At 73.4% G+C, this 57,671-nt stretch carries 24 protein-coding genes (1 of these 24 running past the window's edge); 6 read left to right on the top strand and 18 right to left on the bottom strand.

Annotated elements, in window-relative coordinates; genetic code table 11:
* The 6 genes from AB0D29_RS18840 to AB0D29_RS18865 form a co-directional block, all read left to right on the top strand.
* Positions 1–3,206: SDR family NAD(P)-dependent oxidoreductase (locus AB0D29_RS18840; protein WP_362855486.1), on the top strand; the 3,206-nt coding region annotated here is incomplete at its 5' end.
* 116 nt (positions 3,207–3,322) lie between these two features.
* The gene (locus AB0D29_RS18845; protein ID WP_362855487.1) at positions 3,323–9,970 is read left to right on the top strand and encodes an SDR family NAD(P)-dependent oxidoreductase; all 6,648 of its coding nucleotides are present in this window, start codon (positions 3,323–3,325) and stop codon (positions 9,968–9,970) included.
* On the top strand, positions 9,967–12,045 hold the full coding sequence (locus tag AB0D29_RS18850; RefSeq protein ID WP_362855676.1) for an alpha-hydroxy-acid oxidizing protein: 2,079 nt from the start codon (positions 9,967–9,969) through the stop codon (positions 12,043–12,045). Before AB0D29_RS18845 ends, AB0D29_RS18850 begins: the two co-directional genes overlap by 4 nt.
* On the top strand, positions 12,042–12,839 hold the full coding sequence (locus AB0D29_RS18855; RefSeq protein WP_362814374.1) for an alpha/beta fold hydrolase: 798 nt from the start codon (positions 12,042–12,044) through the stop codon (positions 12,837–12,839). The genes AB0D29_RS18850 and AB0D29_RS18855 overlap by 4 nt, the downstream gene beginning before the upstream one ends.
* 2,079 nt (positions 12,840–14,918) lie before the next feature.
* A complete protein-coding gene (locus tag AB0D29_RS18860) occupies positions 14,919–15,473 on the top strand; it encodes a hypothetical protein (RefSeq protein WP_362855489.1) in 555 nt (184 codons plus the stop codon).
* Between the two features lie 275 nt (positions 15,474–15,748).
* Entirely contained in the window at positions 15,749–16,006 is a 258-nt protein-coding gene (locus AB0D29_RS18865) for a hypothetical protein (protein WP_362855490.1), read from the top strand.
* Positions 16,007–16,059: 53 nt separating this feature from the next.
* Here the strand turns inward: AB0D29_RS18865 and AB0D29_RS18870 are convergent, their stop codons facing one another.
* The 18 genes from AB0D29_RS18870 to AB0D29_RS18955 form a co-directional block, all read right to left on the bottom strand.
* Positions 16,060–17,319: a cytochrome P450 gene (locus AB0D29_RS18870; protein WP_362855492.1), complete on the bottom strand. Its 1,260-nt coding sequence runs from the start codon at positions 17,317–17,319 to the stop codon at positions 16,060–16,062.
* An 83-nt stretch (positions 17,320–17,402) separates the two neighbouring features.
* The gene (locus AB0D29_RS18875) at positions 17,403–20,564 is read right to left on the bottom strand and encodes an amino acid adenylation domain-containing protein (RefSeq protein ID WP_362855494.1); all 3,162 of its coding nucleotides are present in this window, start codon (positions 20,562–20,564) and stop codon (positions 17,403–17,405) included.
* Entirely contained in the window at positions 20,561–21,769 is a 1,209-nt protein-coding gene (locus AB0D29_RS18880) for an NAD(P)/FAD-dependent oxidoreductase (RefSeq protein WP_362855496.1), read from the bottom strand. Before AB0D29_RS18880 ends, AB0D29_RS18875 begins: the two co-directional genes overlap by 4 nt.
* 109 nt (positions 21,770–21,878) lie before the next feature.
* Positions 21,879–23,081, bottom strand: a complete 1,203-nt coding sequence (locus AB0D29_RS18885) for a cytochrome P450 (protein ID WP_362855498.1) — start codon at positions 23,079–23,081, stop codon at positions 21,879–21,881.
* 46 nt (positions 23,082–23,127) lie between these two features.
* The gene (locus tag AB0D29_RS18890) at positions 23,128–24,360 is read right to left on the bottom strand and encodes a cytochrome P450 (protein ID WP_362855500.1); all 1,233 of its coding nucleotides are present in this window, start codon (positions 24,358–24,360) and stop codon (positions 23,128–23,130) included.
* A 2-nt stretch (positions 24,361–24,362) separates the two neighbouring features.
* Positions 24,363–41,942, bottom strand: a complete 17,580-nt coding sequence (locus AB0D29_RS18895; protein WP_362855501.1) for an amino acid adenylation domain-containing protein — start codon at positions 41,940–41,942, stop codon at positions 24,363–24,365.
* Positions 41,943–41,952: 10 nt separating this feature from the next.
* Positions 41,953–48,639, bottom strand: a complete 6,687-nt coding sequence (locus tag AB0D29_RS18900) for an amino acid adenylation domain-containing protein (RefSeq protein ID WP_362855503.1) — start codon at positions 48,637–48,639, stop codon at positions 41,953–41,955.
* 208 nt (positions 48,640–48,847) lie between these two features.
* Complete coding sequence (locus AB0D29_RS18905) at positions 48,848–49,636, bottom strand: alpha/beta fold hydrolase (protein ID WP_362855504.1); 789 nt, start codon at positions 49,634–49,636, stop codon at positions 48,848–48,850.
* A gap of 384 nt (positions 49,637–50,020) precedes the next feature.
* Positions 50,021–50,818 (bottom strand): ABC transporter permease, encoded by a 798-nt coding sequence (locus AB0D29_RS18910; RefSeq protein WP_362855506.1) that lies wholly within the window; start codon positions 50,816–50,818, stop codon positions 50,021–50,023.
* Entirely contained in the window at positions 50,815–51,828 is a 1,014-nt protein-coding gene (locus AB0D29_RS18915; protein ID WP_319724274.1) for an ATP-binding cassette domain-containing protein, read from the bottom strand. Before AB0D29_RS18915 ends, AB0D29_RS18910 begins: the two co-directional genes overlap by 4 nt.
* Positions 51,829–51,873: 45 nt before the next feature.
* Entirely contained in the window at positions 51,874–52,722 is an 849-nt protein-coding gene (locus tag AB0D29_RS18920; protein ID WP_362855507.1) for a DUF4097 family beta strand repeat-containing protein, read from the bottom strand.
* 107 nt (positions 52,723–52,829) lie between these two features.
* Positions 52,830–53,360, bottom strand: coding sequence for a toxin-antitoxin system HicB family antitoxin (locus AB0D29_RS18925; RefSeq protein WP_362855508.1), 531 nt, complete (start codon positions 53,358–53,360; stop codon positions 52,830–52,832).
* 294 nt (positions 53,361–53,654) lie between these two features.
* Positions 53,655–54,161: a hypothetical protein gene (locus AB0D29_RS18930; protein ID WP_362855509.1), complete on the bottom strand. Its 507-nt coding sequence runs from the start codon at positions 54,159–54,161 to the stop codon at positions 53,655–53,657.
* Positions 54,158–55,369: an enoyl-[acyl-carrier-protein] reductase FabV gene (gene fabV, locus AB0D29_RS18935; protein ID WP_362855510.1), complete on the bottom strand. Its 1,212-nt coding sequence runs from the start codon at positions 55,367–55,369 to the stop codon at positions 54,158–54,160. The genes AB0D29_RS18930 and fabV overlap by 4 nt, the downstream gene beginning before the upstream one ends.
* 308 nt (positions 55,370–55,677) lie before the next feature.
* The gene (locus AB0D29_RS18940) at positions 55,678–56,622 is read right to left on the bottom strand and encodes an MAB_1171c family putative transporter (RefSeq protein WP_362855511.1); all 945 of its coding nucleotides are present in this window, start codon (positions 56,620–56,622) and stop codon (positions 55,678–55,680) included.
* A gap of 6 nt (positions 56,623–56,628) precedes the next feature.
* Complete coding sequence (locus tag AB0D29_RS18945) at positions 56,629–57,126, bottom strand: hypothetical protein (RefSeq protein ID WP_362855512.1); 498 nt, start codon at positions 57,124–57,126, stop codon at positions 56,629–56,631.
* Complete coding sequence (locus AB0D29_RS18950; protein ID WP_362855514.1) at positions 57,123–57,650, bottom strand: hypothetical protein; 528 nt, start codon at positions 57,648–57,650, stop codon at positions 57,123–57,125. The genes AB0D29_RS18945 and AB0D29_RS18950 overlap by 4 nt, the downstream gene beginning before the upstream one ends.
* Positions 57,647–57,671, bottom strand: the 3' portion of a protein-coding gene (locus AB0D29_RS18955; RefSeq protein WP_362855515.1) for an aldo/keto reductase. It continues 821 nt past the right edge of the window; the window shows 25 of its 846 coding nt (coding positions 822–846); its start codon lies off the right edge, out of view — the gene reads right to left on this strand; its stop codon occupies positions 57,647–57,649. The genes AB0D29_RS18950 and AB0D29_RS18955 overlap by 4 nt, the downstream gene beginning before the upstream one ends.

Genomic DNA, 57,671 nt, shown 5'->3' on the forward strand with positions numbered 1-57,671 from the left:
CCTCACAACTCAACGTCAGCCACGCCTTCCACTCACCCCACATGGACGGCATCCTCGACCAGTTCCGCACCACCGCCGCCACCCTCACCTACCACGCCCCCACCATCCCCATCGTCTCCAACCTCACCGGACAACCAGCCACCACCGAACAACTCACCAACCCCGACTACTGGGTCCAACACCTCCGCCACACCGTCCGCTTCAACGACGGCATCCAGTACCTCCACAACCAGAACGTCACCACGTACCTGGAGCTCGGCCCGGACGGCGTGCTCACCGCCATGACCCGTACGATCCTGGCCTCCGGGGAAGCGGAGACCCGGGATCCGGTCACCGCGGCCCCGTTGCTGCGCAAGGGCCGTCCCGAGGGCGGGACCCTCGCGGCCGCGCTCGCCGGGGCCTACGTCCGCGGCGCGGACATCGAGTGGGGCGGGTTCCTGCCCGGTGGCCGGGCCGTACCCCTGCCCACGTACCCCTACCAGCGCGACAGCTACTGGCTGAGCGCTCCCGCCGCCCCCGTGGCTCCGAGGCCGGCCGGCGGGCACCCCTTGCTGGACCAGACGCTCGAACTCGCCGCGGGCCAGGGATGGTTGTTCACCGGCACGCTCGACGCCGACGCCGACCCGTGGCTGGCGGAGCACGCCATCCTGGGCCGGCCGCTGCTGCCGGGCGCGGCCGTCGCGGAGCTCGCCCTGTACGCGGCGCGGCGGACGGGCGCGGCGCAGGTCGCCGAGCTCACCCTCGAACAGCCGCTGCCGCTGGACGAGCGCGTCACCGTCCAGCTGATGGTGGGCGCCCCCGGGGCCGACGGGACGCGCCCCCTCGCGCTCCACTCGCGGCCCGAGGGGACGCCGGGCGCAACATGGGTCCGGCACGCCTCCGGGCTGCTGGCCGACGGGGTGTCCGCAGCGCCGGGCGGCGCGGCCGACGAGGCGGCCGACCTGGCCGTCTGGCCGCCGCAGGGAGCCACCGAGATACCCGTCGGCGACCTCTACGCCCGCCTCGCCGAGCGCGGATACACGTACGGGCCCGCCTTCCAGGGCCTGCGGACCGTGTGGAGCCACGGGAGCGACCTCTACGCGGAGGTGGTGCTCCCCGAGAGCGCCACCGGCCCGCAGGGGGACGGCTTCGGTCTGCACCCGGCCGCCCTGGACGCGGCGCTGCACACCGCCCTCGTCGGGGCCGGTGCCGGGGACCGGCTGCTGGTGCCCTTCGCGTGGAGCGGTCTGACCCTGCGGACGCCCGGCGCCACGGAACTGCTGGTCCGCATGCGGCGGGGAGCGGGCGACAGCTACTCGCTGCTGATCGCCGACCTGTCCGGTACCCCGGTGTTCACCGCCGACACGCTCGCCGTGCGGGAGCTACGGGCGGACCCGGCCGCCGCCGGACCGGCGCACGGGGCCGCGCTGTTCGGCCTGCACTGGTCCCCGCTGCGCGGGACCGCTCCCGTTCCGGCCGGCCCGTGGGCCGTCCTGGGCGAGGCGGACTCCGCCGTCGTGGATGCCGTACGGGCCGCCGGTGTGGCCGTCCGGGCCTACCCCGGCCTGGACGGGCTGCAGGAAGCGGTCGACGGGGGCGCGCCGGTGCCGTCCGTGGTCGTGGCCCCGGTGCCCGCCGTCCCGGCCGGGTCGGGCCGGGCCGTGCTCACGGCCCTCGCACCGGCCCAGCGCTGGCTGGCCGACGAGCGGTTCGCGGACTCCCGGCTCGCCTTCCTCACCGAGGGCGCGGTGGCGGTGGCGGACACCGAGTACCCGGATCCCGCGCTGGCGGCGGTCTGGGGCCTGATCCGCTCCGCCCAGTCGGAGCAGCCCGGCCGGTTCGCGCTCGTCGACACCGACGGGCGGCCCGAGTCCGTACGCGCCCTCGTCCCGGCCCTGGCCTGCCCGGAGCCTCAGCTCGCGGTGCGGGCCGGGCGGATCGCGGCGCCGGCCCTGCGCGGTCACCGGCCCGCCGTCACCGGTGAGGACGCCCCGGCGGCCTTCGGAGCGGACAGCCACGTCCTGGTCACCGGTGGTCTGGGCACGCTGGGCCGGCTGCTGGCCCGGCACCTGGTGGAGCGCCACGGGGTGCGGCGGCTGCTGCTGACCGGCCGCCGCGGTGCGGCGACCCCGGGCGCGCAGGAGTTCACGGCCGAACTGGCCGCGCTGGGCGCCGAGGTGAGCGTGGCCGCCTGCGACACCGGCGACCGCGCCGCCGTGGCCGCCCTGCTGGCCTCCGTACCGGCCGGCCGGCCGCTGACCGCGGTGGTCCACGCGGCGGGCGTGACCGACGACTCCGTCCTCGCGGGACTCACCCCGGAGCGGATGGAAGGGGTGCTGCGGCCCAAGGCCGACGCCGCCCTCCACCTGCACGAGCTGACGCGGGACCTGGAGCTGTCGGCCTTCGTCCTCTTCTCCTCGCTCGCGGGCACCCTGGGCTCCGCGGGACAGGGCAACTACGCGGCGGCCAACGCCTTCCTGGACGCCCTGGCCCAGCGGCGCCGCGCCGCCGGGCTGCCGGCCCTGTCCCTGGTCTGGGGCCTGTGGGCGCAGGAGAGCACGCTGACCGGCGATCTCGGCGCGGCGGACCTGAAGCGCCTGGCCCGCTCCGGGATCGGGGCGCTGTCCGCCGAGGAGGGCCTGGCCCTGTTCGACGCGGGCGTGGCATCCGGCGCCGCGGTCCTGACGGCCGCCCACCTCGACCTGCGGACGGCGGATCCGGAGGCGGTCGCGGTCCTGCTGCGGGGGCTGGCTCCGGCCCGCCGCGGCGGGCCGGGCACCGCTCCGGCGGCCCCGGACACGGCGGCCGACCTGCGCGAGCGGCTGGCCCGGGCGCCCCGGCGCGAGCACCGTCACCTGCTGCTCGAAGCGGTACGGATCGAGGTGGCGGCCGTACTGGGCCACGCGAGCCGTGACCGGGTGCCGGCCGACGGCCGGTTCCAGGACCTGGGCTTCGACTCCCTGACCGCGGTCGAGCTGCGCAACCGCCTGACGGCCGCGACCGGCGTCAAGCTGCCGCCCACGCTCATCTTCGACCACCCGACCCCGGGTGCCCTCGCGGACCGGCTGCGGGCCGCGCTCGTGCCCGACGTCCCGGCGCAGGACACCCCCGAGGAAGCCGTGGACGGCGCAGCCGGTCCGGACGGCACGGACCTGCCGGACGGCGGGAGCGCGCTCGACACGATGAGCGCCGACGACCTGGTCCGCCTGGCCCTGGGCGAGGGCTGACCCCCCGCCCGGGGCCGGGCACCCGGCTCCCGGACCCGTTCCGACCCCGACCCCGACACCAGACCCACACCCAGCCCCCCACGGGGCTCCCGACAGGGAAGTACGGAGAGAACAGGATGGCTTCCACAACCCAACAGCAGGTCGTCGAGGCGTTGCGGGCCGCGCTGAAGGAGAACGAGCGGCTCAAGGCCGACCACGCCCACCTCGTGGAACGCGAGCACGAGCCGATCGCGATCGTGGGCATGGCCTGCCGCTACCCGGGTGGCGTCCGTTCCCCTCAGGACCTGTGGCGACTGGCCACCGACGAGGTGGACGCCGTCGGGCCGTTCCCCGCCGACCGCGGCTGGGACCTGGCGGGCCTGTACGACCCCGACCCGGACCGGCCGCACACCTCGTACGCCCGGGAGGGCGGATTCCTCTACGGGGCGGCGCAGTTCGACGCCGAGTTCTTCGGGGTCTCGCCGCGCGAGGCGCACAGCATCGACCCGCAGCAGCGCCTGCTGCTGGAGACGGCGTGGGAGGCCTTCGAGCACGCGGGCATCGACCCGGCCGCGCTGCGGGGCAGCCGCACGGGCGTGTTCGTCGGCACCATGTACGCCGACTACATGAACCGGTTCTCCCCCGCCCCGGAGGAGTACGAGGGCTTCCTGAGCGTCGGCGGCGCCGGCAGCGTGGCCTCCGGTCGGCTGTCCTACACCTTCGGACTGGAGGGGCCTGCCCTCACCGTCGACACGGCCTGCTCCTCCTCGCTGGTGGCGCTCCACCTGGCCTGTGCCTCGCTGCGGCGCGGTGAGTCCACGATGGCGCTGGTCGGCGGTGCCACGGTGATGGCGACGCCGATGCCGTTCGTGGAGTTCAGCCGGCAGCGCGGGCTGGCCGCCGACGGCCGTTGCAAGGCCTTCTCGGCCGCCGCGGACGGCACCGGCTGGGCCGAGGGCGCCGGTCTGCTGCTGGTCGAGCGGCTCTCCGACGCCCGCCGCAACGGGCACCGCGTCCTGGCGGTGGTCCGTGGTTCGGCCGTCAACCAGGACGGCGCGAGCAACGGGCTGACCGCCCCCAGCGGCCCCGCGCAGGAACAGCTGATCCGCCAGGCCCTGGCCGCCGCCGGGCTCACCACCGCCGACGTCGACGCGGTGGAGGCGCACGGGACGGGCACCTCGCTGGGCGACCCGATCGAGGCGCAGGCGCTGCTGGCCACCTACGGCAGCGGGCGTCCGGCGGACCGGCCGCTCCACCTGGGCTCCCTGAAGTCGAACATCGGGCACACCCAGGCCGCGGCCGGGGTCGGCGGAGTCATCAAGATGGCGATGGCGCTGCGTGAGGGGGTGCTGCCGCGCACCCTGCACGTGGACGAGGCCTCCCCGCACGTGGACTGGTCGAGCGGCGCCGTCTCCCTGCTGACCGAGACGATCCCGTGGCCCGAGCAGGGCGACCGGCCGCGCCGGGCCGCGGTGTCCTCCTTCGGCATCAGCGGCACCAACGCGCACGTGATCCTGGAGCAGGCGCCCGCGCTGGAGCCGGCCGACGCCGGGAGGCCGGCCGCGCTGCCGGCCGTACCGGTGGTGCTGTCGGCGGCCGGCGAGCCCGCGCTGCGCGCGCAGGCCGACCGGCTGTACCGGCACCTGACCGAGGCGGACGGTGACGCACTGGCGGACGTGGGCTTCTCCCTGGCCACCACCCGCGGTCACCTCCCGCACCGGGCGGTGCTGCTCGCCGAGGACCGCGACGAACTGCTCGACGGGCTGCGCGCGCTGGCCGACGGGGTGCCGGGGCCGGACGTGGTCCGCGCTACGGCCGTCGAGGGCCGCACCGCCTTCCTCTTCGCCGGTCAGGGCTCCCAGCGCGCCCGGATGGGCCAGGAACTGTACGAGACCTTCCCGGTGTTCGCGGCGGCCTTCGACGAGGTGTGCGCCGCCCTGGAACCGCACCTGGACCAGCCCCTGCGGGACGTGGTCCTCGCGGCCGAGGACAGCCCCGAGGGCGGGCTGCTGAACCGGACGCGGTACACGCAGCCGGCGCTCTTCGCCTTCGAGGTGGCCCTGTTCCGGCTCCTGGAGTCGTGGGGCATCCGGCCCGACGCCGTCCTCGGGCACTCCGTCGGCGCCCTCGCCGCCGTCCACACCTCGGGCGCCCTCTCGCTGGCGGACGCCGCCGAGCTGGCGGCCGTACGCGGCCGGATCATGCAGCAACTGCCGTCGGGCGGGGCGATGGTCGCCCTGCGCGCCTCCGAGGAGCAGGCGGCGGCCCTGGTCGCGGGGCACGAGGAGCTGGTCTCCCTCGCGGCCGTCAACGGTCCGGCCGCCACGGTGCTCTCGGGTGACCGGCAGGCCCTGGCCGTCGTGGTCGCGGACTTCGAGGCGGCCGGCGGGAAGGCCACCTGGCTGCGCGTCAGCCATGCCTTCCACTCGCCGCTGATGGACCCGGCGATGGCCGAACTGCGGGCCGTGGTCGCCCGCCTGGACTTCCACGAGCCGCAGCTCTCCTTCGTCTCGGACCTGACGGGCCGGCCCGTGGGCGCGCACGAGCTGGCCGACCCCGAGTACTGGGTCCGGCACGCGCGCCGCGCCGTCCGCTTCCAGGACGGCGTGGGCGCCCTCGCCGAGCTGGGCTGCACCCGCTTCGTGGAGGTGGGGCCGGGCACCGACCTCACCTCGATGGCCGCCGACTGCCTGGAGGAGGCGGACCGGGGCCGCTCCGGCGCCCCCACGCTGATCCCCTCGCTGCGGCGGCGCCTGCCCGAGGTGACCGCGCTGCTCACGGCGGTCGCGCGGATGCACGCGTGCGGCGGTGACGTCGACTGGGCCGCCGTGTTCGCGGGCCGCGGGGCGCGCCGGGTGGAGCTGCCCACGTACGCCTTCCAGCACCGGCCGTACTGGATCGACCAGCCGGCCGGCGCCGGGGACGTGAGCTCCGCCGGACTCACCGCCGTCGGCCACCCGCTGCTGACCGCCTCCACCGAACTCCCGGACAGCAGCGGCCTGCTGCTGACCGGCCGGCTCTCCCTGGCCCGCCACCCGTGGCTGGCCGACCACCGCGTCGGCGGCCGGGTGCTGCTGCCGGGCACCGCGCTGCTGGACCTGGTCACGTGCGCCGCCCGCGAGGCGGGCTGCGGCCTCGTCGAGGAACTCGTCCTGGAGGCGCCGCTGGTGGTGCCGCAGGAAGGGGAGGTCCGGCTGCGGGTGTCCCTGGCCGCCGCGGACGGCTCCGGCAGCCGGGCCGTCCGCGTCCACTCCCGTCCCGAGGACGACGCCGACGGGCAGGGCTGGTCCCGCAACGCCCAGGGCTCGGTCCTGCCCGACGGCTCCGGCCCGGCTCCGGAGCGGGCCGCCGACCTGGCCGCGGTGTGGCCGCCGCGGGGCGCCGAGCCGGTCTCCGTACCGGTGGCCGAGCTCTACGCCGCCCTCGGCGCCAAGGGCCTCGCCTACGGGCCCGTCTTCCGCGGCGTGCGCGCCGTGTGGCGGCGCGGGCCGGAGGTCTTCGCCGAGGTGGCGCTCCCCGGTGAGCGGCCCGGCGCCGACGCGTTCGGGCTGCACCCGGCGCTGCTCGACGCGGCCCTGCACCCGATCGCGCTCGGCGGCCTGATCGACGAGGGCGCCGGAACCGAGGCCGACGGGCGGACCTTCCTGCCGTACGCCTGGTCCGGCGTCCGCACGTACGGCCCCGCCGGCGCGCTCCTGCGGGTCCGGCTCGCACCGTCCGGTGCGAACGCGGTGAGCATCGACGTCGCGGACGGCTCGGGCCGGGCGGTCGCCTCGATCGGCTCGCTGGCCCTGCTTCCGCTCCCGGCGGGCGCCTCGAACGCCACGGCCGCACCGCGCGACGGCCTGCTGCTGCCGACGTGGGAGGAGCTGGCCGAACTGCCGCCCGCCCCCGCGACGCACCGCTGGACGCTGCTCGGTGCGTACGGCTGCGACGGCGACGGCTCCGACGGGGGCTGCGAACCGGTCCTCGGCACGGCCCTGTCCGGCCTTTCGGCCCTGACCGACGCGCTCTCCGCCGGCGCCGAGGCCCCCGCGCTGCTCGTCCTGCCCTGCCCGCCCTCCGCGGGCGGCGGCGCGCCGGGCACCGCAACCGGGGCGGCCGTACGCACGGCCCTGCACCAGGTCCTCGACGCGGTACGGCTCCTCGCGGAGGACGAGCGGCTGGCCGGCACCCGCCTGGCGGTCCTCACCCGAGGCGCCGTCACCCTGGGCGGCGAACAGCACCCCGGGGAGCCGGCCCACCGTGCGGTGTGGGGCCTGCTGCGCTCCGCGCAGGCCGAGCACCCGGACCGGTTCGCGGTCCTCGACGAGGACGGCACGCCCGCCTCCCGGCGGGCCGTGGCGGCCGCGCTGGCCACGGGTGAGCCGCAGCTGGCGCTGCGCGGCGGCACCGCCTACCGTCCCTCGCTCGCCGAGCAGGACGCGGACACGGTGCTCCGGCCGCCCGCCGACACCCCGCACTGGCACCTCGACTACGTGGCCAAGGGGACCTTCGCGAACCTCGCCCTCAAGCCCTGGCCGGAGGCGGCCGCCCCGCTGGAGGAGGGCCAGGTGCGGATCCGGATGCGGGTCGCCGGCCTGAACTTCCGCGACGTCCTGCTCTCCCTCGGGGTGATCCCGCCGTCCGTGGACGGGCACGCGGGCGGTTCGGGGCAGGGCGGCGAGGGCGCGGGCACCGTCCTCGAAGTGGGCCCCGGGGTCACCGACCTGCGGCCCGGCGACCGGGTGATGGGCCTGTTCTACGGCATCGGCCCGACCTCGGTCACCGACCGCCGGTTCGTGTGCCGGATCCCGGAGGGCTGGTCCTTCCGGCAGGCCGCGGCGGTTCCCGTCACCTATCTGACCGCCTACTACGGACTGGTGGACCTGGCCGGACTGCGCGCCGGCGAATCGGTGCTCGTGCACGCGGGCGCCGGCGGCGTCGGCACGGCGGCGATCCAGATCGCCCGCCACCTCGGCGCCGAGGTGTACTCCACGGCGAGCCCCGCCAAGTGGGACGCGCTGCGTGCCGCGGGGGTCCCGGACGGGCGCATCGCCTCCTCCCGCACCCTGGACTTCGAGCAGGCCTTCCTCGGTGCCACCGGGGGCGACGGCGTCGACGTGGTGCTCAACTCCCTCGCCGGGGAGTTCGCGGACGCCTCGCTGCGGCTGCTGCCGCGCGGCGGACGGTTCCTGGAGATGGGCAAGACCGACCGGCGCGACGCCGCCGAGGTGGCCGACGCGCACCCCGGGGTGACGTACCGGACGTACGACGTCCGCGATCCCGGTCCGGACCGGATCCAGGAGATCTTCACCGACCTGCTCGGGCTGTTCGAGCGGGGCGCGCTCCAGGCACCGCCGGTGGCGGCCTGGGACCTGCGCCGGGCACCCGACGCCTTCCGCTACCTGAGCGAGGCCCGGCACATCGGCAAGGTGGTGCTGGACCTGGCCGACGGGAACGAACGCTGGGACACCGCCCGGGCCGTCCTGATCACCGGCGGTCTGGGCTGGCTGGGCCGGCTCGCCGCCCGCCACCTGGTGGCGGAGCACGGGATACGTCAGCTGGTGCTGATGGGCCGCGGGCTGCCCGGCGAGGACGCGGCCCGGGACGTCGCCGAGCTGCGCGCCCTGGGCGCGGACGTCCGTACGGTGCCCTGTGACGCGGCCGACCGGGCCGCGCTGGCCGCGGCCCTCGACGGGCTGGCCGGCGACGGCGTCCGCATCGGCGGGGTCGTGCACGCGGCGGGGGTGCTGGACGACGGCCTGCTCACCTCGATGACCGCCGAGAGCCTGGAGCGGACCCTGCGTCCGAAGGTGGACGCGGCGCTCCACCTGCACGAGCTCACGGAGCCGCTCGGCCTCGACGCGTTCGTCGTCTTCTCCTCCCTCGCGGGAACGCTCAGCTCTCCGGGGCAGGCCGGCTACGCGGCCGGCAACGCGTTCCTCGACGGGCTGATGGAGTACCGGCGTTCGGTCGGCCGCCCCGGCGTCTCCGTCGTGTGGGGTCTGTGGGAGGGGGCCGGCGGCATGGGCGCCGGTCTCACCGACGCGGACGTCGCCCGCATGGCGCGGGTGGGCGTGGCTCCGCTCAGCTCGGAGCTCGGACTGGAACTGCTGGACGCCGCGGTGCGCCGCGACCGTCCGGTGGCGGTCGCCGCACGCTGGAACCTCGACGGGTTGCGGGCCCGGATCGCGGAGGGCGCGGCCGTGCCCGCCCTGCTGCGGAGCCTGGTGCCCGCCCCGGCGGGCGCCGCGGGGGCGCGGTCCGCGCCCGGGGCAGGGGCGGGGGCGGCGGTCGCCGAGGCCTCGCTGACCGGCGACCGGCTGCTGGACTCCGTGCTCCACGAGGTCGCGGCCGTCCTGGGGCACGCCTCCGGTGCGGCGGTGGACCGGGACGGGGCGTTCGACCGGCTGGGCTTCGACTCGCTGACGGCGGTGGAGCTGCGCAACCGGCTCGCCGTCGCCACGGGCATCAAGCTGCCCGCCACGTTCATCTACGACTGGCCGACCCCGGCCGAACTGGTGGTCCACCTGCGGGAACAGCTCCCGGAGGCGGCCGAGTCGGCCGCGGAAGCCACCGCCGCACCGGCGGCCGAGCCGGCCGTGGGCGCGGCCGCTCCGGGGGACCCGGCCGGCAACGGCGCCGGCGTCACCGTGGCGCTGCTCGCCGACATCGCCCGGCTGGAGGCCGCGGTCGCCGACCGGCCGCTGAGCGAGGCGCAGAGCGCCGTGGTCAGCGAGCGGCTGCGCGAGCTGCTGACCGAACTGGGTTCTATGAAGGAGGATCACTCCGCGTGGGCATGACCAACACCCCGACGGCCGCGCCGGCTCCGCCGGCCGGCCGTGCCACCCGGGCGACCGGGCCCGCGAGCGGGCCCGTCGACCCCTCCCGGTGGATCCGTACCTACCACGCCCGGCCGTCCGCGACCGCCCGCCTCGTGTGCTTCCCGCACGCGGGCGGGGCCGCGAACGCCTTCGTGGCGCTGTCGGCCGCGCTGCCCGAGGACATCGAGCTGCTCGCCGTCCAGTACCCCGGCCGCCAGGACCGCCGCGGCGAAGCGTGCGCCGAGGAGATCGGCGAGCTCGCCGCCGGCGTGGCCGAGGCGCTGGCCGACCGCGCCGATCTGCCGGTGTTCCTCCTCGGTCACAGCATGGGGGCCCTCGTGGCCTTCGAGACGGCCCGGCTGCTGGAGGAACGCACCGCCGTGGCCCGGCTGTTCGTCTCGGCGGCCAGGCCCCCCGCGCAGGACTGGGAGGAGCCCGACCTGACCGGCGTCGGCGACGAGGAGCTGGTCGCCGGGCTGCGGCGGCTCGGGGGCATCCCCGAACCGCTGCTGAGGGACCCGGAGATCGTCGGGGAGGTGCTGCGCCTGCTGCGCGCCGACCACCGGGCGCTGCTGCGATACCGCTGCGCCGACGGGGCCGCCGTGACGGCCCCGCTCACCGTGCTCCTGGCGGCGTCCGACCCGAAGAACTCCCTGGAGCAGATGGGCGACTGGGGCCGGCACGGCAGGAACGGGCACACCCTCGTCACGCTGTCGGGCGGGCACTTCTCGCTCGTCGAACGGCCCGGGGAGACCGGGCCGCTGCTCACCCACTGCGTCCGCGAGGACCTGGCACGGCTCGCCGCGGCGCCCCCGGCCGCGGAGCCGGAGGCGGCCGCCGCCCCGGCCGAGGAGCCCCTCGCCGACCTCGTACGGGAGATCCTGCTGGGCGGCCTCGAAGGCCGCACCCCGGCGCTGCCGACCGATCCGACCGCGCTGGAGGCCGCGGCCCGCGCGGTGATGTCCCCCGAGGGCTTCGCGTACGTGGCGGGCACCGCCGGCTCCGGTGCGACCGGCCGGGCCAACCGCGCGGCCTTCGACCGCCACCGGCTGGTGCCGCGGATGCTGCGCGGCACCCGCCGGACCGACACCTCGGTGACGCTGTTCGGGCAGCGGCTGCCCGTACCGGTCCTGCTGGCACCGCTGGCCGCGCAGCAAGTGGCGCACCCCGAGGGCGAGTCGGCCACGGCGCGGGCCGCCGCGGCGGCCGGTGTGCCGCTGGTGCTGTCGACCTTCGCCTCGCGCACGCTGGAGGAGGTGGCCGAGCAGGCGGGTGACCACCCGCGCTGGTTCCAGCTGTACCTGCCCTCGGACCGGGCGGTGGGCGAGTCGCTGGTGCGGCGCGCCGAGGCCGCCGGCTACACGGCCATCGTGGTCACGGTCGACGCCACCCACCTGGGCTTCCGCCCGGCCGAACTCGACAGCGGCTACTCGCCGTTCCTGCGCGGCACCGGCATCGCGAACTTCACCGGCGACCCCGCGTTCCTGGCCGGGCTGCCGGCCGGGGCGGACGCCACCGCGGCCGTGCTGCGCTGGGCGCAGATCTCCACCGACCCGACCCTGACCTGGGCGGACCTGGCCTGGTTGCGTGCTCTGACCCGGCTGCCGCTGCTCGTCAAGGGCGTCCTGCATCCGGACGACGCCCGGCTGGCGCTGGAGCACGGCGCGGACGGCGTGGTCGTCTCCACGCACGGCGGCCGCCAGCTCGACGGCAGCGTGTCCGCCCTGGACGCGCTGCCCGCGGTGCGCGCGGCCGTCGGCCCGGACGTGCCGGTGCTGATGGACTCCGGGATCCGGACCGGCAGCGACGTGGTCAAGGCCCTGGCCCTGGGCGCGGACGCCGTCCTCTACGGCAGGCCGTACGTGTACGGGCTCGGGCTCGGCGGCCGCGAAGGCGTCGAGCACGTGCTGCGCTGCCTGCTGACGGACCTCGGCCTGGCCCTGGCCCTCACCGGCTGCGCCTGCCTCGCGGACGTCGGGCCGCACCTGCTCGCGAGCACCCCCTCGGACACCCCCGGGTCCCACGGGCCCGCGGAGAACGGAGATCGGCGATGAAGCGACCCTACGGCTCCGGCTCGGACCCGACGGGCTGGCTGCGCAGTTACCACCAGGCGCCCGCCGGAGCGCCGACGCTGGTCGTCTTCCCGCACGCGGGCGGTTCGGCGACGGGCTACCACGGCCTGTCGGCGGCCCTGTCCGACAGCGCCGAGGTGCTCAACGTGCAGTACCCGGGCCGCCAGGACCGGCTGGGCGAGCGCTGCCTGGAGGACATCGGGGAGATGGCCGACCAGGTGGTCGAGGCCCTGCTCCCCCGTGTGCACCGGCCGCTCGCCCTGTTCGGGCACAGCCTGGGCTCGATCGTCGCGTACGAGGTGGCCCTGCGGCTGGAGCGCCTGCACCCGGACCGTGCGCCGATCGGCGTGATCGTCTCGGGCCGGCCGGCGGCCGCCATCCACCTGAGCCGGGGCCTGTCCCTCATGGCGGACGAGGACCTCGCCTCGTCCATCTTCGACCTGGCCGGCACCCCGCCGGAGTTGCTGGCCGACAAGGACCTGATGGCGGCGGTCCTGCCATCCCTGCGGGCCGATTTCAAGGCCGCGGAGAGCTACCGGGGCGCCGTGGGCACCCGGCTCGCCTGCCCCTTGCACGCGTACTCCGGGGCGCAGGACTTCAACGTGCCGCGCGAGGGACTGCTGCGGTGGAGCGAGCACACGGCGGCCGCGTTCACGGCGCGGTTCTTCGAGGGCGGCCACTTCTACCTGCAGTCCTCCGAGCACGAGGTGGTGCGGGCGATCGCGGACGACCTCCGCGCCTTCGCCGCCGCCTCGCTGGTGGGCAGCGGCCGCTGACCCGGCGGCCCGCACCGGCCCGGATCCTCTGTCAGGGCTCGACGGAGCCGGCCGGGTCGGGAGGGCCGGGAGGGCCGGGATTCCCGAGGGACAGGCACCACGGACATTCGTGGACGTCGCTCCCTGCTCTCGCCGGACGAGGCGAGGGCAGGGAGAAACCCGCCCGGTATTCGTCCTGGAGTACCTGGGACGAGCGTATTTTCGTCCGGGTCGAGCCGACCGTCCGGGCCGTGGCCGCCTCGGCGAGGCGGCGCGTCACCCGCATCAGCGCCGCCCGCACCGCGCCCGCCACCCGGACTGCCGCCGGCCGGACACGGCGCCGGGCAGCCGCCCATGGGCCGCGATCGGATCGGTCACCGTAGGAAGCCATGCTCACGCAGCCTTTTCGTGGTCGCACTCGGGGCGGGACGGATAGATCTTGCTGCCGGAGGGCGCCGCGGAGAAGGGTGGCATCCCCTTGCGAATTTTCGACCAGGGACCCTCTCGGCGATAGAAGGATGATATTTCTTTTATTCTCGGCAGTTCTCGCCATTTCCCCGAACAAGCAGCACGAAAGTACATCGAACGGGAATTGGGCAGGCCGCAGTCAATTTAGCGCACCCCAATATTGCAGCGAGTCAGCAATGTGCGAATTGCCGGGGTTTTTAGGTGGCCGGCCACGTGCGGATTGCCGGGGTTTTTGAGGAATTCATCGACGAGCCAGCCGACGGCAGGTCACCGCCGTAGGGGTCTCGCGCGAAGGGCGGCCGGCACGGCTCGCGAACGAACCGGAACGGGTCCTCGCCCACGTGGGCCGAGGCGCCTGCGGCCCTCCGCCCCGATTGCACCGATGCCGCGGCTTCCCGGCGGGACAGCCGGATGGCATCCACATGACAGGACAGGACGTGCCTGAAGCGTCGTTGGCGCCGTAGTTCAAGGGCGTCCACATGCCACAGACGGCCAGTCCCTGATGACGTCAACGCAGTGCAACCTGCGCCCAGTGCGGCGGAGATCAGCACGATCAACAGGAGGATGTCTCCCACAACTGTCCTTTCGAAGGCTGATGGTTCCAGGTCCCCACACGACAGGAGCCCCGGCGATCGGTGGGCATAACGCAGGGGCATATGCAGGGTTGCGCCCTCCCTGCCGATTGCAGCCATGCGCAGCAATCGGCCCGGCCTTGGCATCCCATGGTTTCAACTGATGATCGGTCGGCGGACGTGGGCGGCGGACCGAAGTCAGGAGTGAGGGGCCGCCGGGCCCGGGGCCGGCTCCAGCCCGCCACTCATCGCCCCTTTGAGCTGCGGCGCGACCACGCGGCAGGACCTGACCGCCAAACTCTTGTCGTGTTTGCAGAACCGATAAAAGACGGGAAACGCCTATTCATCTGCCACCATCACCCGGATGGCGCACACCCTGACCAACACCGACGGCGTTTATGGAATATGACAACAGCAAAGCTCCCCGTCCTCTTCCGCAGGCCTGTGGAAGAGGACGGACAGGGAGACAGCTTTCACGCCGGGGCCACCCGGGTCGGAAAGTGGACTTTCACCCCACGCGCAACAGGACGTGGGGAGGCCAGGAACGCGACACTGGAGCACGGGAGCCTGGAGATCGATCTCAGATACTCGTCCTCGATCTTTGAGGACTTCCTCCGCACGATGAGCGTGATCCAGGTCGAGTTCGACCAGAGGTCGGGGAGCACCGCACCGTCCTCGGCGCCCGTCGACGAGCGCTCGGGCGGCAGTTCCTGTGTTTGAGCCGTACGGATACCCAGACATCCACGGCCCCCACCCTCAGCCGGGTACCACCGCGTACCGGGGCCGGCCGGACCACCTACAGCAGCATTGCCCCGGGCAACCGCTCGGCGGGCACGGTGAGCCGGAGCGGCCGTGGGATCCGGCGGAAGAGCTCGCCATCCTCCTCCAGGAGAGCGCCTCCCCCGGACAGGCGGAGCCCTTCGGCGACGTCGACTACGACGACGCCGGAGACACGGTGAGCGCCCTCGGCCTCGCAGCGGGACTGAGGCACACGCCTGCCGCCCGGCCGCCCAAGCAGGCCCCTGGCGGGCACCGCCGGAGCCCGTCGAAGGCGCCTGTCGTGACCCTGCTGCGCACGGGCAGCCTGTTCACAGCAGTGCTGGTCGCCGTCATCGCCGCCGTGGTGAGCGTCCTCAGCGGGCTGGCCATCTGTGACGCCCTGCGCCACAGCGCCGGATTGCACACGGCCCGCGCCGTGGTCGGCTGGTGGCCCCTGCTGATCTACGGCCCCTGGATGGTCGCTTCCCTGTCCATTCTCAGGTCCGCGCTGCACCAGCGCCGCGCGCTGCACTCCTGGTCCATCGTGCTGCTGTTCTCCACCCTGGCCACGGTTCTGTGCGTGGCCCAGGCGCCCAGGACGATCGCTGCCGGGACGTCGTCCGCGCTTCCCGCGGTCGCGGCGCTGGCCTGCTTCCAGCAGCTGGTCCGCCAGATCACTCTCACGCGGCCGCCCCGACAGGCTGCACCGCGGCACCGGACCCGGCCCGCCTCGGTGCTCGGCCACGCGGTCACGGCCGGGCGCGGCCAAGGCGGTGTCCCGCCCGGCTACTCCGCGGCGGAGCGGAAGGCCGTCCACTCTCCGTCCGGGGGGCGTGGATTCGGGTACGGCGCATGACGGCCGTACGCGTGGGGTGGTGACAGCCACTGGCTTCCTTGACACCCCACTCCTTCCCCACGCCTCACAAGGGTGCTCGCCTGCACCCTTGAAACGAAGATCGAAACCGATAGTCACGGGCCGTGCACAGACTCAGCCTGACGGTCTAGGTCCGCGCCCCGGCCGTCCGGTCACTGCGGCACGTCCGAACGGCGCCCCGCTGGGCATGACCGTGCCCGGAAGCCTTCGCGGCCCGCTCCCGCCACCTCACACGCCTACCAAGAGAGATCACGAGCATGGCCTACGAAATGACCTACGCCGAACGAACCAGGTACAAGCGGCGCCAGGACTCCGCCTACCGGGCCGGCGAAGAGGCCGTCACCAACCTCCAGGCGGCGCTCGCGCGCGCAGACCTGACCCTTCCTTCCCTGAGCAACGACGGGCCGGTGGCCGGCCACGGCTTCGTCCGCCTCGGAGGCTGCAACGCGGCCTTCGCCAACCGGCTCGCCGAGGTCATCGCCGCGGGGGCCGACGCCCTGCAGTGTCAACGGTGAACGGCCGGCCGGAAGTTGTCGTCACGAGGCGCCGACCGTCGCCAGGAGGGCCGTCAGGCGGCGCGTTCGCCGGTGAGGCGGACCTGCAGGGTGGCGTGCCCGTTGGCGAAGTTGGAGAAGAGCCGGGTGGGCGGGGCGAGCAGCTCGATGTCGGCCACCCGGGTGCGCAGCGACTCCAGCATGGAGATCATGTGGACCCGGCCCAGGTAGGCGCCGAGGCAGAAGTGCGGTCCGTGGCCGAAGCTGACGTGCTTGTTGGGGGTGCGCCCCAGGTCGAAGGTGTAGGGGTCGGCGAAGGCGTCCTCGTCGAAGTTGGCCGAGCTGTTCCACAGGGTGACGATCTCACCGGCCTTGACGACGTGGTCGCGGATCGGGATGTCCACGAGGGCGTGCCGGCCGAAGTGCATGGTCGGGGTGGTCCAGCGCATGACCTCCTCGGTGGCGCTCTCGAGGGTGACCTCCGCGTTCTTCAGCCGGCGCCACTGGTCGCCGTACTGGCTGAAGGCGTGGACGATGCCGGAGGCGGTGGCCCGGCTGGACTCGTCGCCGCCCAGGATCAGGCTGTACGCGTTGTAGATGATCTCCTCCTCGCTGAGCGGCTCGCCGTCGATCGTGGCGGTGGCCAGCGTGCTGAGGACGTCCTCGCCGGGATTGCGGCGGCGCTCGGCCATCAGTCCGGAGATGTAGAGCACGATCTCGTTGCGCGCCATCAGCGAGACCTCCTCGCCGTCGTCGGCGCTGTACCGGGAGAGGGTCTGGGCGTTCCAGTCCACGAGCTGCCCGCGGTCCTCGGCGGGGATGCCCATGAGGTCGCCGATGCTGTGGATGGGGATCCGGTCGGCGACCGCGGTGACGAAGTCCACCTCGCCCGCCTCGACGGCCTCGGAGATCAGCTGGTCGGTGAGCTGCTGGACGTTCTGCACGACGGGGGCCAGGACGCGCGGCGAGAAGGACTTCATCATCAGGTTGCGGATCTCGCGGTGGCGCGGGCCGTCGGTGACGGCGAGCATCTTGCCCGCGGCGGAGTCCTCGCCGAGCAGCAGGGTGCTGAGCACGTTGCCCTGTTCGGAGGTGTACCGCTTGTTGTCGCGGTAGGCGGTCATGATGTCGTCGTACTTGGTGAGGACCCAGAATCCGGGCTTGCCGTCCCGGGCCGGGTGCCAGAACACCGGGTTGTGCGCGCGGAAGGGACGCCACAGCTGATGCGGGTCGTTGTCCTCGAAGGTCTGCGGGTCGGTGAGGTCGTAGGCGGCCGGATCGGCCAGGTCCGCCAGGTCCGCGAGCTCGGCCGCCGGCAGGGTGGGGGCAGTCATGGGTGTGTCTCCTCCGGGGCCGCGGACCCGGAGGTCCGCGGCACGGTAAGGGTCGGCTGTGGAGGTGGGCGGGGGCGGGGGCCTCAGGCGGCTTCCGCCGCCACCGCGGTGGTGGCGAGTTCGGCGATGGTCTGCTTGCGGAACACGTCCCTGGCGGAGATCACCAGCCCGGCCTTCTTCGCCCGGGCGACGACCCTGATGCCGAGGATGGAGTCCCCGCCCAGCTCGTAGAAGTTGTCGGTGACTCCGACGGCCGGGATGCCGAGCACGTCGGACCAGATCTGGGCGAGCAGCCGCTCGGTGCCCGTACGGGGCTCCAGGGCGCCCTCGGGGGCGGCGGCGTGCTCGGGCGCGGGCAGGGCCTTGCGGTCGACCTTGCCGCTCGGGGTGAGCGGGAACTGTTCCAGGCACACGACGGCGGACGGCACCATGTGGACGGGCAGCCGGGCGGAGACGAACTCCCGCAGCTCTGCCGGCTGCGGGTGGTGTCCCGCGGCGGCGGGGGTCACGTAGCCGACGAGGCGCTTGTGCTCGCCGTCGGCCAGGGCCAGGACCAGCGCCACCCCGACCTCGGGGTGCTGCTGGAGGACGAGTTCGATCTCGCCGGGCTCGATGCGGTAGCCGCGGACCTTGACCTGGTGGTCGGCCCGGCCCACGTACTCGATGACTCCCGCGCTGGTCCAGCGCACCAGGTCGCCGGTGCGGTACATGCGGTGGTCCGGGGCCTCGCCGTGCGGGTTGTCCAGGAAGCGGTCCGCGGTCAGCTCGGGCCGGTTGAGGTAGCCCTGGGCGACGCCCGGGCCGGCGATGAACAGTTCGCCGGCCACCCCGATCGGCGCCGGCCGCAGCCGCTCGTCGAGCACGTAGGCGGTGGTGTTGGCGACGGCGCGGCCGATCGGGACGGGCATGTTCTCGTCCGCCTCGCGGATGAGGTGCCAGGTGCCGAGGACGGCGGTCTCGGTGGGCCCGTAGAGGTTCACGAGCCGCTGCGGCGGCGCGGCCGCCAGTACCTCGGCGACGCGGACCGAGTTGGCCGCCTCGCCGCCGAAGAGCACGTGGCGCAGCGCCCCGAAGGCGTACGGGTCGGCGGCGACGATCTGGTTGAAGACGGCGGTCGTGACGAACAGCGTCGTGACGCCGCCCCGGCGCAGTGCGGCGGTGAGCTCCGCCGGGTCCAGCAGCGTGTCCTTGTCGATGACGACCATCCGGCTGCCCGCCAGCAGGGGGCCCCAGATCTCGAGGGTGGCCGCGTCGAAGGTGACGTCCGAGCCCTGCGCCATGACGTCGTCGGGGCCCAGCGACACCCAGTCGGCGTTGCGGAACAGCCGGACGACGGAGCGGTGGCCGATCACGGCGCCCTTGGGCGTGCCGGTGGAGCCCGAGGTGTACATGATGTACGCGGGGTCGTCGGCGGTGACCCTGACGTCCGGGGCATCGGCCGGCTGGGCTGCGATCGCCCCGTCCTGCTCGTCCAGGGAGATCATCCGCGTGCCGGCGGACGGCAGCTTGCCGGTGAGCCAGGACTCGGTGAGGCACAGCGGCACTTCGGCGTCGGAGAGCATGAAGCCCAGCCGGTCCCCGGGATAGTCGGGGTTCAGCGGCAGGTAGGCGCAGCCGGCCTTGAGGACGCCGAGCAGCGCGGTGACGAGTTCGGGGCCGCGGGGCAGGCAGACGGCGATGAACGTGCCGGGCCGGACCCCGTCGGCCACGAGCAGGTTGGCCAGCCGGTTGGCGCGGGCGTCCAGTTCGGCGTAGGTCAGCGTCTGCAGGCCGGCGCTGACGGCGACCGCGTCGGGGCGCAGGCGCGCCTGTTCGGCGACGAGTTCGTGGACGCAGCTGTCGGCGGGGAACTCGGCCCGGTTGACGGCCCATTCGGTGGTGAGGAGGCGCAGCTCCTCCTCGTCGGCGAGCGGCAGCTCCTCCACGGCGGTGTCCGGGTCGGCCGCGGCGGCGTCGAGCAGCACCGACAGGTGGCGGGCCAGCACCTCCACGGTGACGGCGTCGAAGAGGGCGCTGTCGTACTCCAGCGTGCCGGCCAGGTCGCCCGTGGCGGTCTCGGCGAACTCCACGGTGATGTCGTAGGCGGCGGGCACACCGGGCGCGGGGAAGGCCCGTACGTCAAGTCCCGGCGCCTGCACCGGCCCGGCCGCCCCGGCGGCGTCGCGCAGCAGCACCATCACCTGGACGGCGGGGGTGTCGCCGGCGTCCTTGCCCTCGCCGAGGGCGGTGCGGACCTGCTCGAAGGGCACGTCCTGGTGGGCGGCGGCCTCGGCGAGGGTGGCGCAGGTCTGCGCCAGCAGCTCGGTGAACGGCGCCTCGGAGCGTACGTGGGCGCGCAGCAGGAGCGGATTGTCGAAGGCGCCGACCAGGCCGTCGAGCACCGGCTGGGGGCGGCCGTCCGCGAGGGTGCCCAGGGCCAGGTCCTCCTGGCCGGTGTGCCGGGAGAACAGCACCTGGCAGGCGGCGAAGAGGCCGGCGAACAGGGTGCCGCCGTGCGCCTCGGCGGCCGCGGTGAGGCCCTTCACGGCCCCGGCGGGTATCCGGAACCCGTGGCGGGCGGCGGCCGCGCCGCGGGCCCGGGAGCGGGGCCTGTCGGTGGGCAGCCGCAGGGCGGGCAGGCCGGCGAGGTGGCCGCGCCAGTGCTCCAGCTGCGCGGCGAGGTCGGCCTCGGTGAGGCGTGCGCGCTGCTCGGCCGCGTACTGCGCGTACCGGACCGGGAGTTCGGGCAGCCGGGCGGGCCGCGCGGAGACGGCCGCCGCGTACAGCTCGGTCAGCTCGGCGATGACGAGCGCCCGGGAGCGGGTGTCGACGGCGATGCGGTGGGCGCTCAGGACCAGCACGTGCTCGTCGGCGCCGAGGCGGACCAGGAGGGAGCGCAGCAGCGGGCCGGAGGCGAGGTCGTACGGCCTGGCGGCCAGTTCCGCGATGCGGGCGTCGAGCCGGTGGGCGCGCTCCGGTGCGGGCAGCGCCGTCAGGTCGGCGGATTCCAGCTCCAGCGGGCCGGCCGGCCAGACCTTCTGCACGGGCCGGCCGTCGGCCTCGGCGAACGTGGTGCGCAGGGGCTCGTGCCGGGCCGCCAGGAGCCGCAGGGCCCCGGTGAGTTCGGTGCGGTCGAGGGTGCCGGTCAGCCGGAGCGCGATGACCGGGTGGTGACCGTGCGCCCCCTCCTGCCGGTGTCCGGACCGGATGAGCTCCTGCCCGAAGGTGAGCGGCAGCCGGTCGTTCCCGGTCGTCCCGTCGGTCATCCCTTCGTTCCTTTCATGTCCGTCTCTTCCATCAGGTCGAGCAGTTCGGGGGTGACGAATTCGTCGATCGGGCAGACACCGGACAGCGTCGAGAAGTACCGGTCCGTCAGTTCACCGCTGGTGGCGATGGCGCGCAGCAGGTCCAGGTGGTGGGCGGGCGGGTCCAGCCGGGCCGTCTTGAGCGTGGCCCGGTATTCGGGTGTGAGGGCTTCCATCCGCTGCTCGGCGTAGGTGTCGAGGGCCGTCCGCAGCCGGTCGGGGTCGTGCAGGCCGTCGCCGATGCAGTCCGCGAGCAGCTGGGCCTGGTAGAAGCCGTCGGTGATCCCGCGTGCGGTGATCGAGTCCTTGTGGTGGGCGGCGTCGCCGACGAGCACCCAGCCGGGGCCGGCGGCCTGGCGGAAGAAGTTGCGCTGGTCGCCGGTGCCGTAGACGCGCTCCAGCCGGGCGCCGCCCGCCATTTCCTCGCGCAGTTCGGGGGCCGTCTTCTCCACGTTCGTGAGCAGGGCGCCCAGCGCGTCGCCGCGCACGCTGTGGAACTGGTCCTGGGGGAGGTAGCCGGCGACGAGCGTGGCCCCGTCGTTGGTGGGTACGGTGCCGACCCAGTGCCCGGGGGTGTCGTACAGCCGGAATCCGGGCCGCAGGCCGGACCAGTAGGAGTAGTAGGCGCACGTCGAGGTCGGGTCCTCGACGACGAGCGGGGCACCGGCCTTCGCGGCGACGGTGGAGCGCATGCCGTCGGCGCCGACGACGAGGGTGGCCCGCTCGACGGTGCCGGTGGAGCCGAGCCGGACGCCGACGACGCGGTCGCCGTCGAAGACGAGGTCGCTGACCGAGCAGTTCTCGCGGAATTCGACGCCCGCGTCGACGGCGCCCTGCGCGAGGATCGGGTCGAGGAGGTAGCGGCGGGGCGCGTAGGCGGCGCGCTGCCCGTCGGCCGCCCAGGAGCAGCCGTCGAGCCGGATGTCGCCGTGGGTGTAGCGGACGTTGTCGAGGGCGGGGGCGCCGGTGGCCACGACCGCGGGCAGCAGGCCCCACCGGGCGAGGGCGGCGACGCCGGGCTGGTGGATGTAGAGCGTGGAGAGGGTGTCCTTGGGGAAGGTGCCGCGCTCGACCATGAGCACCCGGTAGCCGGCGCGCGCGAGCAGCATCGCGGCCGGAGCCCCGGCGCACCGAGCGCCGACCACAATCACGTCGTAGTGGGTCAAAAGATGCTCCTTGTCCTGCGCCGGCCCCGGTGGCGGGCGTTACGGGGATGCGTGGGGGGCGGGTACCGGGCAGGCGGCCCGGACCGTTCGGGTCCGGGCCGCCGGCCGGCTAGTTCACCCGGATCGGCAGCTTCCAGACCCCGGTGAACTCCGGGGAGGTGAGGAAGGTCGGCTTGTCGTCCGGGTCCACCCGCAGCTTGGGGAAGCGGTCGAACAGGATGTTCATGGCGATCCGCCCCTCCAGCCGTGCGAGCGGGGCGCCGAGGCAGAAGTGGATGCCCCGGCCGAAGCCGATCTGCGGGTTGGGGGTGCGGGCCGGGTCGAAGACGTCCGGGTTCTCGAACACCCGGGCGTCCCGGTTGGCGGCCGAGAACCAGACCTCCAGCACGTCGCCCTCGGGCACCTTCACCCCGGCGATCTCCACGTCGCGCGTGGTGACCCGGTAGCCCGCGGCGAGCGGGCTCAGGTAGCGCAGCGACTCCTCCAGCAGGGTCGACACCAGCGAGCGGTCCGCCCGCACCCGTTCGTCGACGTCCGGGAAGGCGTCCAGGCACAGGATGGTGTTGCCCAGCAGCATCGTCGTGGTGATGTGGCCGGCCGAGATCAGCAGGTTGGCGAAGTTGACGATCTGCCGGTCGGTCAGCCGCTCTCCGTCGACCTCGGCCTCGACGAGCCGGGACAGCAGGTCCTCCTGCGGTTCGGCGCGCCGCTGGGTGACGAGGTCGAGGATGTAGAAGCCCATCGCCATGGCCGCTTCGGCCTGGGTGTCGAGGGACTCCTCCTGCGCCTGGTCGCCCTGGTGCGTGGTGAGCTGGGTGCTCGCCATGAGCGACTGGTCGGCCCATTCCTTGAGGAGCTCGCGGTCCTCGCGGGGGATGCCGAGCATGTCGCAGATGACGATCACGGGCAGCGGGTAGGCCAGTGCCTCCGCGAGGTCGAAGGTGTCGCCCTTGACCTCGTCGAGCAGCTCGTGGGTGAGCGCGGTGATGCGCGATTCGAGCTCGGCCACCATCTTCAGGGTGAAGGTGCGCCCCACCAGCTTGCGCAGCTTCTGGTGCTCCGGCGGGTCCGCCTGGGTCAGGTTCCCGTCGAAGGCGACGGCCGCCTGTTCCGGGCTGACGTAGCGCGCGGCCACCTCGGAGGAGTACGTGGCGGGATCACTGAGGATCTCGAGCGTCTCCGGGTACCCGTAGACGTGCCACATCCCGACCTCGGGGTCGTACTCGATGGGCGCCTCGGGCTGGACGCCGCGCAGCCAGAAGTGCCGTGGATGCATCTCCCACTTGGCGAGCGGGCTGGTCGTACCGGTCATCGGGGGTCTCCTTCGGTGGCCCGGTCACGGGCCGCAGAGTGGCGCCTCATCGGACGAGGAGCGGGAGCTCCGAGGTCGAGATGACGTGGGGCAGCGGCAGGAAGGTCGGCGGGTTGTCCGGGTCCGTCCGCATCTTCGGGAAGCGGTCGAGCAGGATGTCCGTCGCGATCCGGCCCTCCATGCGGGCCAGTGGGGCGCCGAGGCAGAAGTGGATGCCCCGGCCGAAGCCGATGTGCGGATTGGGGTCGCGGTACGGGTCGAACAGGTGCGGGCGGGTGAACTGGCGCTCGTCCCGGTTGGCCGCCGACAGCGAGATGGCGACCAGCTGTCCCGGGTGCACCTTGACGCCGGCGAGCTCGCCCTCGGCGACGCAGGCCTTGTAGGCCGTCGCGATGGGGCTCAGGTAGCGCAGCGACTCCTCGATCAGACCGGGGGTGAGGTCCGGGTTCCCGCGGACGGCGGCCAGGTGCTCCGGGTAGGCGTCCAGGCACAGGAGGGTGTTGCCGAGCAGCGCGCTGGTGGTGGCGTGTCCGACGACGAGCAGCTCGTTGGCGAAGTTCACCACCGCGTTGTCGCTCAGCCGCTCCCCGTCGACCTCCGCCTCGACCAGCTTGGTCAGCAGGTCCTCGCGCGGCTTGAGCCGGCGCTCGGCGGCGTGCTCCCGCAGGTACTGGAACATCTCCGGGACCACGCGCATGGCGGCCTGGGCGTCGACGTCCTCGTCCAGGTCACGGTCGCCGGAGGTGAGGGCGACCGCGCTGTGGGCCATCCGGTCGACCCACGTCTTGAACAGGTCGCGGTCGCTCTGCGGTACGCCGAGCAGCTCGGAGATGACGATGATCGGCATCGGGTAGGCCAGGTCGTTCACCATCTCGATGCTGTCCTGGTCGGACACCTGGTCGAGCAGTTCGTGGGTGATCTCGACCATGCGCGGCTCCAGGGCCGCGACCATCCCGCGGGTGAACGCCTTGCTGATGATCTTGCGGAGCTTGGTGTGGTCCGGCGGGTCGGACTGCAGCAGGGTGCCGTCGCTGAACTCCGGGTCGATCTCCACGTCGCCCGCGATCAGTTCGGCGACGTCGCTGGAGTACGTCCCCGGGTTGCCGACGACCTCCAGCACCTCCTTGTACCCGTACACGTTGACGATGCCGTAGTCGTTGACCTCGACCGGGTGCTCGGGCTTGTGCCCGCGCAGCCAGAAGAACTCCGGATTGATGCCCATGCGGTCGACGAAGGCCGCCGCTTCCTTCGCGTCCGCGCCGGCGGATGTCCCGGTCATGGTCAGTTCCCCTCAAGGTGGAGGTTGATGATGCGGGCGATCTCGGCCGCGGGCTGGGCCTTCGGCATGCCCATGTGCGTGGCGTCGATGTCGTGTTCGTGGATGGTGCCGCCGATGTGCGGGGCCCAGATCGCCGCGTAGGACTCGTCCGGGTTCTGCGTGGCGTTGAAGAACACCGCGTCGCCGTCGTAGACGGGCGAGTCCCACTCCAGCAGCATCTCGGCGTGCGACTTGAAGAGGTGGCTGCCGTTCTCCACCAGCGCCTCGCGGTCCTCGTCCACTCCGGAGCCGATGAAGAACTCCTTGAAGAACTCGCGGACCTCCGGCATGTTCACCGGGTCCTCGATGTGCCGGAACCAGCCGCTCGGCGGGCTGTCCATGAGGGCCAGCAGCGCCACCTCGTGTCCCCGCCGCTTCAGTGCCGCGGCGAGGGCGTGGGCGTAGGTGCCGCCCGTGGAGTGCCCGACGAAGTGGTACGGGCCCTCCGGCTGGACCGCCAGGATCTGCTCCAGGTAGTCGTCGAGCATCGCCTGGGTGGACTCGGCCCGGCCCGTGCCGTCGAAGCCGCGGCCCTGGATGCCGTACACCGGCCGGTCGCCGAGGAGCTGGGCGAGGCCCACATAGGACCAGCACAGTCCGACACCCGGGTGGATGAACCACAGGGGCGGCTTCGTGCCCTCGGTGCGCATCGGCAGGACGACCGCGAACGGGTCGGCGAAGACGGGCGCCTGGGCGGTCTTGACCTGGGACTCCAGGTACTCGGCCAGCCTCGCCACCGTGGTGGCGCCGAACATCACGCGGATCGGGACCTTGGCCCCGAGGACCGCGCGGATCCGGCTGATCAGGCGGGTCAGGCGCAGCGAGTGGCCGCCGAGGTCGAAGAAGTCGTCGTCGATGCCGACCTTCTCCAGTTCGAGCGCCTCGGCGAACAGCTTGGCCAGGGTGGTCTCCAGCGGGTTGCGCGGCGCACGGTAGTCCGCTCCGCCGGTGAACTCCGGGTCGGGCAGGGCCTCCCGGTCCAGCTTGCCGTTCGGGGTGAGCGGCAGCCGCTCCAGCGTGACGAAGGCCGACGGGACCATGTACTCCGGCATCCGGCTGGTGAGGTGCTTGCGCAGGGCCTCGGCCACCACGCTCTCGCCCGGTGCGGGGACGACGTAGGCGACGAGCTGCTTGTCGCCGGCCAGGTTGTCCCGGGCGGTGACCACGCCGTGGTCGACCGTCGGGTGGGCCGTCAGCGCGGACTCGATCTCGCCGAGCTCGATGCGGAAGCCGCGGATCTTGATCTGGTTGTCCGTGCGTCCGCGGAACACCAGCTCGCCGTCGCGGGTCCACTCGACGAGGTCGCCGGTGCGGTACATCCGCTCGCCGGGCTCGCCGAACGGGCAGGCCACGTACCGCTGGGCGGTCAGCTCCGGCCGGCCGACGTAGCCGCGGGTCAGGCCCGCGCCGGCGATGTACAGCTCACCGGGTACGCCCGGCAGGACCGGCCGCAGCGCGGCGTCCAGCACGTACACCCGGGTGTTGCGGATGGGGCGGCCGATCGACACGGTGGCCTCGGCGGTGAGCTCGCTCACCGTCGCGCCGATGGTCGTCTCCGTCGGACCGTAGCCGTTGAACATCCGGCGTCCGGCCGACCAGGTGGCCACCAGCTCCGGCGAGGTGGCCTCACCGGCCACCATCAGGGAGGAGACGGTGGACAGCGAGCCCGCGGGCATGGCGGCCAGCACCGTGGGCGTCAGGATCGCGTGGCTCACCCCGTACGTGTCGGCGGTCTCCGCGAGCGGGGCCCCCGGCGTGAGCCGGTCCGGGGCCGCCATGACCAGGGCGCCCCCGGCGAACAGGGACATGCACATCTCGGCGACGGAGATGTCGAAGCTCGGCGAGGCGAACTGCAGGACCCGGCTGCCGGCGTTGATGCCGAGCAGCTCCGTCACCTCCGCGACCATGTTGGCGAAGCCGGTGTGCGTGACGGCCACGCCCTTGGGCCGGCCCGTCGATCCCGAGGTGTAGATGACGTAGGCGGTGTTGGCCACCACGAGCGGGCTCAGCCGCTGCGCGTCGGTCAGCACGGTGTCGTCCGTCGCGGCCAGGGCCTCGGCGAACTCCGGGGCGTCCAGGACCAGCAGCTGCGAGGGCAGGTCGGGCAGCCGGTCCGCCGTGGCCCCGTCGGTGAGGATCAGCCCGATCGCGGAGTCCTCGACCATGTACGTCAGCCGCTCGGCCGGGTAGGCCGGGTCCAGCGGGAGGTAGGCGCCGCCCGCCTTCGTCACGGCGAGGACCGCCACCGGCCACTGCGGCGAGCGCCGCAGGGCCACGCCCACGACCGTCTCCGGTCCGACACCGCGCTCGACGAGGGCCCGCGCCAGCCGGTTGGCCCGCGCGTCCAGTTCCCCGTAGGTCACCTTCTCGTCCTCGAAGAGCACCGCGACCTCGTGCGGGGCCTCGGCGGCCTTCCGCTCGAACAGGGCGGGCAGGGTGAGGGCCGGGGTCCGCGTCGCCGTCTCGTTGAAGGCGAGGAGGATCCGCTCGCGCTCCGCCTCGTGCAGCACGTCCAGCGCGCCCACGGGGATCTCCGGGTCGGCGATCAGCTGCCGCAGGATGTGCAGCACCCGCTCGGCGATCCGCTCCACCGTCTCCGCGCTGATGGCCTGCCGCTGGTACTGCAGGATCATGCGCAGGTAGGGCTCGGCGTCGGCCGCCAGACCCACCAGGTACGCGGCGCCCGCGGACGGACGGATACCGGTGAACGAGACGCCCGCCGCGGTGTTGGCCGCGCCCAGGGCCTCCTTGTCGACGGGGAAGGACTGGAACAGCACGATCGTGTTGAAGAGTTCCTTCAGGCCGGCCTCCCGCTGGATGCGGTGCAGCCCGAAGTGGTGGTGGTCCAGCAGGGCGGTCTGCCGCTCCTGGAGGTTCTTCAGCACCTGGCCGAGGGTGTCGCTCGGCGCGTACTCGGCGCGGATGGGCAGGGAGTTGACGAACAGACCCACCATCTGGTCGACGCCGGGCACCTCGGCCGGGCGGCCGGAGACCGTGGTTCCGAAGATCACGTCCCGCTTCCCGGTGAGCTGGCCGAGCATCAGCGCCCACACGCCCTGGACCAGGGTGCCCATCGACACGCCCAGTTCGGCGGCGCGCTTCTTGAGCGCCCGGGCCTCGTCCAGCGGCAGCGGGACGTCGACCTGCCCGACGCGGGCGTCGTCGCCGGCGTCCTCCGGGGTCTCGGCGGCGAGCAGGGTGGCCTCGCCGACCCCCTCCATCTCCTTGGCCCAGGCCGCGGCGGCCGCCTTGTCGTCCCGCCGGGACAGCCAGCGCAGGAACTCCCGGTACTCGGGCACGCGCGGCTGCTCGGAGGCGTCGCCCTCGGACGCGTACAGGTACGCGAGGTCCCGTACGAGCAGCGGGAACGACCATCCGTCGAAGAGCGCGTGGTGCACGGTCAGCACCAGCTCGGAGGTCTCCTCCGCCAGCCGCACCAGCGAGGCCCGCAGCATCGGGGGCTTGGCCGGGTCGAACTGTGCGTAGTGGTCCTCGGCGAGGATCCGCTCCAGCCCCTCCTCGCGGCCCGCCCCGTCGAGCTCGCGCAGGTCGGCGACGCGCCAGGGAAGTTCGACCTCGTCGAGGACGAGCTGGGTGAGGTCGCCGCTCGCGTCGGTGACGAAGGCGGTGCGCAGGTTGGCGTACCGGTCGAGGAGCGCCTGTGCTGCGACGCGCATCCGGGCCGGGTCGACCTGGCCCTGGACGTGGAAGGCCACCTGCACGATGTGCGGGTCGAAGGCGTCCTCCTCCAGGCGCATGGTCTCGAAGAGCAGACCGAACTGGAGCGGGGTCAGCGGCCAGACGTCGGCCAGACCCGGGTACTGCGCCTCCCAGTTCTCGATCTCGCTCTGGGTCATGCGGACCAGCGGCACGTCCGAGGGGGTGAGGCCACCGGCGCCGGGGGTGGCGACGTGGTGGGCGAAGCCCTCCAGGGCGCGGACCCACAGGTCGGCGAGCGCCTGGGCCTCGGCCCGGGTGAGCACACCGGCCGGGTAGGAGACCCGGGCGTTGAAGCGCGGGCCCCGGTCGGTGTCGGTGACGTAGGCGCTGATCTCGACCGTGGAGAGCGCGGGCATGTCCGCGTCCAGGTCCGCGGCGAGGCCGAGCGCGTCGGCGGCCAGGTTCCAGCCGCTGCCCTGCTGCCCGTCGGCGCCGTCGCCGGCGGCGACCCGTCCCAGGTAGTTGAAGGAGATCTGGGGGGTGGCGCGCCAGTCGAGTTCGGCGGCGGTGGACGGGTTGAGGTAGCGCAGGAGGCCGAAGCCGACGCCCTTGTCGGGGATGGCCAGGAGCTGTTCCTTCACGGCCTTGAGCACGCCGCCCGCGGCGGCGCCGCCGGCGAGCGCCTCGTGCACGTCGTGCCCGGCGAGGTCGAGCCGGACGGGGAACATGCTGGTGAACCAGCCCACCGTGCGGGACAGGTCGGCGCCGGGCACGACCTGCTCCTCACGGCCGTGTCCTTCGAGCCGGATCAGCGTCGAGGACTCCTCGACGCCCCGCTCCGCGCGCCACTGCGTCACGGCGAGGGCGAGGGCGGCCAGGAGGCCGTCGTTGACCCCGCCGTGGAAGGCGGTGGGCACCGTGGTCAGGAGCGCCTCGGTGACCTGCTCGGGCAGTTCCAGGGAGACCGTCTCCACGGTGGACATGACGTCCACCGCCGGGTTCAGGGCCCGCGCGCCGAGGACCGGGTCGTTGCAGTCCAGCAGCTCGGACCACTGCGCCAGTTCGGCGATGCGGTCCGGGTCGGACGCCTCGTCGAGCAGCGCGTGCGCCCAGCGGCGGGCGGAGGTGCCGACCGCGGGCAGGCTCGGGGCGGAGCCCGCGTCGATCTGCTCCCAGGCCGTGGCGAGGTCCGGGAGGAGGATGCGCCAGGACACGCCGTCCACGACGAGGTGGTGCAGGACCACCAGCAGCCGGCCGGCGCCCTGCTCCGGGGCGAACCAGACGAACTGGGCCATGGTGCCGGCGGCCGGGTCGAGCCGGCCGGTGGCGGCGTCCAGTTCGGCCCTGGCCGTCTCCAGCCACGCCTCGTCCCAGGTTCCCGGGCAGTCCACCCGCCGGATCAGCGCGGCCGCGTCGACCGTGCCGGGGGCGGCGATCTCCAGGCTGCCGTCGCCGCCCTGGACGAGACGGGAGCGCAGGACGTCGTGGTGGTCGAGCACCGCGGTCAGGACCGCGGTCAGCCCGTCCTCGTCGATGTCCTGCGGCAGTTCGAGCGCCGCGGACATCGAGAACCGGTTGAAGCTGCTGCCCAGTTCGAGCATGTACCTGGCGATCGGGGGCAGCGGCATGACGCCGGTGCCGCCGCCTTCGAGCTCGGCCAGGACCGGGCCCTGGTTCTGGCTGCCGGCGGCCGCGGCCAGCTCGGCGACCGTCCGCAGCTCGAAGATCTGCCGCGGGTTGACCACGACGCCCTGTGCCTTGGCGCGCGAGACGATCTGGATGGACCGGATGCTGTCGCCGCCGATGGCGAAGAAGTCGTCGTCGATGCCGACCCGTTCCAGGCCGAGCACCTCGGAGTAGACCCCGGCCAGCACCTCCTCGGTGCGACCCCGCGGGGCGCGGTAGCTCTCGCCGGCGAAGTCCGGCTCGGGCAGGGCCGCGCGGTCCAGCTTGCCGTTGGGGGCCAGCGGCAGCCGGTCCAGCGGCACGAGCACCGCCGGGACCATGAACTCGGGCAGCCGGCCGGTGATGAAGCGGCGCAGCTCCCGCATGGTGATGCCGGAGGTCATGTCGGCCTCGAACCGGCCCTGCGCGTCGACCTGGCCGCCGGAGTCCGGGGAGCTGACCACGTAGCCGACCAGGCGCTTGGCCCCGTCGGGGGCGCTCTGGCTGGTCACCACGGCGTGTTCCACGCCGGGGTGGGCCGTCAGCGCCGCCTCGATCTCGCCGGGCTCGATGCGGAACCCGCGGATCTTGAGCTGGGCGTCGCCCCGTCCGACGTACTCCAGCTGCCCGTCGGCCCGCCAGCGGGCCAGGTCGCCGGTGCGGTACATCCGCGAGCCGGGCGCACCGTACGGGTCGGCGACGAAGCGCTCGGCGGTCAGGGCGGCGCGGCCGTGGTAGCCGCGGGACAGGTTGCCCGCCACGTAGAGCTCGCCCACGGCGCCCACGGGCACCGGCTTCAGGCCGGCTCCCAGGACGTACGTGCGCATGTTGCCCAGGGGCGCGCCGATCGGGGCGGTGTGCGCGCCGTCCCAGTCCTCGTCGGCCGGGAGCCCGAAGGTGGTGGCGTAGAAGCTCTCGGTCTGGCCGTAGGCGTTGACCACCCGGATCCCGGGGACGGCCTCGCGGACCCGGTGGACGAGGGACGCGGGCAGCGCCTCGCCGGCGAACACCACGGCGTCCGCGGTGATCTTGCCGTTGACCTGGTCGAGGAGCTCGGCGAAGACCGAGGGGACGGTGCTGATCACGCCGCCGGTCCAGCCGCCCTGCTCGCCGATGACCAGGACGTCGCGGGCCAGTTCGACCGTGCCGCCCGCCGCCAGCGTGGTGAAGACCTCGAAGACGGAGACGTCGAAGTTGACGGAGGCGCCGGCGAGCGTGCGGGTGCCGGAGTCCACGCCGATCGTGGAGGCGAGCCGCAGCACGCCGTTGACCACGTTGGCGTGGGTGACGGTCACGCCCTTGGGGACGCCCGTCGAGCCGGAGGTGTACATCACGTACGCCGCGTGGTCGGGCAGCAGGGCCGACGGCGGCGCGGTGGCGCCGGAGCCTGCCGCGGAGCCGCCGAGGGCCAGGTCCCCGAGGTACAGGCGGGTGATCCCGGACTCGGGCAGGACACCGGCGGTGGCCGCGTCCGTGAGCAGCAGCCTCGGCCGCGCGTCGGTCAGGATGTGCTCGAGGCGCCGGCTCGGGTACTTCGGGTCGATCGGCAGGTACGCGCCGCCCGCCTTCAGTACGCCCAGCAGGGCGGCGACCAGGTCCGCCGACCGCGGCAGGGCGACGCCCACCACCGTCTCCGGTCCCACGCCGTGCCGGGCCAGCTCGTGGGCCAGCCGGTTCGCCCGCTCGTCCAGTTCGCGGTAGGTCAGCGACCCCTCGCCGCAGACCAGCGCGACCGCGTCGGGCCGCTCCGCCACCTGGAGCTCGAACAGCCCGGGCACGGTCACCTCGGGGGTGGGCTGCTGCGTGGCGTTGAAGCCCTGCAGCACCAGTTCGCGTTCGGCCGGCCGCACCAGCTCGACCGCGGCCACCCGCTGCTCGGGGGCGGCGGCCAGCAGGCCCACCACCCGTACGAAGCGGTCGGCGACGGCCTGGGCCGTCTCGCGGTCGAAGAGGTCGGTGGCGTACTCCAGGAGACCCACCACGCCCATGCCGGGCAGGTCGGCCATGTTGAAGAACAGGTCGAACTTGGCGGTCTCGGTGCGGACCCGCTCGAACTCCACCTGCAGACCCGGCAGGGCGAAGTCCTTCCGGGCGAAGTTCTGCCAGGCGAACATCACCTGGAACAGCGGGGAGTAGGCGGTGGACCGCTCCGGGTTCAGCACCTCCACGAGCCGCTCGAAGGGGACGTCCTGGTTGTCGTACGCGGCAAGGGACTTGCCCCGGACCCGCTCCAGCAGCTCCGTGAAGGCGGGGTTGCCCGAGAGGTCGACGCGCAGCACCCAGGTGTTGACGAAGAAGCCGACCAGTTCGGCGAGGGCCTCGTCGGTGCGGTTGGCGATCGGGGAGCCGATCGTCAGGTCGTCACCGCCGCCGAGCCCGTGCAGCAGCACGGCCAGGGCGGACTGGAGCACCATCGAGGAGGTCGCACCGTGCCGGCGCGCCAGGTCCTCGACCGCGGCCGCCACCTCGGGGGCCAGGACGAACTCCACCGCGTCGCCGCGGTGGGAGGCCTTGGCCGGACGCGGGCGGTCGGAGGCGAGCTGCAGCGGCTGCGGCACACCCGCGAGCTCCCCGCGCCAGTAGCCCACCTGCGCGGCGAGCGCGCTGGCCGGGTCCTCCTCGTCGCCGAGCACCTCGCGCTGCCACAGCGTGTAGTCCACGTACTGGACCGGCAGCTCCGCCCACTGCGGGGCGCCGCCCTCCTTGCGGGCCGCGTACGCGGTGGCGAGGTCGCGGGCCAGCGGGGCCATCGAGGAGCCGTCGCTCGCGATGTGGTGGATCAGCAGGACGAGGACGTGCTCCTGCGCGCCGAGCCGGAGCACGGGAGCCCGTACGGGGATCTCCGTGGCCAGGTCGAAGAGGTGCGCGGAGGCCTCGGCCATGGCATCGGCCAGGCCGCCGCGGGCCACCTCCACGAGCGGGACGTGCAGCTGTGCCTCGTCGGCCGGCAGCACGTGCTGGGCCGGTACGCCGTCGGCGTCCTCGACGATCAGCGTGCGCAGGCTCTCGTGGCGGGCCACGACGTCGCGCAGCGCCGCCTCCAGCGCCGGCAGGTCCAGCTCGCCGGTCAGGCGGAGCGGGAAGGGGGCGTTGTAGGTGGCCGAGGGGCCCTCGAACCGGTCGATGAACCACAGGCGGCGCTGGGCGAACGACAGCGGTACGGAGTCCGGGCGCTCGGCGGTGCGCCGCAGCGGCGGCCGCACGGGCGCTCCGGCGGCGAGGTGTTCGACCAGCTCCACGACCGTGGGCGCCTCGAACACGACCCGGATGGGCAGTTCGACGTCGAGGACCTGGCGGATCCGGCTGACCAGGCGGGTGGCCAGCAGGGAGTGGCCGCCCAGGGCGAAGAAGTCGTCGTCGATGCCGACCCGGTCCAGGCCGAGCACCGCCGCGAACAGGCCGCACAGGACCTCTTCCTGCGGGGTGCGCGGAGCCCGGCCGGTGGCCGCCGCGGCGAAGTCCGGGGCGGGCAGGGCCCGCTGGTCCAGCTTCCCGTTGGGGGTCAACGGCACCTCGGCGATGGCGACGACGGTCGACGGCACCAGGTGCTCGGGCAGCCGGTCCTTCAGGTAGCCGCGCAGGGCGCCCACCAGCGTGCCGATCCGGCCCGCGGCGGCCGGCTCGTTGGCCAGCGTCCGGTCGGCGCGGCCCGAGGGCGTGAACCCGCCGGTCAGGACCTGGTCGGTGACGGGCCCGGCCGGGAAGAAGACCGCGTCGAAGCACTCGGCCGCGGCGGCCGACCAGGTCAGCAGCACGCCCCAGCCGCGCTCGGCGGCCCATTCCCGCAGGTCCTGCGGGTCGAGCACCGGGCCGGAGGCGGCGGGTGCGGAGATCACGCCCACGGCCGCGGCGGACTCGACCTCGTCGGCGAGCCGCGCGTTGGGGATGCGGGTGACGCGTACGGGCTGCTCGCCGCCCGCACGGACGAAGTCCTCCAGGCCGAAGAGGTCGTCGACCTGGCGGCCCCACTGCCGGGCCGGGACCTCGCTCAGCGGGAGCGCGGCCACGGGCGCCTTGTGCAGCAGCACCTCGTAGCGGTGGCGGGTGAGCTCGTTGTGCGGGCGGCCGGCCTTCAGCCGGATGTCCACGCCGCCCGCGCCGTGCCGCTCGGCCCACCGGGTGAACCACTCGGGGTCGAGGACGAGTTCCTTCTCCATGAGGATGGCGCGGGCGACCGCGGCGCGGCTCACCGAGGCGGAGGCCTCGGGGTGCAGCGCGCGCTGTACGCCGGAGCGGAAGAGCCGCAGGGTGGCGGCGTTGCGGACGTCGCCGACGAGGATCCGGCCGCCGGGGGCCAGCAGTTCCATCGCATTGGCCAGCACCAGGTCCATGTACTCGGCGTCGGGGAAGTACTGGACGACCGAGTTGATGACCACGAGGTCGAAGTGCTCGCGCGGCAGACCGGAGATGTCGTCACCGTTCTGGTGCCGCAGGTGCACGCGGTCGCCGAAGCCGGTCTGCTCCACCTGCACGAGCAGCCTGTCGATGACCGCGGCCGACATGTCGGTGCCCCAGTACTCCTCCACCTGCCCGAGGGTCTGCGACATCAGCAGGCCGGTGCCGACGCCGATCTCCATGACGCGGCGCGGCGACCAGTTGGTGATCTGTTCCACCGCGGCGTCGCGCCACACGGCCATCTCGTCCAGCGCGATGGGCTGTCCACCGGTGTAACTGGAGTTCCAGCCGGTGAAGTCCTCGCCCCAGGCGGCGTCGGAGACGGCGTAGAGGTCGTCGTAGATCTCCTCCCACTCGTCGACCTGCTCGGCGGCGCCGGAGGTGTCGGAGCCGTCCACGCGCGGGACCACGTAGCCGACCAGTCGGCGTTCGCCGGCCTGGTCCTCGTTCCAGGTGACGACGGCCTGGGCGACACCCGGGTGGGCGGCCAGGGCGGCCTCGACCTCGGCGGGCTCGATGCGGAAGCCGCGGATCTTGACCTGGGTGTCCACCCGGCCCCGGAAGACGAGTGCGCCGTCCGGGGTCCAGGACACCACGTCACCGGTGCGGTACATCCGCTCGCCGGGCTCGCCGAAGGGCGAGGCCACGAAGCGCTCGGAGGTCAGCGCGGAGCGGTGGGCGTAGCCGCGGGCCAGGCCGGCACCCGCGATGTAGAGCTCGCCGGCCACGCCGGGGAGCGTGGGGCGCAGGCCCGCGTCCAGGACGTAGACCCGCATGTTGTCCATCGGGCGGCCGATCGGGATCGGCTCGCCGACCCGCTCGGGGTCGGGCATCGGGTGGGTGGTGGCGAAGGTGGTGGTCTCGGTCGGGCCGTAGCCGTCGACGACCTTGAGGCCGGGGCAGGCCCGCAGGGCGCGGGTGACCGAGGCCGGGGAGACGACGTCACCGCCGGTCCACACCTCGCGGACCCCGGTGAAGCACTCCGGGTTCTCGTCGGCGATCACCTTGAACAGACCGGCGGTCAGCCACAGCGCGGTGACGCGCTGCTCGGCGATGACCGCGGCCAGCGCGCCGGCGTCCAGCTTGCCGACGGGTGCCACGACGGCGGTGCCGCCGCCCAGCAGGGGCACCCACAGTTCGTAGGTGGAGGCGTCGAAGGACTGCGCGGAGTGGACGAGGACCCGCTCGTGGGCGCCGCCCCGGTACTGGCGGTCCAGCGCCAGGCCGGACACGGCCCGGTGCGTGACGCCGACGCCCTTGGGGACGCCGGTCGAGCCGGAGGTGTACATCACGTACGCGAGCTGGTCGACGCGCCCGTGGGCGGCGGCCGGCAGGGCGTCGGCCGGGGCCGCGGCGACGGCCAGGGCCGTGTCCGCGTCGTCCAGGACCACGTACGGGCAGGTGCCGCCCGGCAGCCCGGCGACGATCTCGGAGTCGGTCAGGAGCAGGGTCGGCGCGGCGTCGCCCAGCATGAACTCGATGCGCTCGGCCGGGTACTCCGGGTCCACCGGCAGGTAGGCGCCGCCGGCCTTGAGGACGGCGAGCAGGGCCACGACCAGCTCCGTGGAGCGCGGCAGCGCCACGCCCACGACGGACTCCTGGCCGACGCCGCGCGCGGCGAGCACGTGGGCCAGCCGGTTGGCCCGGGCGTCGAGTTCGCGGTAGGTCAGGCTCTCGGCGCCGAAGGCGACGGCGATCCCGTCCGGCGTCGCGGCGGCCTGCTCCTCGAACAGCGCCGGGACGGTCTTCCCGGGGGCGGGTACGGCCGTGTCGTTGAACTCGCCGAGGAGCCGCTCGCGTTCGGCGGGCTCCAGGACGTGCACGGAGCCGACCCGGGTGTCCGGGTCCGACACGAGCTGCTGGAGGATCCGCGCGAACCGGGCGGCGATGCCCTCGACGGTCTCCGGGTCGAAGAGGTGGTGCTGGTACTGGAGCGCCACCCGCAGGTGCGGGTCGGCGAAGGCCATCACGACCAGCGGGTAGTGCGCGCCGCTGAGCGGGCTGATGCCGGTGATCGAGATGCCGGCGGCCGAGTTCGCCTCGTTGATGGCGACGCCGTCGATCGGGTACGACTCGAAGCCCACGAGGGTGTCGAAGAGTACGTTCAGCCCGATCGAGCGGTGGATGTCGAGCAGCCCGTGGTGGTGGTGGTCGAGCAGTGCGCTCTGCCGGTTCTGCAGGTCGCGCAGCAGCTCGCCGAGGGTGGCGCCGGGTCCGCACTCCACCCGGACGGGCAGGGTGTTGATGAACAGGCCGACCATCGAGTCCACGCCGGGGACGACGGGCGGGCGGCCGGAGACGGTGGCGCCGAACACCACGTCCTGGCGGCCGGTGAGCCCGGCGAGGACGAGGGCCCAGGTGCCCTGGACCAGGGTGTTGAGGGTGAGGCCCAGCTCGGCGGCGCGCCGGCCGAGGTCGCGGGCGGCGTCCGCGGACAGCGGGATGTCGATCTGGCCGATGCCGGCCGGGTCGGACGCGGCGCCGGCCTCGGGGGCGATCAGGGTCGGCGACTCGACGCCAGCGAGCTCAGCGGCCCAGGCGCGGGCCGAGGCCTCGCGGTCCTGACCCGCCTGCCACACCAGGAAGTCGCGGTAGCCGGGCACCCGCGGCAGCGCGGCGGCGTCGCCCTCGGAGCCGTAGAGCCGCAGCAGGTCCTGCATGAGGACCGGGATCGACCAGCCGTCGAAGAGGACGTGGTGGGCGGTGAAGACCAGCTCCCAGCGGTCGGGGGCGAGCATGACGAGGGACATCCGCACGAGCGGGGCCCGGGTCAGGTCGAAGTGGGAGTTGTGGTCCTCGGTCAGGAAGCGCTTCAGCGCCTCCTCGCGGCCCTCCTCGCCGAACCCGCTGAGGTCGAGGTACTGCCAGGGCAGCTCCACGCGGTCGCGTACGACCTGCACCCGGTCCCCCGCCGCGTCGAACACGAACGCGGCGCGGAGGTTGGCGTACCTGTCGAGCAGTGCCTGGCCGGCGGCCCGCATCCGGGCCGGCTCGACCTCGCCGGCGAGGTGGAAGACCAGCTGCATCTGGTACGCGTCGAAGGTGGAGCCGGCCAGCTGGGCGTGGAAGAGCAGGCCGTCCTGCATCGTGGTCAGCGGCCAGACGTCCTCCAGGCCGGGGTAGCGCTCCTCCCAGGCCTCGATCTCGCCCTGGGTCGCCCGGACCAGCGGCACGTCCGAGGGGGTCAGACCGCCTGCGGCGGGCTCGGCGGCGTGCCGGGCCAGGGCCTGGAGGGCGGTGCTCCACAGTTCGGCGAGCTCCTCGACGTCCTCCGCCCGGAGCAGGCCCGAGGGGAAGGCGAGCCGTGCGGTGAGCTGCGGGCCCTGCTCGGTGTCGGTGACGAGCGCGCCGACGTCCAGCGTCGAGAGCGCGGGCATCCGCCCGTCGGGCTGCGCGATCAGCTCGGTGGTGCCCTCGGCGAGGGTCCAGCCCAGGCCGCGCAGGTGCTCGGGCACGTCCGCGGAGGAGGAGAACCGGCCCAGGTAGTTGAAGCCGATCTGGCCCGTGGGGTACCGGCGCAGCACCTCGGCGGTCTGCGGGTTCAGGTGGCGCAGCAGGCCGTAGCCCACGCCCTTGTCCGGGAGGGACAGGAGCTGCTCCTTGACCGCCTTGACGGCGGAGCCGGCGGCGGCGCCGCCCGCGAGGGCCTCGTCGAGGTCGATCCCGGCGAGGTCGAGGCGGACGGGGTACATGGTGGTGAACCAGCCCACGGTGCGCGACAGGTCGGCGCCGGGGGCGACGTCCTCCTCGCGGCCGTGTCCCTCGACCCGGATCACGGCGGAGGACTCGTCGATGCCGCGGGCCCGGCGCCAGCGGGCGACGGCCAGCGTCAGCGCCGCGAGCAGGCCGTCGTTGACACCGCCGTGGAAACGGGCCGGCAGGGTGGTCAGCAGGGTCTCGGTGACCGGCACGGAGAGCTTGAGCCAGGTGTGCTCCACGGTGGACATCACGTCCACGGCCGGGTCCAGGGCCCGTGAGCCCAGGAGCGGGTCGGGGCCGGCCACGACCGAGCGCCACAGGGCGAGTTCGGCGACGCGCTCGGGCGAGGCAGCCTCCTCGGCCAGGGCGTGGGCCCAGCGGCGCACCGAGGTGCCCACCTCGGGCAGCTCGGGGGTGCGGCCCTCGCGGACCTGCTCCCAGGCGGTGGCGAGGTCCGGCAGCAGGATGCGCCAGGACACGCCGTCGACGACGAAGTGGTGGAGGACCAGCAGCAGCCGGCCGGCGCCCTCCTGCGGGGCGAACCAGACGAACTGCGCCATGACACCGGCCGCAGCGTCCAGCCGGCCGGTGGCGGCGTCCAGTTCGGCGGTGGCCGTCTCGAACCACTGCTCGTCCCAGCGGCCGTCGCACTCGACGCGGTGGATCAGCGCGTCCGCGTCGACGGAGCCGGGCGCGCCGACCTCCAGGCCGGCGCGGTCCGTGCCGTCGGCGTCGTCGGCGTCGCCCATGACCAGGCGGGAGCGCAGGACGTCGTGGCGGTCCAGCACCGCGCCGAGGGTGGCGGCCAGTGCGGCCCGGTCGATGCCCTCGGGCAGCTCGACGGCCATCGACATGGCGAACCGGTCGACGCCCTCGCCGAGTTCCAGCAGGTACTCGCCGATCGGCAGCAGCGGCAGCCGGCCGGCGCCGCCGCCCTCCAGCTCCGCCAGCACGGGGCCGGTGCCCACCGCGACCCCGACGACGGCGACCGCGGCCAGTTCGGCGACGGTGCGGTGGTCGAAGATCTGGCGCGGGCTGACCTCCACGCCGCCGCTGCGGGCGCGGGAGACCACCTGGATGGAGCGGATGCTGTCGCCGCCGATGGCGAAGAAGTCGTCGTCGATGCCGACCCGGTCGAGGCCGAGGACCTCGGCGTAGACCGTGGCGAGGACCTCTTCCGCGGCGTTGCGCGGGGCGCGGTACTCGCCGCCGCTGAAGTCGGGCTCGGGCAGCGCGGCCAGGTCCAGCTTGCCGTTGGCGGTCAGCGGCAGCCGGCCGACCATGACGAAGACGGACGGGACCATGAACTCGGGCAGCCGGCCCGCGGCGAAGCGCCGGAGCTCGCGCACGGACACGCTGGTGGTCAGGTCGACGTCGAGGTCGCCGAGGCTGGCGACGGTGCCGAAGCCGCTCTGGTCGGCCTCCAGCGGGACCACGTGGCAGACGAGCTGCTTGCTGCCGCGGCCCTCGCGGATGGTGACCACGGCCTGGGCCACGCCCGGGTGGGCGGTCAGGACGGCCTCGATCTCGCCGGGCTCGATGCGGAAGCCGCGCACCTTCATCTGCGCGTCGTCGCGGCCGGCGTACTCCAGCTGTCCGGCGGCGTTCCAGCGCGCCAGGTCACCGGTGCGGTACATGCGCGAGCCGGCCGGCCCGAACGGGTCGGCGACGAAGCGGTCGGCGGTCAGCGCGCTGCGGCCGTGGTAGCCGCGGCCGATCTCGCCGGCGACGTACAGCTCGCCCACCACGCCGACGGGGACGGGCCGCAGGCCCGGGCCGAGCACGTAGGTGCGGACGTTGCCGAGCGGGGCGCCGACGGGGGCGCTGCCGGAGCCGTCCCACTCCTCGTCGGCGGGCAGCGCGAAGGTGGTGGCGTAGAAGGACTCGCTCTGGCCGTAGGCGTTGACGACGCGGACCCCGGGGATCGCCTCGCGGACGCGCCGCACCAGGGAGGTGGGCAGGGCCTCACCGGCGAAGACCACGGTGTCGACGTCGATGTTCCCGTCGACCTGTCCGAGGAGTTCCGCGAAGACGGACGGGACGGTGCTGATCACGCCGCCGCTCCAGCCGCCGCGCTCGCCGATCACCAGTGCGTCGCGCACCAGCTCGACGGTGCCGCCGGAGCAGAGGGTGGCGAAGAGCTCGAAGACGGACACGTCGAAGTTGACCGAGGTGCCGGCGAGCACGCGCGTCCCCGCGCCGACGCCGATCGCCGAGGCCAGCCCCAGCACGTCGTTCACCACGTTGGCGTGGGTGATCGCCACGCCCTTGGGCGTGCCCGTGGAGCCGGAGGTGTACATGACGTACGCGACCTGGCCGGGCCGACCCGCGGTGGCGGCGCCGGGCTCCGCGTCCCGCGCGTCACCGAAGTCGATGTCACCCAGGAACAGCTGCGGGACCTGCGCCTTCGGCAGCACGCCCACGGTCTGCTCGTCGGTGAGGATCAGCCCGGGGGCCGCGTCCTCCAGGATGAAGTCGAGCCGTCGGCTCGGGTATCTCGGGTCGATCGGCAGGTACGCGCCGCCGGCCTTGAGCACGCCGAGCAGCCCGGCCACCAGATCGGCCGTGCGCGGCAGGGCGACGCCCACGAGCGTCTCGGCGCCCACGCCGCGCGCGGTCAGCTCCCGCGCCACGCGCGAGGCCCGCGCGTCGAGTGCGCGGTAGGTGAGGACCTCGTCCCCGGCCTCCAGGGCGACCGCGTCCGGGGTGGCCGCGGCCTGCCGCTCGAAGAGCTCGGCGACCGTCAGCTCGGGCAGCTCCACCGCGGTGTCGTTGAACACCCTTACGACGGTGTCCAGTTCGGATTCGTCGAGGACGGGCGCCAGGGCGACCGGCCGGTCCGGGCGGGCGACGACCTCGCGGATGACCCGCAGGTAGCGGTCGACGACGGACTGCGCCGTGGAGCGGTCGAACAGGTCGGTCGCGTACTCGAGGTAGCAGAGCATGCCCGGACCGGCCGGGTCCGAGAAGTAGTTGAACTCCAGGTCGAACTTGGCCGTCGGGGTGGCGAGCACCTCGAAGCGGGCCCGCTCCAGACCCGGCAGGTCCAGCTCGATCCAGGCGTCGTTCTCCCAGGTGAACATGACCTGGAACAGCGGGTGGTAGGCGGTGGACCGCTCCGGGTTCAGCACCTCCACCAGGTGCTCGAAGGGGGCGTCCTGGTTGTCGTACGCGGTCAGCGCCTTCTGCCGGACCTGCTCCAGCACCCGGTCGAAGGTGGGCGCGCCGGAGAGGTCCGTGCGCAGCACCCAGGTGTTCACGAAGAAGCCGACGAGGTCGGCGAGTTCGTCGTCGGTGCGGCCGGCGACGGTGGAGCCGATGGCGATGTCCTGGCCGGCGCCCAGGTGCTGGAGCACCACGGCGAGGGCGGCCTGGAGCACCATCGGGACGGTCATGTCCCGCTCGCGGCCCAGCGCCTCGACGGCCGCCAGCAGTTCGGCGTCGATCGGGAAGCCGACCGTGTCACCGCGGTGGCTGGCCACCGGCGGGCGCGGGCGGTCCGAGGACAGGCGCAGCGGAGTCGGCACGCCCTGCAGCTCGCCCTGCCAGTAGGCGACCTGTGTGGAGACCACGCTGTCGGGGTCGTTCTCGTCGCCGAGCAGCTCGCGCTGCCACAGCGTGTAGTCGACGTACTGCACCGGCAGGTCCGCCCACTGCGGGGCCCCTCCGCCCAGCCGGGCGGTGTACGCGGTGGCCAGGTCGCGGGAGAGCGGCTCCATCGACTCGCCGTCGCTGGCGATGTGGTGGACGAGCAGGAGCAGGACGTGCTCCCGCTCGCCGGAGCGCAGCAGGGTGGCGCGGACCGGTATCTCCGCCGACAGGTCGAAGGTGTACTGCGCCGCCTGGAAGACGGCCTCGTCCACCCCGTCGGGGGCCACCTCGACGAGCGGTACGTCGAGCAGCGCCTCGGCCACCGGCAGCACCTGCTGCGAGGGCACGCCCTGCTCGTCCATCACGATGAGCGTACGGAGGCTCTCGTGCCGTGCCACGACATCGCGCACCGCCGACTGCAGGGCGGTCCGGTCCAGCTCGCCGGTCAACCGCACGAGGAAGGGGACGTTATACGTCGCCGACGGTCCCTCGAATCGGTCGATGAACCACAACCGACGCTGTGCGAACGACAACGGGATCATTTTACTGTCCACTCCTGTCCATCTTGCGCAGTCGAGGCCGGCTCGACGTGCCTGCGTTCTTGACCGTGCGCGAAAGCTCTGAAATTGCGTGAGACTCGAAGATCGACCGCAAAGGCACGCTCACCCCGAGCACCTTCCGGATACGGCTGGTGAGCCGCGTCGCCAGCAGGGAGTTGCCCCCCAGTTCGAAGAAGTCGTCGTTCATGCCGACCCGTTCCACACCGAGCACCTCCGCCAGCAGCTCGCAGAGAGCCGCTTCCTCGGGGGTGCGCGGCGCCCGGTAGGGGCGGCCGGCCGGTTCGGGCTCGGGCAGCGCGGCCCGGTCGAGGCGGCCGTCGGGCGTCAGGGGCAGCCGCTCCAGGGTCACGAGGACCGCGGGGACCAGGGCGGCGGGCAGGAGCCGGGCGGCGTGGGCCCGCACCTGGTCGGCGTACGGCCCGGGCTCGGCCCCGTACGCCTCGGCGGGTACGAGGTAGCCCACCAGCTGCGCGGTCCCGCCCGGCCCGTGGCCCGCGCGGGCGATCACGGCCGCCCGCGCCACCCCGGGGTGCCCGGTCAGGACGGCCTCGACCTCGGCGGGCGCGATCCGCGTGCCGCGGACCGCCGCCTGCGTGTCGCCGCGCCCCAGGAACTCCAGCCGGTCGTCGCCGTTCCAGCGGACCAGGTCGCCGGTGCGGAACATCCGCGATCCGGCCGGGCCGTGGGGGTCCGCGACGAACCGCTCCGCGGTCAGGGCGGCGTGTCCCCGGTAGCCGCGGGCCGGTGCGCCGCCCGCGAGGTACAGCTCCCCGACCGCGCCGTGCGGCACCGGCGTGAGACCGGCGCCGAGGACGTACGCCCGCACTCCGGCGAGCGGGGTCCCGGCGGGCACGGCGGCGGTGCCCGGTGGCTCCTCGCCGTCCGGTGGTGAGAAGGCGGTGGCGGGTCCGGTCTCGGGGTGCCCGTGGAGGTTGACCAGCCGGGCCCCCGGGGCGGACTCGGCCGCCCGCCGTGCCAGTGCGGCCGGCAGCGGCTCGCCCGAGAACACGATCGTGTCCGCGTGGATGTCCTCGGCCACCTCGTCGAGCAGGTCGGCGAAGGCCGAGGGGGTCGTGGCGAGCACCCCGCGCGCGGCGGCGCCGGAGGGGTCGGCGCGGCGGTCCCCGGCGAGCAGGCGGTGTCCGGCGAGGGCCCGCTGATCGGGGAGCACCTCGACGCCCGCTCCGCCGCAGAGCGCGGCGAGGATCTCCGGCACGGGCGGTTCGGTGTCGCCGGAGGGGCCGACCAGCAGCCGCGGGCGGCCGGTCGCGGAGCCGAGCCGCGCGAGCAGCCCGGGCACCCGCTCGGCCAGGTTGCGGTGGGTGGTCTCCACCCCCGTCGGCCCGCCCGAACTTCCGCAGGCGTACGAGAGGTACGCGAGCCCGTCGGGCCGCCGGACGGGGGCCGCCGCAGCGGACGCGCCGTCCCCGGAGTCCAGTTCACCCAGGTGCGCGGTGGGGGCCGCGGTGTCCGCCGCGGCGGCCGCCGTGTCCGGGTCGGTGAGGACCAGCAGCGGCCGTGCGTCGGCCAGGACGCGCGCGAGGCGGTCGCCCGGGTGGCGCGGGTCGAGCGGCAGGACGGCCGCCCCGGACTTGAGTACGCCGAGCAGCGCGACCACCAGGTCCGCCGACCGGGGCAGGGCCAGGGCCACCGGTGTCTCCGGGCCGGCGCCGCGGGCGATCAGGCCGTTGGCCAGCCGGTTCGCCCGCTCGTCGAGCTCCCGGTAGGTCAGGGACCGTGCGCCCGAGACCACGGCGACCGCGTCGGGGGTCGCGGCGGCCTGCCGCTCGAACAGCTCCGGGACGGTCGCCCCGTCACCGTCACCGTCGCCGTCACCGTCACCGTCGCCATCGGCTTCCGCCCCGGCGGAACGCGGACCCGCGCCGAGCCCGTTCAGCAGCCGGTCCCGTTCGGCGGGCTCCAGTACGTCCACGGTGCCCACCCGGCGGCCGGTGTCCTCGGCCAGCTGCCGCAGGATCGCGGCGAACCGGGCGGCGATGGACTCGGCCACGGCGGGGTCGAGCACGGTGCGCTGGTACTGCACCGCCAGGCGCAGCCGGTCGGGCTCGATGAAGGCCAGCACCGTCACCGGGTAGTGGCTGGCGGTGAAGGAGCGGATGCCGGTGATCGAGATCCCGGCCGCGCGGCTGGCCTCGACGATGCCGGCCCGGTCCATGGGGAAGGACTCGAAGCCGATGATCGTGTCGAAGAGGGCGTCCATTGCGGCGGCCTGTTGGATCTCGCTCAGGCCGAAGTGGTGGTGGTCCATCAGCGCGGCCTGCCGGCCCTGCACCGCGGTCAGCAGCTCGGCGAGGGTGTCCGCGGGGGCGCACCGCACCCGTACCGGCAGGGTGTTGAGGAACATGCCGACGGTGGTGTCGGCGCCGGGCAGGGCGGGCGGGCGGCCGGCGACGGTGGAGGCGAACACCACGTCCTGACGTCCGGTGAGCTGGGCCAGCAGGATCGCCCAGGCGCCCTGGACCACCGTGTTCAGGGTGACGCCGAGCTCGGAGGCGCGCCGGAACAGCTCGCGGGAGTCCTCGACGGGCAGCGGCACCTCGGCCTGCCGCATGGCGATGTCCTCGGCGGACTCGCCGGACTCGGCCGACTCGGTGGGTTTGGTGGACTCGGTGGACCGAGCGGCCGGGGCGGACACCACCGGGGCGAGGAACGTCGGCTCCCCCAGCCCGCTGAGCTCCTCGCGCCAGACCCGGGCGGACTCCTCGGGGTCCTGGCGGGAGAGCCAGGCCAGGAAGTCCCGGTAGTCGCGGGCGGGTTCCAGACCGGTGGCCCGTCCCTCCGAGCCGTAGAAGGTGAGCAGGTCCTGCATCAGCAGGGGCACCGACCAGCCGTCGAACAGCACGTGGTGGGCGGTGAGTACGAGCTCGTACGTCTCCTCGCCGGTCCGGATCAGCGTCAGGCGCAGCATCGGCGGCGCGATCTGGTCGAAGTGCGTGGTCAGGTCCTCGGCGAGGAACCGCTCGAAGGCCTCCGTGCGCTCCGCCTCGCCGAGCCCGGACAGGTCGAGCTCCTGCCAGGGCAGGGTGACGGAGTCCAGTACGAGCTGGACCAGGTCCCCGTACGCGTTGTGCACGAAGGCGGTCCGCAGGCTGGAGTGCCGCTCCAGCAGCGACTGCCCGGCGGCGCGCAGCCGGCCGGCGTCCACCCGCCCGGACAGGTGCAGGGCGTACTGCACCTGGTAGGCGTCGAAGGAGGAGTCCTCGAAGATCGAGTGGAACAGCAGGCCCGACTGGAGCGGGGTGGTGGGCCAGACGTCGGTGAGGCCCGGGAAGCGCCGCTCCCAGCCGTCGATGTCGTACTGGCTCGCGGTCACCAGCGGCAGGTCCGAGGGGGTCAGACCGCCGGCGCCGGGCCGGGCCGCGTACCGGGCGAGCCCTTCCAGGGCGGCGCACCACAGGTCGGCGAGCTCCCGTACCTCCGCCGGGGTGAGCACTCCCTCGGGGGCGCTGAAGGCGGCGGTCAGGACCGGGCCGGCCGGCTGGTCGCTGACCGTGGCGTTGATGTCGAGTTCGGCGGCGGCCGGCATCCGCGGGTCCTGCGCGGCGTCGAGCTCGGCGAGTTCGGCGATGGCCGCGGCCTCCGGGGCCTGGGTGAAACCCGCCCCGCGAGCGTCACCGGGCAGTTCGGAGCCGGTGGCGAAGCGGCCCAGGTAGTTGAAGCCGACCTGCCCGATGGGGTGTTCGGCCAGCTGGGCGGCGGTCTGCGGGTTCAGGTGGCGCAGCAGGCCATAGCCGATGCCCTTGTCGGGCAGGGAGAGGAGCTGTTCCTTGACCTTCTTGACGGCCAGGCCGGCGGCCGGTCCGCCCGCGAAGGCCTCGTCGAGGTCCACCCCGGCGAGGTCGAGGCGCACCGGGAAGGCGGTGGTGAACCAGCCCAGCGTGCGGGCGAGGTTCGCACCGGGGGCGGCGGCCTCCTCGCGGCCGTGTCCTTCGAGGCGGATCAGGGCGGAGGTCTCGTCGACGGAGCGGGTGCGCCGCCACCGCGCGAGCGCCAGGGCCAGCGCGGCCAGCAGTCCGTCGTTGACCCCGCCGTGGAAGGCCGCGGGCAGGTCCGTCAGCACGGCCTCGGTCACGGAGGCCGGGAGCCGGACGTGGGTGACGCGCACCGAGGACCGTACGTCGACGGCCGGGTCCAGTCGGCGGGCGCCGAGCACCGGGTCGGGCCCTTCGACGATCGAGCGCCAGAGGTCCAGCTCCGCGACGCGTTCGGGGCGCAGGGCCTCGTCGGCCAGCGCGTGCGCCCAGCGGCGCATCGAGGTGGCCACGGGCGGCAGTTCGGGGGTGCGGCCGGCGCTGATCTGCTGCCAGGCCGAGGCGAGGTCGGGCATCAGGATGCGCCAGGACACGCCGTCCACGATCAGGTGGTGCAGGACGAGCAGGAGCCGTCCGGCGCCGGTGCGCCCGGCGCCCTGCCCTTCCGCGTCGCCGGGCGCGTCGAACCAGACGAACTGCGCGACGACACCCGCCTCCGGATCCAGCCGCCGCGCGGCCTCCTCCAGCTCCCCGAGCAGCAGGTCCCGCCAGGACTCTTCGTCCCGGCGGCCGTCGCACGCGACGCGGCGCAGCAGCGGCTCCACGTCCACGGAGCCGGCGGGCGCGACGACCAGACCGTCGGCCTCACCGTCGCCCTCCCCCGCGGCGTCGGCGACGAGGCGCGAGCGCAGCAGGTCGTGGCGGTCCACCACGGCCGTCAGGGTGGCGGCCAGGCCGGCCCGGTCGATGCCCTCGGGCAGCTCCAGCACCATGGCCTGCAGGAAACGGCCGAAGCCGGGGCCCCACTCACGGATCCACCGGGCGACGGGCAGCAGCGGCATCCATCCGGTGCCGCCGCCGGCGAGCTCCGCCAGGACCGGGCCGGTGGGGGCGCCCTGGCCGTTCGCGACGGCGATCTCGGCGAGGCGGGCGACGGTGCGGTGCTCGACGGCCTGGCGGGCGGTGACCACCAGGCCGCGCGCCCGCGCCCAGGACACCACCTGGAGCGTCTGGATGCTGTCGCCGCCGAGGGTGAAGAAGTCGTCGTCGATGCCGACCTGGCCCAGGCCCAGGGCCTTCGCGAAGAGCTCCGCGAGGATCTCCTCCTGCGGGGTGCGCGGGGCCCGGTAGGTCTCGCCCTTGAACTCGGGTTCCGGCAGGCGGGCCTTGTCGAGCTTGCCGTTCGGGGTCAGCGGCAGCCGGTCCAGCAGGACGAACGCCGCGGGGACCATGTGGTCGGGCAGCTGGTCGGCGGCGAAGGCGCGCAGCTCGCCGACGCCGAAGCCGGAGTCGAGGGCGATGCTGCCGTAGGCGCTGCCCTGCGGGCCCGCCTGGCCGGGGCGGCCGGAGGCCGCGGGGACCACGTAGGCCACCAGCTGGCGGCTGCCGCGCCGCTCGTACGGGAGGACCGCGGCGTCCGCCACGCCGGGGTGGCCGCTGAGGACCGCCTCGATCTCGAGCGGCTCGATCCGGATGCCGCGGATCTTGACCTGGGTGTCGACGCGCCCGTGGAAGACGAGTTCGCCCTCCGGCGTCCGTTCCACGAGGTCGCCGGTGCGGTACATCCGCGCGCCGGGCCCGGCGAAGGGGCAGGCCACGAAGCGCTGGGCGGACAGGTCGGGGCGCCCCAGGTAGCCGCGGGCCAGCGAGGCGCCCGAGACGTACAGTTCGCCGATCACTCCGGCGCCGACCGGGCGCAGCGCGTCGTCCAGGACGTGCACGTCGGTGTCGGTGATCGAGCGTCCGATCGGCGGTACGCGGCCGTCGCCGGCCAGCGGCGCGCTCATCGTGGCGCACACGGTGGTCTCCGTGGGCCCGTACGCGTTGATCATGCGGCGGCCGGCCGACCAGGTGGCGACCAGCTCGGGGGTGGTGGCGTCACCGGCGACCACCAGGGTCTCGACGGAGGCCATGGCCCCGGCGGGGAGCGCGGCGAGCACCGGGGGCGGCAGCGTCACGTGGGTCACGCCGTGCCGGGCGATGGTGTCGGCCAGGGGGTCGCCGGGGGCCAGCGCCTCCTTGTCGGCGAGCACGAAGGTGGCGCCGGACAGCAGCCCCATGCACATCTCCCACACCGAGGCGTCGAAGCTCGGCGAGGCGAACTGCAGCACCCGGCTCGCCGGGCTCACCTTCAGCCGTTCGGCGTGTGTGGCCAGCAGCGGGGCGAGGCCGTTGTGGGTGACGGCGACGCCCTTGGGGCGGCCGGTGGAGCCCGAGGTGTAGATGACGTACGCGGTCTGCGCGACCCGCTGCGGGCGGATCCGGTCCGCGTCGGTGAGCGGGCCGGCCGTCTCGGCGGCGACCGCCGCCGCGGTCTCGGGCGCGTCCAGCAGCAGTACGGGGGCGGGGAGTTCGGGCAGCAGGCCACCGGTGACGGCGTCCGCCAGGACGAGGCGGGCGCCGGAGTCCCCGGCCATGTACTGGAGGCGTTCCGCGGGGTACGCGGCGTCCATCGGCAGGTACGCGCCGCCCGCCTTGAGCACCGCGAGGACGGCCACCCACAGCTCCGGCGACCGCTGCACGGCCACGCCCACGACCGACTCCGGTCCGACTCCGCGTCCGGCCAGGACCCGCGCCAGGCGATTGGCGCGCGCGTCGACCTCGCGGTAGGTCAGCGAGGTCTCGCCGAAGACCAGCGCGACGGCGTCCGGAGCGGCGACGACCTGCTTCTCGAACATCTCAGGAATCGTCGCCACCGGCACCGCCGTGTCATGGAACGAGCACAAAGCGACCATCCCCCAATGGTTGGACATGAAGACCGGAATCTCGTGGGTTTGATTTCTCATTGATCTCAGCCGGCGGGCGGTGCGACAAGCCCGAAAAAGCTGCCACACAGGAATTGCCCGCGGAAAACCGCACCGCCCGCGATGCGACCCGTTGGGGAGCTTAGGGCTCCAGCACCGTACCGGCGATGAATTCGAGCAGCTCCGAGCTCAGTCCGGGCTCGAAGAGATAGAAATGCCCGCTGGGGTAGACACGCAGGTCGAAGGCGGTGTCCGTGTGCGCGCCCCAGGTCTCCATCTCGTTCAGCGGCGCCCGGCTGTCGGACTCGCCGACCAGTGCGGTGATGGGCACGTCCAGCCGCGCGTCGACGGGCATGACGTGCTGCTCCCAGAGGGAGAAGTCGTCCATGACGGAGGGCAGCAGGGCATCCATGGCGTCCTCGTCGTCGGCGAGCTCCTCGTCGAAGCCGCCGAGCCTCAGCACCTCGGCGCGGAACTCGTCGTCGGAAAGTCCGTGCAGCTGGGGCCGGTTGCGGAAGGGCTCGGGCGAGGCCTGGCCGGAGAGGAACAGATGGGCCGGCCGGGGTCCGCCGCGCGACTGGAGCGCCAGCGCCAGCTCGAAGGCCAGCAGGGCCCCGCAGGAGTGGCCGAAGAAGGAGAACGGGCCGTCCAGGACGGGGCGCAGGGCCTGCGTCAGCGCCCGGACGAGCGGGCCGACCTCGGTGGCGGGGTCCTCCATGATCCGGTTCTGCCGGCCGGGCAGCTGCACCGCGACGACCTCGATGTCGGCGGGGAGTTCCTGCGCCCAGTCGGCGAAGGCTCCCGCGCCGCCGCCCGCCTGCGGAAAGCAGATCAGTTGATGGCGGTGTCCGGGCCGTCGCGCCCGCCATATGAAGGGGCTTTCGACGACCAGTCCGGCGCCGGTTTCCGGTGCGTGGGTGCGCGTGTGCATGACCATGACCCCTCTGCAGATTTCGGTGGAGGCGGAAAGCAGAAATCAGAAAGTGGAATGCAGTACCGGGTGCGCTGGCGCAGCGGGCCGGATCGGTCACGGCCTATTTCCCGCACTTCCGCAATTGATCGTAGGAGTGGCCCTCCAACGAGGCAAGGAACGCCCGCACAGCCCTGCCGGACGGGTACTGGTGAGCGATTCCTCCTTGCGTTTTCGGCCACCGCGCCCCGTTCTTTGCGCTTCCGCCGGCCCGCTGTCCCGCTGTTCCGCTGTCCCGTCGACGGGACAGCGGGACGCCGGGACGGCGGGAGCACGAAGAACGGGGCTGCCCGGCCTTTCGGCCGGGCAGCCCCGTTCGGGTTCTTGCGTGGTGCGGTGTGGCGGTTAGCCCTTCGCCTCGCGGTTGAAGGCGGAGCGGGCCCAGAAGTAGCCGAGGACGCTGAGGACGACGCCCCAACCGAGCGCGAGCCACGCACTGTTGCCGATCTCCGTACCCATGAGCAGGCCGCGGAGGGTGTCGGTCATCGGGGTGAAGGGCTGGTACTCGGCGAACCAGCGCAGTCCGACCGGCATGGACTCCGGCGGGACGATGGCGCTGCCGAGGAAGGGCAGGAAGGTCAGCGGCATGGGCGCGTTGCTCGCCGCCTCCACGCTGCTGGAGCCCAGACCGATCGCCGCGGACAGCCAGCTGAGGCCGAAGGCGAGCAGGGCCAGGATGCCGAGGGCGGCGATCCACTCGACGACGGTGGCGTTGGGCCGGAAGCCCACCAGGAGCGCGACACCGATGACCAGGACCAGGCTGATCATGGTCTGGATGACATTGCCCACCACGTGCCCGGTCAGCACCGAGGAGCGCGAGATCGACATGGTCCGGAAGCGGTTGATGATGCCTTCGGTCATGTCCGTGCAGACCGACACGGCCGTCGAGACCGCACCGGCGGTGGCCGCCATCAGGAGGATGCCGGGGGCCACGAAGTTGGTGTAGTCGCCGCGGTCACCCGTACCGCCACCGGGCAGTTCGATGCCGGCGCCGAGCGCGCCGCCGAAGACGTAGACGAACAGCAGGAGCATCAGGATCGGCATCGCGACGATCGAGATCGTCATCGAGGGGTAGCGCTGTGCGTGCTTGAGGTTGCGGCGCAGCATCGTCATCGAGTCGCGCATCGCGTACGTGGTGCTCATCGGCGGGCCTCCTGCGCCGTGTTGGCGGGGCTGGGAACGGTGGTCGCGTGGTGGCGCGACCCGTCACCGGTGAGGGCGAGGAAGACGTCGTCCAGGTCGGGCGTGTGGACGGTCAGCGCGTCCGCCGTGACACCGGCGCCCTCCAGCAGGTCGAGGACGGCGCGCAGCGCGGGGATGCTGCCGTCGCTCGGGATCTGCAGGGTGAGCTTCTCCTCGTCGCGGGCGCCCTCGTCGAGGCCGAGCCGGCGGGAGGCGGCGTCCAGGCTGAGCACGTCGGAGAACTGAAGGCGGATGTGCCCGCCGGGGATGCGGCGCTTGAGCTCGTCCGCGGTGCCCTCGGCGACGATCTTGCCCTTGTCGAGGACGGCGATCCGGTCGGCGAGCTGGTCGGCCTCTTCCAGGTACTGCGTGGTGAGGAAGATGGTCACGCCCTGGGCGGTGAGCTGCTGGATCAGGTGCCACATGGTGCGGCGGCTGCGCGGGTCGAGGCCGGTGGTCGGCTCGTCGAGGAAGATCAGGCTCGGGTTGCCGACGAGGGTCATCGCCAGGTCCAGCTTGCGGCGCATGCCCCCGGAGAAGGTGGAGGCCATCTTGCCGGCCACCTCGGTGAGTTCGAACTGTCGGAGTAATTCGGCGGTGCGGCGCTTGCCCTCCGCGCGGTCGAGGTGGTGCAGGTCCGCCATGAGGAGCATGTTCTCCTCGGCGGTCAGCAGCCCGTCCACCGCCGCGAACTGGCCGGTGACACCGATCCGGGCACGGATCGCGTCCGCGCTCCGCTCCAGCGAGTGCCCCACCACGGTCGCCTCGCCACCGTCGGCGGCGATGAGCGTGGAGAGGATCTGGACCGTGGTGGTCTTCCCCGCCCCGTTCGGACCGAGCAGCGCGAAGATCGTGCCCGCCTGCACGTGCAGGTCAATCCCGTCGAGTACGACCTTCTCGCCGTACGACTTGCGCAGGCCGACTGCGCTGATCCCCTTGGGCGGGGCCATCTGTTCGGTCGCGGCACTCATCGTGCCCCCTCCATTTCGTAGCTGTTGCGAGGCAGAGCTCTGTCGTCAGGCGCCGTGCGCACGCTGGATGGTGATGTCACCGAGGCTGGTCCTCGCGTGCACCTTGACGGTCTCCGCACCCTCTGTGGGGCCTTCGGCGGATCCGAGGGTGCTGTAGACCGTCCCGGACTGGGAGTTGATGTCGAGCCAGGCAGCAGTCCCCTGGCGAATCCCGACTTCGAGGTTGCCGGCCTTAGTCTGGAGCTCGACCGTGCCGCGCGCCACTTCCTCGATGCGTACGTTGCCATTCGAGCTCTTTGACGTCACCGACCCTTGCGCCCGGCCGACGGTGATGTTTCCATTGGCGACCTTCAGCCGCAGATCGCCCGCCACGTCGTCCAGCCACGTGTTGCCGTTGGAGTTCTTGATGTCGGCGTCGCCGCCGATCGTGCGGACCCGCACTTCGCCCGAACCGGTGGTGACGTCCACGTCGCCCGTCGCCGTGTCGAGCTGCACGTCCCCGTGCTGCGTCTTCAGCCGCACCGGACCGGCCTGGTCGAGCCGGATGTCGCCGGCGCTGGTGCGGACCTCGCACTCGCCCAGCGTCCCCTTGCAGCTGATGTCCCCCATCTCCAACGTCCCGAGGAGCCGCGAGCCCTGCGGCAGCGAGACCTCGACCAGGACCGAACCGCGGGCGGAGAACAGGCCGCGCGCCTTCGGCGTACGGATCGTCAGCGTGCCGTCGGAGAAGTCGACCTTGGTCTCGTCGGCGGCGCGCTGGTCGTCCTTGTCCCCGGCGGTGCGCGGGTGGATCTCGACCACCGCGTCGGTGCGGTCCCCGGCACTGATCCGGGCGACACCGACCTCGACGTGGATGTTCGCGGTGATGGGTCCCTTGGTGTCGTAAGAAGGCATGACTGTCCCGTCCTCGTGAGTCTGGTGATCGCCCCCGCTCCGGGGACGTGAAGATTTGACGCGAGAGTGGTCGGCCTCTCGCACGCCGAAAAGGTGCTCCGGTGGGGCTAGCTCACCCAGCCCGTGAAGCTCTTCCTGCCACCGCCCCGCTGGGGCGCCGGCGCGTCACCCTGCCGTCCGCCGCCGGGCTCGAGCGCTCCCGAAACGGCCCTGACGAGCCAGGCGTTGAGCGACAGCCCCTCCCGCGCGGCCGCCTGCTCGGCACGTGCCTTGACGTGGCCGGGGAGTCGGAGGTTGATGCGTGCGGTACTGCTGTCCTCTCCTTCCGGCGCGATCGGCACGGCGGGCAGGGCATGCGCTTCCTCGTAGCCCTGTACTACGAAGGGCTCGTCCTTCGGCGGCGCCGTCACGACGAACTCGGGCTCCAGCCCGCGCAGCCGTACGTCCACCGAGCCCGGAGCGAGCTCCCGGGTGACCTCGCCCATGGCATCCGACAGGGCGTTCAGGAGGGTGAGTCTGGCTGCCGACTCTAGCGGTGCGGTGATGCGCTCGGCGAGAGCGCGGGCGTCGTCGCCACCCGCTTCGGCGGCCACCGCGAGCTCGTGCCGAAGACTGGCGACATAGGGCGTGAGGTCCATGTCCCACAGCATGACACACATATGGCGCCATGGCGAGCCAATCTGGCGCCACTCGTGCCACCACTTATAAAACCGCAGGTCAGGCGCGGTGCCATCGGCGCGCCATCCTGAGCCACATGGCGCCATCACCCCCGGGCCGCGCCACTCCGGCACCACGCGGCGCCACATGCGGGCCTCGCGGCGCAGCCCGCCCGTCCGTCCGTCCGTCCCGGCGACAGGACAAAGCCCCCGACGCCTCCCGAAAACGGTTCAGGTACGTCGAGGGCTCGCCCCGCACGATCGGCAGGACACCGCCTAAGGCCACAACTCCAACAGAGCGTCCAGGGTGAGCTTCCACATCGGCTCGGCACCCGTCCCGAACGCGGCGGCGAGCGCGTACCCGAAGGCCGCGTCGTCGGCGCCCGGTTCGCCCTTCCACTCGACGGACACCCGGCCGTCCCCGCTCGACGAGAAGACCCCGAGGAGCGCCCCGTCCCGGAGCAGCCTGCTCCCGTCGAGCGAGTCGGGGACCAACCGGTACGCGCCGACGTCCACCCGGTAGGACTTCCGCGTCAGGAACCCCTTGGCGGGCCGCAACGGCACCTCCGCCCCACCGACGGTCATCGACAGGCGCTCCGGGTCCCGCGTCCCGATCGGCACGTGGCTCTCCACCGCCGTACCCGCGGCCCGCCTCACCTCGGCCCGCGCGATCCCCTCCCCGTCCACGACGAGAGTCCCGCCCTCGTGGTCGAGTTCGACATCGACCACACCGAACAGCGGGTCCTGGGCGGCTACGTACGAGAAGGGGCTCGGCGTGCTCATCGGGCGGCGGGCCAGGGGACCTCGGTCTCGACGGGCGCGGGGTAGTCGACGCCGGGGGCGCTGAACCCGTACAGCTGCCGGACGCTGTCACGGAACCACTCCAGGTCGGCGAGGTCCGTGATGGTCTCGGTGGTGGCGGCCTGCCAGCGGTCCGCGACCGCCTCCTGCACCTCGGGTGCGAGCTCCCACGTGTCGAGCCGGACCCGGCCCTCGTCGTCCGTCACGAGCGGCTGCACGCCGGTGAGCTGGTCCCACAGCTCCGCCAGCTGGTCGACCGGGGAGACCATGCGGTCCCCGAGGACGCCGCGCAGCAGCCCCGTGTACAGGGCGATGCCGGGAATGGCCGTGGACGACTGGGTGACGGCGGCTCCGTTGACCGAGGTCACCGCGCGCCCCCCGCAGAGGTCGCGCAGTCGGGCGTCGAGCTCCCGGGCGGTCTGCTCCAGGTGGGCCTTGGCGGCGCCGATGGTGCCTTCCCGGTAGATGTCGGCCGTCAGCGGAGAGCCGATGTACGAGAGGGCCGCCGTGCTGAAGCCGTCGGCGAGCAGGCCGCGGTCGGCCAGGTGGGACACCCACCGGGCCCAGTCCGTGCCGCCCATCACGGCGATCGTCTGCGCGATCTCGTCCTCGTCGGCCGGCTCGGTCGACACCTCACGGACGTCCGGCTGCCCGTCCTCGTCGAAGACGAGGGTCCTGGTGCGGGCCGTCGCGCCGATCGGCTTGAGGGACGAGGAGAAGGTTGTCCCCGTCTCGGGGTCGGTGCGCCGGGGGGCCGCCACGGAGTAGATCAGGTGGTCGAGCCGGCCGAAGCGCCGCTTCACCAGGTCGGCCACCTGCTCCTTCATCTCGTCGGAGAAGGCGTCGCCGTTGAGGAAGTGCATCTCCCGCCCGGCGTCCTCGGCGAGTTCGGCGGTCGCGGCGGTGCGGTACCACCCCGCGGTGCCGGTGCGGCGCTCGGTCGGCGCCTTCTCGAAGGAGACACCGATGCCGCGGATCCCCGCGCGGGCGAGCCCGGCGACGGTGGCGGCCAGTCCGTAACCGGAGGAGGACCCGATGATCAGAGCCACGGGCGCGTCATCATCAAGGGCAGCCGCGGGCCGGGCGGCGACCGCCTGCCACATGTCGTTCACCAGACGGGCGCAGCCGGCAGGGTGCGAGTCCAGGAAGAGGAAACCCCGGTTGCGAGGGGTGATGACGCGTTCGCTCATGAAACAGTCCTTGACGTGACGGCGGGCATGGTCTCAGGGCAGTGCAAAAGTGTACCGAAGGCACGGTCCGCGTAGATCAAAGGAGTTGCCGGTCCGCCGCGTTGAGCGTCCTCCACCGCTCCGAGCAGCAGGAAGCAGCAGGCAGTGGTCACCGCCCCGGACCGCCTGCGTGAGGTCGCCCGCGATCCGTCCGAGGCAGCCGGCCGGCCGCGGAAGCCCGTCGTCGGCACGCCGATTCGCACCGGCGAAGCGGTCCACCCCCGGGCGTTGCCGCACGCCCCGTCCGGAACGTCCCCTGCGGGCGGCAGTTACGCACGACTCCGGCCGGAACCCCCGGTCAGCAGCAGGGCGTCCTGGCACTCGATCTCGCGCCGGTACCTGCGGTACGAGAGGTCCACCCGGTCCCGCAGGCCGCGGGGTCCGGGCTCCCAGGGCAGCACCACGTCCGGGTGGAGCGCGGTCAGCCGCCGCCACGCCGGCCCGAGGAGGAGGAAGACCCGCAGGTCGTCGAAGAGCCGCCGGCAGCCCACCGTGACCCGCCAGACGGCGGTGAAGTGCAGGCCGAGCACGCTGGCCAGGACCGCGGCCTCGGTGAAGACGAAGTTCAGCACGCTGTACCAGGTGAACCAGTCGCCCGCCAGCCACGGTTGACCGGCCACGAGGAACAGCCGGTTCACGCAGGTGACCGCGTAGGCCACCATCCCGACGGCCCCCACCGCGACCCCGACGGCGATGTGGCCGCGCACCATCCGGACGATCCTGGCGCATGCGATCGCCGAGGCCCCGGAGCACACCAGGAAGAACAGGTTCCCGATCACGTAGACGCCGACGATCCGCCAGTCCCCGGTGTACTGGTTCTGCAGCGGGTCGGTGCGCAGGGACGGCGGGGTCGATGCCATCAGGGCGGCGAGCAGCCCGCTCACCGCCAATGCCGTCAGGAAGAGCCGTCCCCTCCACCACGGGACCGAGCCGGCGCGCCGCAGGGGCGTCCACAGGTAGGTCGCCAGCAGGGCCAGGCTCACCGACACACCGGTGTCCATGATGATGGAGGCGACCCCGGGCACCGTCGCGATCGGGATCCGGGCGCGGACCGCGGGGATGCCCACGAGCGCGGCGAGGGTGAAGCTGCCCAGCGCGGTCAGCAGGAGGGGGGCCTGCGGGGTCGGCCGGGAGCCGACGCGCAGCGCCACCATCTTGGCGAGCAGCGCCAGGCACAGGAATGCGGACAGTAGGGACTGGAGCCGGGTGACCATGGCGCCTCACGCCCCGCCGAAGTACCGCTGTACGTCCCGGGAGACCTTCGCCTCGGCCCGGTCGTCGACCGCGAACTCGGCGAACGCGGCGGCCAGCAGTTCGGCCTCCCGTTCGGCCGCCGAGTCGTGGACCGAGCGGAACCTGACCACGGCGCCCCCCCCCTCGGGGAGGATGCCTTCGAGCGCGGAGAGTGCCGGTTCGTCGTGCCGGTACCGCTCGCCCTCGCGCTCGCACAGGATGTGGGCGAGTTCGTGCAGCACGATGTGGTCGCGGTGGGCGCCGACGGCCAGGTCCTGGACTATCACCACGTCGTCGTCGGTCCGGCAGACCCAGACCCCCATCGGGCCGGGGACCGGCAGCCGCGCCTCGATCACCCGGATGGGCCTGCCGCGCGCCGTGCTGATCTGGTCGCACAGCTCGTGCGCGGAGGAGTACGGATCGAGCCGCAAGGAGCGGACGTAGCTGCGGCAGTCGCGCATCGTACTCAGCCGGCCGGTGGTCACGGGGTCCCTTCCATGGTGTCGAGGATCGCGATGAGCCGGTCCCGCAGCTCGGGCGTCATGCGGCCGGCGCGCAGGGCGATGTGCTGCACCTGACGGTCAGCCAGCGCGCCGAGCCCGTCGGCCGGGTCGGCCGTGGGGTGGCCGGCCGGTGCGCCGGCCGCGGCCGGGGTGGCGCCGGAGGTGAGCCAGTCGACGGTGATCTCCGGATGGCCGTCGGCGAGATGGTCGTTGACGAACCGGACGAGCGCGATCACCACGGCGATCGAGGGGTTGGTGTAGCGCCCGGACCGGAGCATGCCCAGGTAGCTGCGGGAGAGCCGGACGCCGTAGCGGCCCTCGGAACGGCTGATCAGGTCGGCGACCTCGCCGGTGCCGAACGTCTGCCACCGGCCCCTGTGGTCGCGGAAACCGGCGATCGAGAAGAGGTGGTTGATCCGGCCGGTGAGGCTCTCACCGCCGCCGTGCCCGCCCGAGGGGCCGCTGCGTTCGCCGTGGCGGCCGCCGTCCGTTCGGTTCGTGGTCATCGCCCGGACCTCGCCCCCAGG

Source organism: Streptomyces sp. NPDC048424 (genome assembly GCF_040651555.1).
Classification (GTDB): domain Bacteria; phylum Actinomycetota; class Actinomycetes; order Streptomycetales; family Streptomycetaceae; genus Streptomyces.

What these genes read in the sequence shown, in the direction of transcription:
- AB0D29_RS18930 (WP_362855509.1), bottom strand. Translation starts at nt 54,161, where the DNA reads ATGAGCACGCCGAGCCCCTTCTCGTACGTAGCCGCCCAGGACCCGCTG.
- AB0D29_RS18905 (WP_362855504.1), bottom strand. Translation starts at nt 49,636, where the DNA reads ATGCACACGCGCACCCACGCACCGGAAACCGGCGCCGGACTGGTCGTC.
- AB0D29_RS18920 (WP_362855507.1), bottom strand. Translation starts at nt 52,722, where the DNA reads ATGCCTTCTTACGACACCAAGGGACCCATCACCGCGAACATCCACGTC.
- fabV (WP_362855510.1), bottom strand. Translation starts at nt 55,369, where the DNA reads ATGAGCGAACGCGTCATCACCCCTCGCAACCGGGGTTTCCTCTTCCTG.
- AB0D29_RS18900 (WP_362855503.1), bottom strand. Translation starts at nt 48,639, where the DNA reads ATGTTCGAGAAGCAGGTCGTCGCCGCTCCGGACGCCGTCGCGCTGGTC.
- AB0D29_RS18925 (WP_362855508.1), bottom strand. Translation starts at nt 53,360, where the DNA reads ATGGACCTCACGCCCTATGTCGCCAGTCTTCGGCACGAGCTCGCGGTG.
- AB0D29_RS18915 (WP_319724274.1), bottom strand. Translation starts at nt 51,828, where the DNA reads ATGAGTGCCGCGACCGAACAGATGGCCCCGCCCAAGGGGATCAGCGCA.
- AB0D29_RS18845 (WP_362855487.1), top strand. Translation starts at nt 3,323, where the DNA reads ATGGCTTCCACAACCCAACAGCAGGTCGTCGAGGCGTTGCGGGCCGCG.
- AB0D29_RS18885 (WP_362855498.1), bottom strand. Translation starts at nt 23,081, where the DNA reads ATGACCGGTACGACCAGCCCGCTCGCCAAGTGGGAGATGCATCCACGG.
- AB0D29_RS18890 (WP_362855500.1), bottom strand. Translation starts at nt 24,360, where the DNA reads ATGACCGGGACATCCGCCGGCGCGGACGCGAAGGAAGCGGCGGCCTTC.
- AB0D29_RS18865 (WP_362855490.1), top strand. Translation starts at nt 15,749, where the DNA reads ATGGCCTACGAAATGACCTACGCCGAACGAACCAGGTACAAGCGGCGC.
- AB0D29_RS18850 (WP_362855676.1), top strand. Translation starts at nt 9,967, where the DNA reads ATGACCAACACCCCGACGGCCGCGCCGGCTCCGCCGGCCGGCCGTGCC.
- AB0D29_RS18940 (WP_362855511.1), bottom strand. Translation starts at nt 56,622, where the DNA reads ATGGTCACCCGGCTCCAGTCCCTACTGTCCGCATTCCTGTGCCTGGCG.
- AB0D29_RS18875 (WP_362855494.1), bottom strand. Translation starts at nt 20,564, where the DNA reads ATGACCGACGGGACGACCGGGAACGACCGGCTGCCGCTCACCTTCGGG.
- AB0D29_RS18855 (WP_362814374.1), top strand. Translation starts at nt 12,042, where the DNA reads ATGAAGCGACCCTACGGCTCCGGCTCGGACCCGACGGGCTGGCTGCGC.
- AB0D29_RS18950 (WP_362855514.1), bottom strand. Translation starts at nt 57,650, where the DNA reads ATGACCACGAACCGAACGGACGGCGGCCGCCACGGCGAACGCAGCGGC.
- AB0D29_RS18910 (WP_362855506.1), bottom strand. Translation starts at nt 50,818, where the DNA reads ATGAGCACCACGTACGCGATGCGCGACTCGATGACGATGCTGCGCCGC.
- AB0D29_RS18870 (WP_362855492.1), bottom strand. Translation starts at nt 17,319, where the DNA reads ATGACTGCCCCCACCCTGCCGGCGGCCGAGCTCGCGGACCTGGCGGAC.